Raw genomic sequence first — 40,821 nt, 5'->3', positions numbered from 1 at the left:
TTGGCGCGGCAAAGCCAGTTGCAGCAGGTTGGATTCATTGGCCTGCGCGCGAGACAACTCGCCGCGCATCGCTCCTTCGCAGAGCACCAGAATGCGGTCGGAAATACCCATCACTTCCATCAGGTCGCTGGAAACCACGATCACCGCAATGCCGCTTTCGGCCAGGTTATGGATGATCTGGTAGATCTCGGCCTTGGCACCGATGTCGATGCCGCGCGTCGGCTCATCCAGCAGCAGCACTTTCATCGGCATCGACAACCAGCGACCGAGAATCGCTTTCTGCTGATTGCCACCGGACAGGTACATGATTTTTTGCGACGCAGCGGGCGTCTTTACTTTCAGCGCTTTGATTTGCTTGTCGGCGTTGCCCTTCTCCCACACGCCACGCAGCAGGCAGCCAAACGTGGAATGCGCGCCGCGAGCGCTGATGTTGATATTTTCGGCGACGCTGGAGAGCGGCATGATGCCCTCCTTTTTACGGTCCTCGGGGCAGAGCAGGATTCCCGCCGCAATCGCATCGCGGGGCGACCGCAGTTTCAGCTCATGGCCGCGCAGTTCAAGGCGTCCGGCGGTGTTGCGCTCAAGCCCGCTGAGCAGGCGAAACAGTTCGGTGCGACCTGCGCCGACCAGACCGAACAGGCCGAGAATCTCGCCTTTGTACACCTCGAAACTCACCGGCTCGCGCAGGCCCGGACCGAGCAGACCGTCCACCTTGAGCGCCACGGCACCGCGTTGACGCGGGCGGTAATCGTAGATGTCCTGAATGTCGCGGCCGACCATGCACGTGACCAACTGATCGTGGGTCAACGCGCTCATGTCCTCGAACGTCCGCACGTAACGGCCGTCCTTGAACACCGTCACCGCGTTGCAGATGCGGAACACTTCTTCCATGCGATGGGATACGTAGAGCACCACTTTGCCTTCGTCGCGCAGACGACCGATGATCGCCATCAAGCGATCAATCTCCCGCGCCGAGAGGCTGCTGGTGGGTTCGTCGAAGGCAATCACATGCGCGCCACGGGATAACGCCTTGGCGATTTCCACCAGTTGCCGCTGACCGAGGGACAAGCGCCCGACTTTCTGTTGCGGGTCGATTTCATCGGCCAGGCCTTTGAGACAGTCCAGCGCCTGCTGGCGCAAGGTGCCGCGATTGATCAGGCCAAAACTGGCCGGCAGGTGCCCGAGAAAGAGGTTCTCGGCCACGGTCATTTCGGGCACCAGGTGCAACTCTTGATGGATCACCGCGACGCGGCTGGCAATGCTGTCGGCGGTGGACTTGAAGACCATCGTCTGCTCGCCGATCTGCAGGTCGCCGCTGCTCGGCGTGTAAGCGCCGCCGAGGATTTTCAGCAGGGTCGATTTGCCGGCGCCGTTCTCGCCCATCAAGGCGTGAACCTGGCCCGGATGCGCGACGAAGCTGATGCCGTCCAGCGCCTTCACCCCGGGAAAGGTTTTACCGATCCCGTTGAAGCGCAGGCTGCCACCGACGCCGTCGTGCTGTGTCTGTACTTGCGCGTGCATAAACCACCTCATCACACCGATCAGGCAACCCCGTCGCCAGGGCTACCGATGAAATCAAGCGTGCCTCAGTTCCAGAGGCCGATCTTTTCCAGCTCTTGCTTGAAGTTTTCGCGAGTGATCAGCGTCACGTCGTCCATCGCGGTGTATTTCGGTGGCTCTTTGCCGGTGGTGACCCAGTCGAACATCATGCTGGCTGTGTTGTAGCCTTCGATATGCGGGCTAGGCAGCATCGAGCCGAAGAAACCACTGTTGGGCTTTTTCAGTTCGCCGATGGCGTCGGTGCCGTTGATGCCGATGCCGATGACGTTGGCGGCAGCAAACCCGGCGCTTTCGGTGGCGCGCACGCCGCCCAGCACGGTGTTGTCGTTCATGCCGCCGATGATCAGGTTTTTCGCGCCGCCGGGCAGTTTCACCAGCGCCGAGTTGGTGGCGTCCATGCTGCCAGGGACGTCGAGGGTTTTCTGTGCGGTGTAGAGAATGTGGTCTTTCGGGAAGCCCGCGTCTTCCAGGGCCTTGGCCGAACCGTCGGTGCGCTTCTTGCCAGTGTCGAGTTCGTTGAACGTGTTGATGACGGCGTAGGTTTCTTTCCAGTCCCAACCGCGTTTCTTCGCTTCGGCGGCCATCGCCGCGCCCTGTTTCTGGCCAACTTCAAACGCGGCCATGCCGAGGTAAGGCACGTCTTCCATGAACTTGCCGCTGGCATCGACAAAACGGTCGTCGACCGCCATCACTTTCAAACCGTTGAGCTTGGCCTTGGCGACGATGGCTGGGCCGAGGCCGACGTCCGGCGGGCAGATCACAAAACCCTTGGCACCGTTGGCGGCGAGACTGTCGATGGCGGAGAGGGTTTTCTCGCCGTCCGGCACGGCGATCTTGATGACCGTGAAACCTTTGTCTTTACCGGCCTTTTCAGCGAAGGCCCACTCGGTCTGGAACCACGGCTCTTCCGCTTGCTTGACCAAAAAACCAATCTTCACTTCCTCGGCCGCCAGCAGCGTGCTGCTCAGGCTTACCGCAGTGACCGCCAGAGCGGCACAGCACAGGGAACGGATCCCACGACGACGATTCATAAGCTGACTCCTTGTTATTTTTTTTGAGCGTTATTTTTGAAAGCCGGTGCAAACGTTTTAGCTAATAGTCATATCGTATGATGATTGGATTTCAAGCGGAGTTCCGCGCCTGAAACCGGTGTTGTTCAGTCGCGGCACATCATCGAGTGGCCATCATCGATGGGTGATGGACTGGGCACTAAGGCCGCATTTTTCAGGCACGACAAAAACCGGGCATCTGTCGATGTCCGGTCAAAAGGCTTTTTGGAAAATCGCTGCATCACTTCACCTGTTTTGTTTTTTTAAGTGTGAGTGCGTGTAACTGATGGGCGACTATAAACCCGACTGCCGAATAATCTCAATATATAATTTTGCATCCCATATTGTGGGACCTAGCCAGCAAACCGCGTGCAAAGTTTCCCTGGCACCTCCACCCGCATCGATAACACCGCGCCGTCCAGCGGATGGTTGAGCGGGCTCGCCGCGCTGGTGATGTACAAGGTTTTCAGGTCTTCGCCGCCGAACACGCAACTGGTCGGGCGGCTGACCGGCAACTCGATCACCCGATCGACATGACCGTCCGGCGTCAACCTCAGCAGACAACTGCCGTCCCAGCGCGCGTTCCAGATGAAACCTTCGGCATCCATGGCTGAACCGTCCGGGCCACCGCGCTGGTCGGGGCCGTACCACACATACGCGGTGTCGAGGTTGCCGTCGGTGTGGATGAAATAGCGGTACAACGTAGCGTCGAGGCTGTCGGCGAAATACAGCGTAGTCGCGTCGTCGCTCCACAGCATTGTGTTGGGAATGCCCAAACCGCGAAGCAGCGGCGTAACCCGCGCATCGCGGTCGATGCGGAACAGACCACCGGTGCGCCGCAGGATGGGCAGGTCTTCGCCGTTTTCGCCGATATTGTTTTGCATGGTGCCGAGCCAGAGCCGGCCCTGTGCATCGCAGCGGGCTTCGTTGGGGCGATTGCCCGGTTGCGGGTCGGCGACACACAGCAGCGTCAGGCGCGGCTCCAGGCCTGGCGACTCCAGATCGAGCCGATAGACGCCACTGCTCAGTGTCACCAGCGCATCGCCGCTTGCGCAGGGGATGAAGGCGGACACGTGCTCCGGCATTTCCCAGATTTCCACGTTGGCACCGATCAGCCGCAGCGCTTGCTTGCCAGCGATATCAACCCAGTACAGCGCCTGCGTCGGCGCATCCCAGAAAGGGCCTTCGCCGAGCGTGGCACGGTGTTGGGTAACGGCAGTCCACGACATGAAACCTCCAGCATTATTGTTGTTCATGTGGGAGCGGGCTTGCTCGCGAAGACGGCGTATCAGTCAACATTAGCTTTGAATCGTAGGTCGTCTTCGCGAGCAAGCCCGCTCCCACAGGTTTTTTTAGTTGTCAGCCGGCTTTTTTGTCGGCCATGACTTTTGGGTAAAACCGTTTGATCGCCAGGTCGGCGTTGTCGATCAGGGTCATGCAGGCCCACACCCCGCGCGCGGCGTCGCGGGCAGCGATGGCATCGGCCATGTCTTTGTGGATCGGCAGCGTGCGACGCAGTTCGTCAGGGTCGGCGGCGGAGACTTCGAACGACACCGCCAGCAGCGCGCCAAGGGCCGGGACCATTTGCTCGATGAATTGATTGTGACTGGCGGCGAGGATGCACTCGTGAAAGGCCTGGTCGGCCCGGTTGTAATCGACGCCGCTATCCACGGCTCGCTCCAGTGCGTTATAGGCCTGGAGCACGGCGTGCACTTGTTCGGCGGTGGCGCGTTCGCAAGCCCAGCGCACGGCCATCGGCTCGATGGTGCGCCGCAGGTCGAGCAGGTCGTCGACAAAGTTTTCCGGCAAGCCGCTGCGTGACAGCCAGCCGACGACTTGCGGATCAAAGAGGTTCCAGCGCCGCACCGGCAATACCCGCGTGCCGACCTTCGGCCCGACTTCGAGCATGCCTTTGGCGACCAGGGTTTTGATCGCTTCGCGAATGACCGTCCGGCTGACACCGAGCTGTTCGCCGAGGTCAGCTTCGACCTTGATGGTTTCGCCGGGCTTCACTTGGCCTGCGGCAATCCAGCAACCCAGCCAATCGACCGTCGATGCATGAAAACTGCTGGACATGAGAACCTCGATTCAGGGACGGCACGACACCGTTCGCGATGGTGGGCCACGCTAATCATCATACGATTGGCTGTCAATTGGATTCTTCGGGAGATCCGGAGAGCAAATGAGGGAGCGGGCTTGCTCGCGAAAACGGCGTGGCATTCAACGCCTATGTCGCCTGTCACACCGCTTTCGCGAGCAAGCCCACAGTTTGATCCGGTTAAGGCTCGAGACCGATGCGGAAGAATTCGCCGCCACTCCACACACCCAGCCAGCGTTGCCCGTCGATTTCACGGCTCACGGCCAGTTCCACCAGTTGATAAAACACATTGCGGTGGATCAGCGCTTCGAGGTTGGTGCGCACGTGCACGTACGGCGCGGGCTCCTGGGTGACCGGGTCGATCACCACGCGAATCGGATGATCGACACCGGCCTCGGCGGTTTCATCGACATTGGTGGTGAAGCGCAACCGTTGTTCTTCACCCTCGCCCTCGACGTCCACGGCAATCGCCACGAACGGTGCATCGTCGACCTTGATGCCGACTTTCTCGACCGGAGTAATCAAAAAGTAATCATCGCCGTCGCGGCGAATAATGGTGGAGAACAGTTTGACCATCGGCTTACGCCCGATTGGCGTGCCCAGGTAATACCAGGTGCCGTCACGAGCGATGCGCATGTCGATGTCGCCACAGAAGTCGGGGTTCCACAGGTGGACCGGCGGCAAGCCTTTGGTTTTGGGGATTTGCCCCAACAAATCGTTGGCTTTCTGCGGACCACTCATGGCGTTCTCCTGTGTCTTATTGGTCGCTGAGCCCGATCAGGCTGCGCGCGTATTGTTCCAGCGGCGGGCCAATCAGGTCCTCTGGCTTGTTGTCGTGGAACGTCAGTAAACCGCCACGACTCTTGATGCGCGCAGTATCAATCAAATACTGGGTGCTGGTCTCGATCAACATGATCTGAATCACGCCGCTGTCGATCCCGAGGCGATCCACGGACTCCTGATCGAGCCATTCGTCCGAGTTGCCGATACGGTCATCGGCCTTGGCGAAACGCGTGTAAAGCAGGTAATGCGCACCGGCGGCACGGGCTTCGCCCATCGCCTGGTCGAGGCCTTCCGGCGCGCGGGCGCGGCGGACCATCGGGAAGTATTCGATAAAACCGTTGAAGGCTTCTTCGGCCACCACGTTAGGCCGCGGATAGGGGCTGCCCGGCGGCGCGAAGGCACCCTGGGCAATGTAGATGAACGAGTCCGGCTGAATGCGCAGGTTGTTCACCCGGCGGCTGTCGCTGTGATCCAGCAGGCCCGAGTCACTCATCTGATAACGAACACCTTCGCCCATATCGCTGACATTCATGCAGCCACCAAGCGCCAAAACGGCCAGCAGCAAAACCAGGCTACGCATCCTACCCTCCAGAGGCCGGTGACGGAAAACCGGCGAATGGGCGTTGGATGCAGCTTCCGCGCCAGTCCTTGAGTCTTTCGATATTTCAAGCCTGGAAACAAAACCCGTGGCGAGGCGGCTCGCCGCCGTTCGGCTGCGCAGCAGTCGTGAAATTGTGGCGTTGAAAGAATGCAGAGGGCCGCTTCGCAACCCGACGGGGCGGTACGGCGGTCCGGCAAGCCCCCTCGCCACAGGGCCTAATCAGCCGCCGATGATTTTCATGACGGTCGCGCCACCAGAGAACGCCACTTCCTGCTTGTCCCCCAACGCTTTCACCAGCAACCGCTGCAACGCCGGCAGAGCCTGGTGGCGCGGCTTGTCGAGCAAATCACCGACGTAGTGACGGTTGCTCGACGACAGACAGCCATGCAGCCAACCGGTGGACGACAGGCGCAGGCGCGAGCAGGTTCGGCAGAAAGGCACGCTTTCGTTGGCGATCACCCCGAAGTGGCCATGCCCTGGAATGGCGTAGCGCACCGCGGTGGCGTCAACGGGCGCATCGGCTTGAAGGTATTCGTAGCGCTCGCCAACCAGGCTCAGCAACTGCTGGAGGCTGACGAACTGCTGAAGAAAGGCGTTGTTGTCGCTGGCCAGGTGGCCCATGCGCATCAACTCGATAAAGCGCAGCTCGTAGCCACGCTCCAGGCAGTAATCGAGTAGCGGCATCACCTGATCAAGATTCTGCCCTCGCAGCGGCACCATGTTGACCTTGATCTTCAGGCCGGCCGCGTGAGCTTCGTCCATGCCATTGAGCACCGTCGCCAGATCGCCACCACGGGCAATGCTGCGAAACGCGTTGGCGTCCAGGGTATCGAGCGAGACGTTGATACGACGAATGCCGGCGTTCACCAGCAATGGCAACTTTTTTTCCAGCAACTGGCCGTTGGTGGTCAGGCTGATGTCTTCGAGGCCCATCGTGCCGACGGCGGTCATGAACGCTTCAAGTTTTGGGCTGACCAGCGGCTCGCCACCGGTAATGCGCAAGCGCTCGATGCCCGCTGCTTCGATCAGGTAGGCAACGCCGCGTGCCATGGCTTCGGCCGACAATTCATCCTGCGCAGCCACCAACCGCTTGCCGTTGGGCACGCAGTAGGTACAAGCGTAGTTGCAGGCGGAGGTCAGGCTGAGCCGCAAATTGCGGAAACGCCTGCCTTGACGGTCAACGATCATGGATCACTCCGGCGATAGAAAATTCGAACCCGCAAAACTTGACTCACAAATCAAGTTTTAGCAAGTCCCAAGCCTGAGTATATTCCTGCGGTACTGCGCCATGTTGCGAAAACACGGCGCAATAAGGGAGCTGAATGGATCAGCTGCTCGGGGTGTCGGTGTCGCGTTTGCGCTTGTTGCCCATGCGCACGCCGATGTCCATCAGGAACTGGAAGAAACCTTCCTGATCTTCGAGCACGTTGCTCCAGAACGGCGAGTGATACAACGCGACCGCACCGTGCACCAGCGCCCAGGACGCGCAGTAATGGAAATACGGCGGCACGTCTTCGAGCTTGCCTTCACTGATGCGGCCCTTGATCAACAAGGTCAGGCGTTCGAAATTCGAAGCGCGGATCTTGTGCAGCTCCTCGACCATCTCCGGCACCTGATTGCCCTTTACCACCTTCTCTTCCAGGCGGTCGAACAAGCGATAGCGTTGCGGGTCGCGCATGCGGAATTCGAAGTAAGCCCGGGACAGCGCTTCCTTGTCCTTGTCGACATCTGCCGAATGCAACAGCTCGTTCAAATCGCGCTCGTAATCGAGCATCAGGCGCAGGTAGATTTCGGCCTTGGATTTGAAGTGCTTGTAGATCGTGCCTTTGCCGATACCGACGGCATCAGCAATCATCTCGACGGTGACACTGTCTTCACCTTGATCGAGGAACAGCTTGAGCGCGGTATCGAGAATTTCTTGCTCGCGGCGACGAAACTCACGGACCTTACGAGGTTCTTTATGCATAAGAAAAGGTCTGTAGGGGTCAAAATTCGAAGCCGCGTATTATGCCTAACTTACGCAAAAATGCACGGATCATCCGACCATATCTGTGTTTCCAGTTGATTTCACGCAGGCTCTTCAGTTGATGAGAACTCTTCCGAAGCGGGCGTATTCCAAAATTGTTTAAAAACCGGGGCCGCTAAACTGGACTCGGCGCAATACTGATCAATACTTGAACTGTCGGCGAGACATCTCCCCCAAGTGTTGCGCCGATATAGGTACCAACGGACCGCGTGCCTTTGTTTTACTCCTAATGGTCTTAACCCGGATTCACCCCCCAGAACCCGGGTTTTTTTTGCCTGCGATTTAGCCTTTCACGTGCGCCAGCGGGAACAGCCGCTTGAAGTTTTCAGTGGTTTGCTCGGCAAATCGTTCAAAAGGCTCACCACGCAACATTGCCAGAAATTGCGCAACCTCTCGCACGTACTGCGGCAGGTTCGGCTTGCCGCGATAAGGAATTGGCGCGAGGTACGGCGAGTCGGTTTCCACCAGCAAGCGGTCAGCCGGCACCTTGCTCGCGACATCCCGCAGCGCATCGGCATTGCGAAAAGTGACAATACCGGACAGGGAAATGTAATAACCCATGTCCAGTGCGGCTTTGGCCATGTCCCAGTCTTCGGTGAAGCAATGCAACACACCGGCCTGAGGCAACGCTGCTTCGCGCAACAGGTTCAATGTGTCGGCGCGCGCGCCACGGGTGTGGATGATCACCGGTTTGCCAGTCTGCTCGGCGGCTTGCAAGTGCAGGCGAAACGATGCCTGCTGCAACTGCGCCGCTTCCGGCTCGTAGTGATAATCCAGACCGGTTTCACCAATCGCCACCACGCGCGGGTGATTGAGTTCCTGCAACAGCCAATCCAGCGCCGGTGCGGCACCCGGCTGCACGTCCAGCGGATGCACGCCCACCGAACAATCGACGTCGTCATAGCGCTCGGCCAGGGCTTTGACGTCGGCGGCGTTGTCGACACTGACGCCGATACACAGGAAGTGCCCTACTCCGCTCTGCCGGGCCGCATCGAGCGCGGCATCCAGTGAGCCGTCGTGGGCGGTGAGGTCAAGACGATCAAGGTGACAATGGGAATCTACGAGCATAAAAGGGCTGCAACTTACATCGTATGAGTGGGACGGTCGGACTTCAGGGCTCCGGCCAGATGGGTTTCGATTCGGCTGCGCGCAGTGTTGTCGCCATCGTTGAACTGCACGCCAACGCCAGCGGCGCGGTTGCCCTGCGCGCCTTTGGGGGTAATCCAGGTGACCTTGCCGGCGACTGGAATCTTCTCGGCGTCATCCATCAGGTTCAGCAGCATGAACACCTCGTCGCCCAACTTGTAGCTTTTGTTGGTCGGGATAAACATCCCGCCATTCTTGATGAATGGCATGTAGGCCGCATACAGCACGGACTTGTCCTTGATGCTCAGGGACAAAATGCCGTTGCGCGGCCCTGGATTGACGGCTTCATTCATGCTGACCTCCACTGCTGATGTTCAGAGTCTAGGCGCTGTCGCTTACTTCTGGATAGGCAGAGACGCCCACTGCACCAGCAGCGCCTCCAGCAGCAACGCCGGATTGAGGTTGGCCTTGCTCATGACTTTTTGCCGCTGGGCAAGGATCCAGTCCTGGATTGCCAGGACTTTGTCCTGGGCGGTTTTCTGCGCCAGGTACTGAATAACCTTGCGCATATCCGCCAGGCCGAGCCCCGCTTCATCCTGAGTCAACTGATAACGCAGGATCAGGCTCGACCAGTCACAGAACCAGTCGAACAGCAGCAACTGCGGAATGCTTTTCCATTCTTCGGCCAACTGCGTCGGCGATTGCTGCTGCTTGAGCAACTTCTTCACGCCTTCGACCACCAGCGTTCGCTGCTCGCGCACGCCTTGGGCCTGCAATTTGACGGCGCCCAGTGGCGAGCCGGCGGCCAGCGTCAACAGCTCGACGCGCTCGTCTTCGGAATTGTCCGGCAACGCCTTGAGCAGCCACGCAAGGCTCATGGCCTCGCTCGGCAGCGGGCAGGCCTGCTGCACGCAACGACTCTTGATGGTCGGCAACAACCGACTGGTCTGGTGACTGACCAGCAACAACACGGTATCGCCGGACGGCTCTTCCAGGCTTTTGAGCAAGGCGTTGGCGGCGTTGACGTTCATCGACTCGACCGGCTCGATCAGCACCACTTTGCGGCCGCCCATCTGCGAGGTCTGGACCACGAAGCTGACCAGATCGCGCACCTGGTCGACCTTGATTGCCTTGTCGGCTTCTTCCGGTTCCAGGATGTAATTGTCCGGATGGCTGCCCGCCTTCAGCAACAGACAGGATTTGCATTCACCGCACGCGTCCTGTGGGGTCGGTCGCTGGCACAGCAAACTGGCCATCAAGCGTTCGGCCAGTGCACGCTTGCCGATCCCGGCCGGGCCATGCAACAGATAGGCGTGCGCGTGTTGCTTGCGACCGGCCAATTGCTGCCAGAGGCCGTCCTGCCACGGATAGGCTTCAGCCACGGGTCAACTCCAGCAGACGCGGGAGCAAGGCGTCCAGCGACTGCTGAACCTGCGCCAGCGGCTGAGCCGCATCGACCAGCACGTAACGCGCAGGGTCCGCTTCGGCACGCGTGAGGAACGCACGGCGCACGGCATCGAAAAAGGTTCGGCCTTCGAGCTCGAAACGATCCAGACGCCCACGCGCGCTGGCGCGGGCCAGGCCGACCTCCACCGGCAGATCAAAAATCAGTGTCAGGTCCGGACGCAGATCGCCCTGAACGAAAGACTCCAGTGCGGCGATGCGCTCCAGCGACAAGCCGCGACCACCGCCCTGATACGCGTAGGTCGAATCGGTAAACCGGTCGCACAGGACAACGGCGCCACGGGCCAGCGCCGGGCGAATCACCTCGGCCAGATGCTGGGCGCGCGCGGCGAATACCAGCAACAGCTCGGTATCCGGGTTCATGACTTCATCCACGGGCGCCAACAACACTTCGCGAATCCGCTCGGCCAACGGCGTACCACCCGGCTCGCGGGTCAGCACCACTTCGATACCGGCGGCGCGCAGACGCTCGGCCAGGTATTCACGGTTAGTGCTCTTGCCGGCGCCGAAAACCGCTATGGGGGAAGATGTAAACCGACGCTCCTTCCATTTTCGGAAAGCCGAAAACGGAAAAAACACCGCAAACATTAGGTTGAAAAATCGACTCAAGAAAAGTAATCCGTGAAAAATACGAAAAATGTAAACCTAGCTAGATATCGGCAAAAATCACAGGTGAAATGTAAACCTGACAACCGAATCGCCGTCCGATTCATGCTTCCTCGTCGGCGACAAATGTAAACCTACACCAAAAATGGAATCGGGAGGTTACTGAGAACCTCATCACTTCGAGCGAGCGCAGCATTCTACTCGATAGGCGCATTCCCTTGCCCCTCCTAATATTTCGCATCCAATCTGTTTATTTTCGCGAAAGCTTCCGCTGCCTGGAGTGAAGTTTGTAAAGATCCCCAACTGAAGTTCTCTCGCCCACCACCCCCGCAGGAATGCCCAAGATGCCACGCATGGACGCTACGACCCTATACATCATTGGCAACGGGTTCGACCTTCATCACGGATTGCCCACAAGCTACTCAGACTTCAAGGCACCTGGAAGTGGCCGATCATGAAACCCATGACTGGGTGCAAAGCTATATACCTGCCGACGGAAAATGGGCAAATCTGGAGCAGGCCCTGGCTGAGTTGGACATCGACAACATCGTGTCCGACATGGAGTGTTTTCTGGGGGCGTACGCAGATGATGAGTGGAGCGATGCGGGCCACCATGACTTTCAATATGAGGTCGATCGGGTTGCTGAGGGGCTTTCCAAGACATTGCTGGGGCGGTTTGCGGACTGGGTGCGATCTATCACGATGCCTGACCGCCGTCTTAAGGCCCGCACGCAACTTAGCACCCAACTGCATTAACGCGAGAGCGTGAGACGTGAGGACGCCCTAGGCGCGAGAACAGCGCCGTCTCTCACTGCACACTAATATTTCTCTTCCACCTCGTCGAATGAACCCGGCATGTATTTATAGCCTTCCAAATTATTATAGGTACCCATCGAATCATTCACCACAAACTTCCCCCCTAACAAATAGCCTGGAAGCAAACGCTTTCTGACTTCGGCAGAAAATAAGTTAAGTGCATAAACTAGGTTGCAGTGAACTTTATACAAGTCAATGCGCCATGCGTCGCTCTCTGCATACATCGAATCATATACCTCCTGAGAGCGCCAAATCTGTTTCCAACTTTTATCGTGATACCACCATTTGTGGTCAGGGGTCAGCGCAGCATGATTGGAACCTGTAAAGTGTTCTACCAGCGCATCCACTCTCTTGACCAACTCCAATAAAGCACTCTCCAATCCGACGTCCGCCCCCGGTAAATCAGTTATAAAAACAAGGGTAGTGAATTCAGAGAAATCGTCAATAATTTTCCGCTCAATGCCGCCCCCGATCAGGTTATCACTGATGTTCATCCAATAATGCAAATACAGCCGCTCTGTGGCTTGATTGAGCAAGTGCGAATATATAGTGTCTGCGGCAGTCTTTTCCTCCCCCAACGCTCCGAGTAAATGTTCGATTACGTCATCAGGTAGCGAGAACAACTTCCCTTCGAGCTGGCTGGCGACGTACACTTCAGCATGCGTTAATCCATGAGCAACTTTCAGCTCCTGCACAGCGGTGTATATATGTGCAGGCGCTCCGCGAAACTTATCATTGAGCACAAAGAAAAACTCTTTGACCGTAGAAGTTTTTTCCCAGTATCCCTTAAGGGTCGCAAAGTCGTGCTTCATTTTAGCAATAGCGCTTTCAGTGTTGTTTGGAAGATCTTCTGGCGCGTAGCACTGATAATATTGCCCACTGCCCGACACCCAGCCATCATTGCCTCGGTCGCCTATATTCCCATGTGGTTTAACCGCTTTGAATCCAGGATCGATGTAGCTCATTATCTTGACGAAGAGATCTTCGTATCTCTGTCCGTCAGCCTCGTGCACGAGGAGTTTGAATTTTGTACGCTGCATCGCCGACATCAGGAGATTCTCCAACACATGGTTAAATAAGCACAATCTTTGGAACTCATACGCACGGACAACGAAGCCAACGCAGCCGGGTAACTGAAAGATCAAGCGACGTACGCTTAAAGCGTTTGAGGTATCAGTTACGTACTTCCATCCGCTCCAATGTCCTTACAGCTCACTACCAGCGCTGAAGCGCGATGCTCGCTCCAACCCGCTGCGGTACGCATTCTGACCGGAATCACGCCAAGACCCAACGGCCAATAAAGATTTTTCGACCCTTTTGAGCTATCGCCTTGATAACTGGAAACCGTCATCAAATTCAGGGATGAAATCACGCAAAACTACTAACCTGTCGGGCACCTGTCGTGTTGCGTCATTCACGGTTTCTTCATCATCCACGTACCGACCACCTGATGGAGCTGAACCATGGATACCACCAACACCACCGGCCAACCTCGAATGCTGAGCATTGACGAATTTGCCGCCCTCATCCGGAGTATGCGGGAGGCTTTTCAATGGTCTCAGGAAACCCTTGCGGAGCTGGCGGGCCTTAATGTGCGGACGGTACAGCGTGTTGAAAACGCGAAATCCGCCAGCATCGATACCCGTCGCGCGCTCGCTAGAGCATTCGAAATCGAAGACATCGACGCTTTCAACAAACCTTTCGCCATTCCTACTGAAGAAGAAATGGCGAAGGAGAAAGCTAGACTTGAACGCGATTACATCACGCTGCCGGCGCTCCCTCTCACCACTGGACAGCAACTCGCAAAGCTTGCTGAGACTTCCACGATGGACATTTCCCAACCTGGATGTGAGATGAAGCGTGAGGCGCACGAGGTTTTTGCGTCACTGATAGACTATTTCCGAGACTACCGGGACTGTGCAAGCGAGTACTCGGAAAGCAGCAAATTTGCAGTCTACGACGAGATGCAATCGCTGCTGGATGAACTGCAGCGTCTTCAGGTCTCACTCAGCTACGCAACTCGCGAGGTGCACCTGACATTCACCACGGATCGGAAAGATGCAAAGCCGCTGAATGCACACGTGTCGTATTTGATCGCGTTCGAACGTGGCAAGGCCCCGACTGAATTTGCAGTCTCGAAAAAATTGACCGCCCCCAGCTGACCTGCTCCGATCGCAGTCTGAACTGTATTCCAAACCTATAAATTTCGAAGCCTAAAAGAGTGGAGCTATGCCTGAAAAGATCATTTATCTGGACAGCAATGACTATTCAGCGCTTAGCAAAACGCATCTGTCCGAGTCGGAAGCACAGGTTCGATCGACACTCCTGGCGCTGAAAGCTTCAGGCGATGCCGTCTTCGCTTTTTCCGGCGCACACATTTCCGAAATGGCGCCGATGGATCAGCCATACGCCGATGCCGCCATTCGGCGTACGGGACTCTTGAAAGATCTCTGTGAACGAAATGCAATGATCTCGTTTGACAGATTGATCAAGGCCGAACTTGAAAGTCTGGTGGCCCAGCGCTCTGACCGGATCCAGGTGATGGACGCGAATGGCCAATGGTTCCCCGAACTCGGAGCACTGGTAAGCCCGCTGGATAGCCTCGATATCTCAGGCACTCTGGATAAACAGGCTCAAGATGCATCGCTTAATCGTAAGGGGCGCCGAGCTCTCAGGGCGACCACATTGAGCAAGTCAGGCAATTTTCGATCGAATTTGGGCCACCTCGGAAAGCCAAATCTTGATGAGTTTCTTGAAACGTTTCCGATGCGGCCACAGGACGCTCAAGTGCTTCATAATTTTGTGATGGGGAAAGCAAGCCGGAAAAAAGCTGATGAGGCACTTCTGGAAAGCCTTCGTGACCCGACCTACATGGCGCAGTGGTTTCGGGAGCACCATCATAAGCTGGGAGCAATTGGTGAGTGGGTGAGGCGCCCGGCGCAAAACTTGATCACGACGATGGAGACGAACTTTGAAAAGCTACGCACCGTGCTGACCCGTATGCCTGCAGACGAGCGAGCAACCACATTGGGCAGTTTCAATAATAGCTTCTGGGTCAAAGCTCAGAATGAGGGCATTCTTGATATCGTCAATCAACTGCTCTCAACTTGGCTACCAGACGCCCCTCCCTGCAAAGATATTTCCATTGTCGACGAGTACTGCCCAGGTTTGTCGACATGCTTGCGAGGGCTCTACAGCTCGGTACGCAACTCCTTCGGAACAGGAACCCGAGTAATGAAGCACAGCGATTTCGTCGATGTTATCCACGCGCTCTACGTGCCCTACGTTTCATTCTTCCGAGCTGATGCGTACATGGCCAGCATACTGCAGCCGCTCGCCAAGCGTTTTGGGACACAGGTTCATTCATCAACGAGTTCTTTGATTAAGGCGTTAGAAGCTCCGCAGCCTTAACCAAAGACTCGAATATGACGCTCCGCTAGTAGATATTTGTTCGACCCGCTCACTGTTTCGCCAGCACCGTAGGGTGGCTTCCTCGCAGGCCCGACACCGCCAAACTTAGGCTCCACTTGATCTTATCGATGGCCTTGTATGTCGGTATCCAGTCCAGCGCTAAATGGTACTGAAGCTTAAGATTCTCACGGTACCCCTCCAGTCTCCGACGGGTCTTTTCGTTCAAGTCAGGGTTGAGTAGCTTGAGGGTGACGTCCAAAAGACGTTCTTCGTATTGCGCTTTCCACTTATTACGGAACATGGCGTGAACAAATGGCATAACGGTCAAAACGCCTAAATTGACCTGCAAAGCGAGACACGTGTTGTCGAAGGTCAAAATCCCCTGGTGATTGAGTGCGAGTAGCGACATGACAGGCATCGAGGCGCAGGCAACGACGAACTGTGCCCTCCCCGGTACACCAATGAGCGCTTGGTTGAAAGGATGGTATCTGATCATCTTTGTTTCGCCCCCCATGAATGGTTGATTGAAAGAATTACAGATACTTCGCAGAGTGCCAAGTCAAAAACAGCGCTGGAAAATCGCCACGGTGCCAACGTTATGACTCAAGCCTCTCATGGAGAGGAGTTAAGCTTTCGCCCGAACTGGAACATCACATCCTCAAGCCAGCGACTGTAGGCAGCCTGTGAAGCCGGGATCATTAATTGGCGCTCCTCAAGGCTCTGCTCTGGACGATCGGGCATCGAAAAGCTGCTGCTGGAGCCCGTTGGTGGCTCCGCAAACTGCTTATGAACCACACCGTACAATCCAAGCTGGAACCACCCACCCTTCCCTTCGTTTAAAACATCGAACGCCGTCTGCGCCGCCTTTATCACAAATGTGGGGGATATGTAGTAGGAGTTGAAGGGGTTGTCGGATGTAGCGGGGTTTTGCTCCATCAGGCCTTCGGAGTGAATTTGATTCTGGCTCACAGTGTTGACTACTTGCAGGCCATCCGATCAGCAGCTGGGGTAAAGGAAAGTCGGAAAGACCTTGTGAAGTCCTTTGACGAAAAATTCGCGGTATCGGGCGCGCATCTAAGTAACCGCAAAATGGAGCTGATCGACGCGATCAACAATGCGCTCAAGCATATTAGGGTTGATCCACTGCGATATAAGAGCCTGGGTGAGCGCTATGGACAGATTTCTTTTCAGAGCTTGGTAGAGGATGAGGGCCGCGTGCTGTGCCATCTGGAAAACTACTGCTTCGACTATTGTCGGGTTGTGCTTCTGCCAGCGTTAAGGGCATTGGCTAATTGGGAATTTGACAGTGCAGAAAGCGTGCTGGAATTTGCCAAAGGTGAGGTGACCATTGAGCATTGGAATTACTCCGACACCTATGATCCTCTAGACCCTTCCACGGCAATTGATCGGATGATTGAAATCTGCTCATCCCCCTGCAAGAACTGCGAAGAGGACGGTGACCCGTGTCGCTGCTCCCACTATGTCTTCGCGGGAGATGAGGGTCGCTTCGAACCGCTGTATGCAGCTTCGGAAGGAGAACTTGAAGAGCTGATGATCCACATATCGCCCTCGTACAGTCGAGCATAAGGAGTATTTACAGGTCAGAGCTCACCTCATGGACACTAGTTGACCCCAGACGATTTGATGCCCGCTGTCACCTAGGGATACGCATGACAACATGATGGGAAGAAACCGCACGCGGCTCAAACCTAAGCTGTCGCAACCATTATTTACCCGCCTTCACTTGAACGTATCGGCGCAAAGCATCCGTTCGATGCAGTGACTCCGATGTGTGAGCGAGCCTGTGGCAATTCGCGCACAGCAGCGCTAAATCCTGCACGTTGGTTTTTCCCTTATGGTCTGCATGAGCCAGCGGAATCTGGTGGTGGCACTCAATTACCTGAAAGCCCTCCGTTCCGTAAAGCGCGTAAAAATCAACACCACACGCCTCACACTCAAGCTTTTTCGTGTGAAAAAAACGCTCGCTCTTCATCCGCTGAGAAACACCCTTGGCTCGCTCGCGCCGACGATGCTGCTTCATTTGCAGAGATCCTTCCGAATACTCGGGGGCAACCAAGCGTTCCATTGCTTTCACGAATTTAGAATGAAGCGCCGCCACTTGATTTGATTGGACGTTTAAATGCAGTAAATCGCCCTGATTGTAAAAATCAAAGTACTCCACGACGTGAACGAAGACCTTGGAAGAATCCTCATCCAATGGGGCTCGTCTCCAATCAACTGAGCAAACCTTCTCTGCCGGCCCATGGTGAACGCATCGGCTTGAATATGGGCAGGTAGGCAAGCACTCCAAATCACTCGGCGTGTGCCATCTGTTCCCACCAGGCATCAGAGAGTCCAAAATGCGTTGATCCTCTTTGGTCAAACTCACTGCTTCTTGCACCAGCATTTAAACCCTCCCTTGGAACAACCGAGATGGCCCGTTTGAGCGGGCTTGGCAATTAATCGAATAATCGATATTGACAGCATCACAGCCCAGCCTGAATCACACTCCAATATCCAGATGAAGCCGAAACTCTATCAATTCTTCTGGAACCACTTGAGGCGGGAGGGCCTGAATCAGGCTCAAATTCAAATAGCGTCTGTGACGATTCAACATCGATAGCGACGTTGCCTTTTTTGCGACCGGAGACTCAATACCAGCTAGCCTGAGCCCCTCACTCAACGCGTTTAACACATCAACCCCGACCCATTCCGAACGCAGCAGGCCAACCACGTTAGTACTGCTGGTATTCACGTACTCACGCATGCACTGATTCACAAACGCGCTCAACCCTTGGCTACCTAGATGCTGAAATGCTTGCCGCCAGAGTCGCGTCTCCATCGCTGCGGTAATGTTCATGCCCTTCCTAAAACGTTGGGAGTTGTAGCTGGCGAAACTCAACGTACAGGTGTTCGTAGCCAGCCCAGTACCAAGCTCAAACGAAGAATTGACATTAACGCACTGTCTGGCGGCAGCCTTTCGTTTTTGCGGCGAATTTAAGATGGCGACAAATTTTCTGTGTCGAGGACAATCCCCATTTGGGGAATCTTCTGTGCAGCGAGGCTAAAATGATGGCACAGCCCCATCCTTCCACAAAGCGGTTTCCAGAGGGAGCAAGCAACGTTGTGAGCACCGCGACCAGCGTGCCGGCTCCACTGTCTGGTCACCAGGCTCAGCCATTGCCACATGAGCGAGTCTGATCGCGATTTCTATCAGGGCCCAGGATATGTACCGTAAGAACCATACTGAACACGAACCGCCACTGGAAATCACCGACGAGCACGGTAGGAAAATCAAAAATCCGAACCAGATCACTGTGAATCAGCATGTCACCGCCCGAAAGCACCTCGCAGAGTGGTCTGGTAGCGACGGCCGCATTTCCATTGTTGATATAGAAACAGGCAAGACCATTCAGGCCCGTCCCGACGATGCCTTCGTCGTATCACGCTTGTGGGATCAGCCCATGGAAGCGGGCACGGTCAAATCGACCGAAGATAAATACCAGGAGGAAATCGCTAGGCTGCGAGCCAGCAACAAAATTTCCAACCATAACCTTATCACTGAGTATTTCGTGATGATGGGCGCGCGTGCCTACTGCGCCGCCAAGCCCCGTCCCGATCACGAGCCCACAATGCACTCCCCTACGTTTACACCTACCAAGGAGGAGCTTGAGCTCGATGAGCTGGAACAGGTCAATGACTCAGTACGCTTCATTCGAGGCTTCAGTGAACAGAGCACTTCAAGGCTAGTCGTGTTATTGGCGATGACCACCATTTACCTTAGATACACTACGCGCTTGAAGGATTGTCAGTGGGTCGCATTTGCGACGTTAGGTGAGAAATTCATCCTTCCGGATTCTCTGTGGTTTCTCCTTGAGCAAAATTTTCTCCTTCTACCGGTCAGCCCTGACCTCATCCTCATAGAGAGCAGGATTCATGATGAGCTCAGCGATTCCGGCATGTTAAACGCTGAGTCGCTGAACATTTTTTTGAAGCAGAGCGTGCGCCAACATTACGTGTCAACGCCAGGCAAAAACTGAGTCGAGTTCGAACTCCGTGGGTCGGAGTTCGCTTTCCGACACTCGAACGGAATGACGGCCTCATACAAAGTCACGATTAAGCATTAGAATGAGACTCGGGCGCTCTTTGCGTGGGCTCTATTTCCATTCTTCATGAGCCTAGCGCCATTTCGCACGTAACGGGGTTAATACGACGGCTGCCAGAGAGTCAATCAAAAGTCAGATGTAAGACTATGAAAGCGCTTTGCTGCATGGTCGCACTCAAATATATAACTTCCATATTGCTCCGCGTCAAATACAGCCCTTATAAATAGCTTGGCGCCTGCATCCTACTGGGTTTGCGGAAGAGCAATACAATCATCCCATGAAAAAATAGTTGCGCCACCTTTTGCTCCACCGGCATTATCATAAAAACAATAAGAAAAGGTCGCCAAAATGTCTAAACTCATAGTCGTTTCGTTATCAGATCTCTTGAGAGAGAGAACACCTACAAAGACTATATCCAATATAAAAGAGCAAAAAAGCAAGAAACTAAGTAAATTTCAATCTCTTGGGTCTCTTTTTCGCTCGGCAGATATGATGGCTGAAGGAGACGTTGTCGATAAGCTCAACGTACTGCAGGATTTTGGCAACAAAGTCGACAGTCTCGGTTTTGATTATTACGCCCCTTTGCACTTACTATCCTCTCCAAACTGGAAGATCCGGATGAGCACCGCGTGGTGCCTTATCGGCGATGCTGAGCGAAACATCGCCAGGCAGTTGGACTACGATATCATTCACAACTTTTGGCCAGACACTTCGTTTTGCGAGGTTGGCTGGGATGATGAAGTGAAGCGCTGGTTCACCTCCCTCCCCTGCTCACTCAATGTTTCGGCTGAGCTCAAGATTGCGGCATTCGTGGGGCAGCCCTCGCGGGATGTACTTGTATTCGCTGATTAAACGTGAACCCCTTAAACCACCGCCAATGAACTATTTTAGATTCGCAGTGAGGATCGACAAGTAATATGGCTTACCAGCCCGATCGGTTGCACAAGCGTTGCCGGTGCTAAGAAGGCGAACTTTCTGATAACTAGGCTATTAAGCCTAGGCCGGGCTTCAGGTATTGCCCGCTGATTGGCTCCCACTGCAAGATAAAGTATGAGCCGAGAGCCCTGATACTCGGTCTCATACGGGGTCATGCCGGATCTCAAAAAGATAAAGATAGGTCAGAACCGAATATGAGATTTCACCAAAGCTCCCCATTCATGGACTATCGAGATAACCTGATTCTTGCCGCGTTGGTTGAACTAGATCATTTGGAACGCCTCAGAGCGTCCTCGTTTAGCCTGTCCAACGCCCTAGGCTCCTTTAGGAAACCTGAAGTACTGCTGGATCTTGTCAACGAACTCGCCTACAACGCTATCGATCGCGTGGTGCCGGAGATGATTGCCAAAATGGTACAAGAAGAGCTGGAAGAGATGCCGATCGACGCGAAGGAACTGGACGCTGTCCTCCAAAAGCCGATCGGCTCGGCGCTACAGATGCTTTAACGCTAGCAAGCGCAACCGTTCGCGGCGCCCGTATGTATTAAAGAAATATGCACTATCGAACTCCAGTGACTTGGTGTAAATGACCTTGGATTTCTTAGTGGCGTTTTCAATCTCAGCCACAACGAAATCAATAGCGTCACTACCAAAATCCTCCTTACCAAGACGGTGATTATTGAAATAAAATCGAAGACTGGAACCTTTTACGCTGGGCTTACGCTCGACGTTTCCGTACTTATTGACTCCAAACCCAGCAGAGTGCTCTTTAATTTCTTTCGCAATGAAGTCATCAACTTTGATACCCCATAAATCGCGCGCCTCGGTCATATATGCGAAGCCGAATGGCAAATTATAGAGATTGATGCACCGATACTTATGCCCCTCACTCGCTTTAAAGTCCTTGAGCATCTCCGCTATCAGGTCATCTGTTAAGGTGATACCTATAGCCTTTTCTAGCGTCGAGACCACTAAATGAATGTGGTTAATCAACGCTTCTCGGATTTCATCATTTCGTTCTTTGCTTTTTCGGGGAGTTTTGCTGTCAAACTTTTCCGGGTTATGGAACGGACAGTCCTCGTAAGCTCCTTGGTCGTGTTTTGCCAAACCAGAAACTGAACTTCCCGTGTGCCTGGCGTACAGAACCTGAGCATCCGTTTTAGGGACAAGCCGGTTAACCAGGGTTACAGGGTTTTCACATGCGGGGCACAACGCATAGGACTTGACCTCCCGCCCATCATTCCTGACGTACGTCTCGGCTCTGTGGGTTTTACCGTTGTAATTACGCTGAGTGAGAACCACAGGTACCTTTGGCTTTTCTAGAGTACTGAATACGTTCAACTTTTTTCCTTAAAGTATCGTAAGGCCGATGCCTAGGATTCGCGATATCGGGCTCACGGAGCCGCGCTTCAAATTTCAGGCACTCATAATGGCTAAGAGCCACCATCCTGACAAGGGGATAGGCATGGCCCAGTGTCGAGGATCATCGATTAGCGCCAAACCCCCTGCGACAGCGTTATGGCGCTCTCGCACGGCAGGTGTTTCGCTGAGAGGTCGATGCCACGCTGTCGCAGTGCTGAAGATTTTGAGGTCTGCCGGGAGCGACCGCTGACTCAGGGTCGATTGGCATTTCCCATGCCTTTCCACTTGCGGTCTTGGCGATTGGTTCTAGGGTATTGATGGCACGCCTAGAAACCACGGTGACGGGATATACGCCACTGTTGTCGGTTGCAAGCTGCCCCCCTTGAAATCAACCATTTGGATATCGAGACAAGTATGTCAACGCACATCAAGCCAGGCCCGAAACCGAAACGTGACGACGGAAAGGATGACAGAAGGCATCACGTGAACCCCGAAACCAAGCCGAAGCATCCAACACTTCCCACCCACAAACCTGAAAAGTAACAACGGTATTGGGGTGATATCAGCACGGCTCGCAGTCCCGTCCTGACCTCCATGTTTGTCCGGCCGGCCCGAACGGGCCGGCTATGGCATTGATCGGTCAATCAGCTGAAATTTGAACGCCTAACCCACGCAGGGCAGTCTGATTTCGAAGCAGACACCATCACCCAAATTGCTGGCGGTCAGGCTACCGCTCAGACGTGAAACGAAGGTCTTCGCCATATACAGCCCCTGGCCAAGATGATCCCCCTCCCCGGCGCCGTCTCGCACAGAGACGCCATATTCAAAGATTTCTTCGATAGGGTCATTCGCGATATGAGGGCCACAATTTTTTATCGTGACAACGGCGTCGCCCTGCTCCAGATAGCCATCGACAATAATGTCAGTATCAAGCGTTCTAAAATCCTGGGCGTTGCTGATGATCGCGGTCAGCACCGACTCCAGCATGTCAGCGTCAACCATCACATAAAGGGCAGAATCGCTGCCGACATATTTGATACCCGCCGTTATCGACTCAGCGGCGTTCATCAAGTATTCCGTTATGTTTTCCTTAGTAATGTTTCCAGATAAGGAGTTCATGGCCTCTTGTGGGCTTTTGAATATGAAATTATCAGAAGTCTCTTGCCCCAAGGAAGCTCCATATAAATACTTGACTGCGAATGAGATCCTCCGTACGAAGCGTGTACTGGGGTCGGTATCATCATTGTGGCGAAGCATCAAATCCTGCAAGGGAGATCTGATTTCATGACCTATCGCACGTAGAAAATGGTGTTCCCGTTTCGAGCGCTCTAAAGCACTACGGCCATACGCCATGAGCGCCTCATGAAGCTCTGAGATGTTCCGCCAAAGAACGCCTACCTCGCTCTGACTTTCTTTTATTTCAAATGGCAGCTTGTATTCATGAAGGGCGTTGTACCTCTCTTTCATATGCAACGTATTGCGCCGAACTTTGTAAAGTGGTGTCAGTACGAAAACACGCAGAATCACGTAGGATATGAACAACAGGACAATCAGAAGAGAGGAAAGCATGATGATGGATCGCGCAGCAATTCGCCATCCACCCAATACACTCGAAGCATCACCCCGAATGGCAACCGTGCTCCCGTCCGGAAGCTTCGCCAACTCATCAATTTTTGTCGCAGGAACAATAATCTTAATAAAAAAGTCGGTTAACCGGTCGACGACATTAAATGGAAAAATCCTTGCCGAACCCGCGCTCTCGCCAGCTGCGTGCCTGACACTAATTTTCGTGTTCGAATTAACGGGGGTAAATACTAAAACCTCTCCAGGGGTTAAATAGTTACTCATTCTTTCAAACGAAAAAACGGTATTCGGCTCAGACAGCGTCGTGTCCATAACGATACTGCTCTCACCTGTCGCGTCATTACCGATTAATTTAACGTCTATACGGGCTTCAGACAGATCCTCCGGTGGCCAAACGGCGGTTTCCCCATCCGGCTGATTTGCCTCGAAGGCATCATCCGCAAACGCATAAACTGGGAGCTGAAAGATGAATTCAAACCTGTTGCTTGCACCTTGGCTGCTGACCTTCAAGGCACGCCCTTTGATCTGCGGTTCTCTTGAATAAGCCCGACCTGTTGACGAACCTATTTTGAATCCGGTCAAGCTCCAAGCGGGAGACAAGTACGGGGCCATGGAGTCGCCAACCCTCTTGATGGCGTCGAAGGTGACGATGAACTGGCTAGCGGCACCGCGCGCAGATACCGTCACCAGAAAATAGTCTCCCGTCCGAGGATCATCGATATAACGAGGCGAAACCAAATCACCGAATTTATCGAATCCACCCCTCACGTAGGCAATTGCACCGAGCGCTTTATTTTCCAACACTCCTGCGCAAACTCTATTCTGAGGCGCATTGATGCCAGCAAAGCTGCATCCCAACAGAGGTTTTACATCCTCGACATGCCCTGGCATGACATTGAGGTATTCCAGGGGAATTCTGTAAAACGGGATCCCTGTGTTATCTGGTTTGGGCGCCTCAAAATTACTAAGATTGATCCTCCCATCCAGCGAATCAAACTCATAGGCCACACGCTGCAAATTACGTTTAACACTCGATTCGTACTGCTGCGCAACAGAACCAAAACTCAATCGAAGCGCAACAATTGTGCCGACTGATACAACAATAAAAACCGCCACCAATACACCGATAATATAAATTCTGATCGATGCTTTGCTGATATTATTTTTAAGCTTGCTGAGATCTAATCCTGCCACCGAACCCCCTTCATTCTGATGACTTCAACGTGCCCCTCGGACTCACCGACCTCCTTCAACGCATCGCGAATGGTTTTCACATGCTGGCGGATGGCATCATTGTTCTTGCCGCTTTTCACCAAATCAAACAGATCTTCGTACGTGACGAGTGCACCTTTATTCTTATACACTTTTTGCAATATTATTTTTGCTGTATGAGGAATATTAAGAGGCTTTCCTTTGAAACTCGCCTTCCCCGTCTCATGGTCTACGAACAGGTCTTCTTCAGACTCTGCTTGCTGCTCGCTCTGCGCTCCTTGCGAGTTTCGTCTGTCCCTCAGCACTCGCATCGCGGCGGCTAAAAACATTTGCCCATCAGGTGCAATAGGTTTCTCAAGAAAATCCCATATATCGAGCTGGTACATAATAGAACGATAAACTGAAGAATCTAAACCGGAGACAACGATGACGGGACTTTTGTGATACTGGGAGTTTACGTTTATAAGTCCGATGCCCGCATTTTTTTCGGGCGGCAGTTCAATATCCACCACAATCAAAGAATAATTATTCTGTTTGATGCCCGTTTCGGCCGACGCCCTATCAAAAAACTGATCAACTTCTGCAGACTGATCGAGCTGACGACAGAATTCTGCAAGGGCATTATTCACGGCCTTTGAATCTTCAATAATGGCTATCTTATACATGAGACTAACCTCGGACAAATCTAAGCAAATCAATTGCGACCGATAATCTCACAGAAGTCAACATGGCGCACGTGAGCAAATACTCACGAAGCGAAAGAGATCTTCACGATCAAAATTTGAACTAAACGTTAGTGTATTCACGAAAGCGTAACATAACAAAGCCAACCCCAACCCGCCTTTTTTACTCACGCCTCTGCCGTTAACTTACTCATCAATCGCACTCATCCTGTAGTGCCGGAGGATCGTATTCATGTCAGCAAATCGCTTTCAGATTTTGGCACTATCAGGCGGGGGGTACAGAGGGCTGTACACGGCCACCATCTTGGCAGAAATCGAGCGCGAAATCGGTGGGCCCATCGCTCGCCATTTCGACCTCATTGCCGGAACATCTATCGGTGGCATCCTGGCGCTTGCGATCGCATCGGAGATTCCTGCCCAAGCAATCGTAGACCTCTTTAAAAAGCATGGGGAGGCGATCTTCACCCCCCGCACGCGGATGCCCATCTTCAAGTCCACGTTCAGCAGTGACGAGCTAAAAAAACAAATCTCGGAACCTGAAATGCTGGGCACCAAGCTACTGGGGGATTGCCTTCACCCGGTCGTCATCCCGGCGATCAATTACTCGACTGGCAAGCCAGTGCTGTTCAAAACACCGCACCATGAAAGCTTTCGGCGCGACCACCAGCACCCGATGGTGGACATCGCTCTCGCCACGAGCGCTGCCCCAACCTTCTTTCCGCGTCACCAGTTTCAACACAACCAGTACGTCGATGGCGGACTGTTCGCCAACGCCCCCGGCCTACTCGCGCTTCATGAAGCAGAGACGTTTTTCGACGTCGCCAGCTCGGACGTTCACCTTCTGTCCATCGGGACGATGTCATCCAAATTCACTGTGAACCCAAAAAACAATCGTGAAGGCGGTGCCGTGGACTGGGGTGGAGGCAATCCCGGGAAAGCAGCGCAACGACTGTTCGGGTTGTCGATTTCCGTTCAAGAGTCGCTCTGCGATTTCATGCTGCAGCACAAGCTCGGCTCACGCTACATGCATGTTGACGAAGACCTGACGGACGATCGCTCCAAGGCGGTCGCCTTGGACAAAGCAGACATCCACGCGCAGGAAGTGCTCATCGGCTCCGGTCTGGAAAAGGCCAAAACATGCCTCGGAAAAACGGACTTCATGGCGTTCGTTGCGCACAAAGCTCGCCCTATAAATTTTTACTACGGCAACAACGCGACACGCCAGGAGCCTGAAACATGCTGAACCTTACCAAGCTCTATTTTTCTTCCGTCGACGACGTGGTTTTCAGCGACAAAATCGCGCCCACTGACGAGCAGCGTGATTTTCTTACCCAGTGCCGGACGAAAATTCGCGAGTACTTGAAGCCAGCGATTGCCAATGCGACCGTCGCTGTTTTGGGCATGGAAAAGCGTGTGGAGCCTCGGTTCAGGACGCAAGGTTCCTGGGCCTATAAAACCTGCATCCAACCCGCACACCCTGACAAGCAGGAAACCGACCTCGATTATGGCGTCTACCTGCCCGTCGATGTTTGGCAGGAAAACGGCCCGCCGGCTGCGATGGCCAAAAAGTACTTCGACCTGGTTGAAACACTCCTTCAGGTGCTGTGTGTTCAGGAAGGCTGGAAGCTGATTACAGGCGCCGATGCCAAGGACACCTGCATCCGGATAGATGTCGCTTCGTGGGCCCACATTGACATCCCGCTGTACGCCGCTCCGATCGAGGAGTTCAACAAGATTGTGGAACGCACGGTCGTGCTTAGCAATGAACGTCGTGCGGCCGTTTATGACAGCGTGAATGAATCCGTCACGGAGTTGGCGTTGGCCAAGGCGCAGACATGGGACGACCTTGACACCATCATGCTGGCTTCTCGGTCTGGCCTGTGGCGGGCCTCTGACCCTGAGGATGTCGCCAAGTGGATCAAAGACCAAGTCGCGCGTTATGGTGATCTGGGTAATCAATTTCTTCGCGTGTGCCGTTACGCAAAAGCCTGGCGGGACTTCCACTGGGAGATCGGCGGCCCCACCTCCATTTCCTTGATGATCGCGATTGCCCAGAACTTCGAGGGTAAACGGGGTCGCGACGATATCGCTTTCGAGCATGCGGCCAACGCGCTGTCCATCGCACTGAGTACCGAAATTCGCGAGCCAGGCATTGATGACGGCGTTGAGGACTTCAACCGCCTAGATCAGGAAAAACGTGAGTACGCGTCAAGCAAAGCCCAAGACCTGGCCGCCGCGCTCAAAAGAGCTAAAGGGTGCCAGGAATACCAAAAGCACCTTGCATTGCAGATCACCTCGGGCCAGCTGGGTGGGCGAATCCCATCGAACACAGACCTGATCGATGTTGAAAGCGCCACGGAAATTGTGCGTTCAACCGCACCTGCCGTAGTACCTGCCCCTCGTGTCCCAAACACTTCTGCAGGTTGATATGGAATTCGAAGGCCTTGGCGATGTGCTTCGCTACCTGCATGGACTGGGCTTCACAGCCCGTCCCACCAAGAATGGGGTTCGCCGATTTCTTGGTACGTTAAAGTCCATCGCCGGGCTGGTTCCAGTAGAACTTGCGGTTGCCGACTGGGGTTTTCTTGTCTACCCGAAAATCCGTATTACGGAAAAGCCCTCCTTTTTGCCGGCCCGCATGGCGCATGGAATCGTTGGAGGTGATTTCTGCTACCTGGCCGAAGGCTCCGTGGTGCTTGATCGATACAACCCGGCTGGAGCCGTCGCATTTTGCTTGCAGCAAGCTACCAGCCTGATCGACCAACTCATTAGCAACCCAGCTCAAAGTGAAGCGGATATTCAAATAGAGTTTCAGTCGTATTGGACTGGGTCGAGTGCCGGGACAGTAATCCCAATTGGCCTATCTGAATTGTCATCAGACGCTAATGAGGCGCAGGTTTACAGGCTGTCACCCAGGGCCCCATTTGGCGACATCGTTACCACCAATAAGGCTGCGGTGGATCGGATGGCGCTTTCTTGGGGGGCCACCGCACAACCGCTGGAGGCACGATGCTGCTGGCTTTTCAGAACAACTGCCGCGCCGGTTGCGTCATCAGCACTGCCTTGGACGGTGAAAGAGACCTTAACCTGGCTAAAAACGTGGGACAGCTCTCTCTACGCTGCAATTCAGAAAAGGATCGAATCTGACAAGTCGATCTTGGATTCCAGCCGTATTTACATCCTCATAGATTCACCGGTGGGTTGGATCGGTTTCGGTTTCACCGTGAACCGGCGCTACATCACTAAAGCCACCACAAAAGGGACTGCCGGCAGCCGCAGATTGGCCGGGAAGGCGTACCGGCAATACCTTCATGGATTCGGTGGTTCCGACAAAATAGTTCGTCTGTACACCACAGATCTCAGTTCCGACTTTGTGCACACGCGCAACCTGTCGGGCTCACTGAAAAACGGATTATCCGGGCTGAACATCGCGCTCCTGGGGTGCGGTTCGGTGGGTGGTTATGTAGCTCAAGCGTTGACGCGGCTGGGCGCAGGAACAGACGGCGGCGTGCTCACGCTGATCGACAATCAATTACTGCAGCCGGACAACATAGGCCGCCACGCGCTTGGATTCAACGCATTGCTCAAGCGAAAATCACAGGCGCTCAAGGATGAACTTGATCTGCAGTTTCCCTACAGCACTATCGAGTCGCGTCCCATTGCGATTACACCGAAGCTCGATTATTCCAGCTTTGATCTGCTCATCAATGCGACCGGCGAGGAGCCTCTCTCAGAAATGTTGAATGCGCTACGCATCAGCAATGACGGGGCATTCCCGCCTATCTTGCATGCATGGATCAAAGGTAATGGCGAATGTGTTCAAGCCTTGTGGACGGACTCGTTGAAACACGGATGCTTTCGCTGCTTGCGACGGTACGAGCCCGGAAGCGAAATGGCAGAGCGGTTCCAAGTACTCAAGAACGAAGTGGAGAAAGGCTTTCGCGCCTGCCAACATTTTACGCCGTACGCCGTGTCGGCATCGCTGTCCGCTGCAGCCCTTGTCACGGATATGTTGATTGACTGGAAAAAGAACGGCAGCCCAAGCCCAAGGTTTCGAACCCGAGCAGTGGAAAACGCAGACACCTACAAAATAAAGAACCAAGACATCACCCCGCTGAGTGGCTGCCCTGCATGCGGAACGAAATGATCCTGACGGCCCCCGAGCTGCCTGGGTTGTACATTCTCGTCGAGAGCAGTGTGCTCGACGTGATCTGTGCTTACCGCCAGGACAGTAGAAAGAAACACGAGGCCGGAGGCACGCTGATGGGATACAGATCGGGCCAGCATCTTCATGTCCTATATGCGACCGTGCCAATGCCTTTGGACAAAAGCTCACGTATCAGCTTTGAACGCCTGGATCCAGGTCATCAGCGTGCCGTGACGAAGCAGTGGAAAGAAAGCCAGGGTCGCGTTGACTACCTCGGCGACTGGCACACTCATCCACAATTGAACCCGTCGCCTTCTGGAATTGATTACACGGAATGGGCGAAGCTCGGCTCGACCCTGAATAAACCTCTGCTCTTCTTGATTGTAGGAGAGCGTGCGAAGATTTTTGCGGCTTATCACACTGACCAGAAAGCTATACCGCTGACTAGTGGCGAGTGAAAGACTGTCTTGCTGTCATCGATTTCAACTTACTTCAACATGAGAAAAAGCATGGGTGCGCAGCACAAGCAAAAAAACGCAGTAGATGTTGAATCCAGCCACACGGCAACTCCAAGCGCAGGCGGCAAAATCCTCTTCCTCAAGATCTTTGACTCTTCCACATACTCGGGATTATTCAAAGCAGGGACGGTGTGTTTCACCATCTGGCTGATCGGTGCGTCGCAAACCGCAGTGACGCTGTACGACAAAGAAATTGATGCATATTCCGACAAATACAAGTTTGAAGCGGCTACCCACCGCTTCTTGGATCAGACGGACTGCAGGCTACTATCGAACTACCAGGCAGACTGCTTTCTGGCCAAACACAAAATTAAGGCCTCTGGGAGTGCATTAGAAACACTTAAGACTGCTACTGACGCCGCATGGCTCGGCGGCATCTTCTTCTTCATCGCCTCGACCCTGCTTTTCTTTTTTGCCCCGTTTGCACTTAATGCCTACAAGAAAACCAGTCGATAGGGCGGAGTACTTCAGTGCTGAGTTCGCTTGAATGCCACCAACGCTTCAAGCGCCTGCGCGACACTCATTCCCTCTCGCTCTTTATTGATAACAAAGTCCGCGTCGAAGGTAGCAGGATCACTCTGCGTAAAGTCTGGATAACCTGCTTCGGCATGCTTTCGTGCGTTATCAATCACCGATTGCAGCCCCTCACGCTCCGCCAGTGAAACCGTCTTTTTCCGATTCAACAGGGTTACTCCAGTCAGCGGTTAGGAGCAGATCATAGACGAGGCCGGCGGCAGCGTAATTGCCGACAATGGCAGACCGAAAGCAGGACGATCTACTTGCCCCACCAGCGTGGGTGCAACGCGACTTCAGAACTTCTATCCGATCCAGACATCAGTGATTGAAAGCAAGACTCTCAGCCAAATCGACCACCTGTTTTCGATCATCTTTTTTCAGGCAGTGAAAACACTGGAGCAGATGAGCCGTCTCGTCATCCTCACAATAAAAGTAGGCTAGCGTAGGTTGAGCACTACCGCGATCTGCTGCAACGCCTTACGAGCGCCGGCCAGTAACCTGAGGCAAACCGACTGATCGAGGTGATTCGCTGGGTTCACCCACCGCCAGTGAGCAATGCCTCGGCGAACAGACTCCTCAGATCCGGCGGGTAAATATCCTCGTCACACCTCGACAGTTCGGATTGCGACCACCACCTCACTTCACACACGACGCTGCGCTCCTGATCACTCCATGCGGCAGCGGAGCACTTCTCGGCGCCGGCATGCACCACGTAGTAGTTCTCAACCGCGAGCACAGGCTCCCCATCGGGCATTTGCCATAGGAACTCTCTGCGTGCGATGCATGGGCCAACGGATTGGACATCAACACCGGTCTCTTCCTGGAGCTCGCGCACTGCCGCCTCCTCAAAAGACTCATCGCGTCTGAGTTGTCCGCCAGGTGTTGCCCAGTAGCTCATTCCTGCCAAAGCGCCGGTCTTGTAATCTATCTTGAAAAGCAGCAAGCGATGAGCCGGGCTGATCAACAATACGCGAGAGGCTAAGCGGTGTCGCGGCATGAGTCCCCCGTTGTACCAGCGCTAACCAATGACCTCTAATACCTCACTTCCCCGCATTCGCCGAACTTCCACCACGTATTCAGCAATGTTGGGGACGGAGTAATCAACAACCAGTTCGACCACCGTCTTGATCGGTTTGCCTGAACGCTTCACAGGATAATCTGGAATTCTACGGAAGATCTCTGTACCGCGACGATGCGGCATAGGCCAGGTATTGCCCGAGTTCATATGACACAACCAAATGGCTTCGGCATACGCCGGAATGAAAGTCGCCGAATCCAGCGTCAGAACATCGTGTTCGAGCCTGCGGTAATCGCGAGCGCCGAGTAGACGATGCAGCCTTTGTTCCTCAGCCCAAAAGAAGACTTTGTGGTTGATCAACTCATACCACTGGCGTGGTGTTGTGCCATCCGTGAGGGCCTGTATCAATCTGCCCTCAGGCATGGGCTTCTGATCACGAAGCACAATGTTGGAAGGGTGCCCTGCCCTCACGTCCATTTTCTGATTGCGGTGCTCGCTCTCGAACCGGGCGCGGTCGCCCCCTTCGATGGCGAGATGGTCAAGGACGGCCGTCGCGCTCATCAGCCCATGGGTACGAATACTGTCCCAAGCTCCGCGCTCAGCCATATGGTAAACCCGAGGGTAAAGCTCGATCAGCTTGTTCAGATCCATCTGTTATCTCCTGCCAGAGCGCGCCGTCCAGTTGCGCCGATCGATCAGCGAACGTAAATCGCTGGGATCCGGGTCTCTGGTAAACCGAGTGTTGATCAGCGAGACAGGCGCTTGAGACACACGCTCAAGCTCCTCCACGAATTTGATAGTGTCAGAATCAAGCTGCTCGAACCGGCGAGCGTTACGATTCGTCGACTGGAGGTAATCTGCAAAAGTCAGGACGATGTCGGTCGGGGCATTCAGCGCGCAGGCTTTGCGAAACTGATCCCATTCAAACCAGCCAACTTTACGATTACGGTGAGTGGTGGAGGTTTTCTCGGCAGCGTTCAAAGCGTCCGCTTCGAGACCTGCAAACTTTGCAATCTCGTCGAAAGTCGTCGGATGCTTGAGCAGCCCGGAAGTGTGTCCCTGATCCCCATCCGGATCGCCAACGCGGATAGGCATAGGTCGAATCACCATAAGGATCTTGCGGATCCTGCTGGGTGATATCCCCGCTTCAGCGAGGCATCCTGCAACATTCGTGTCCCTGGACGTCACATGGGGATAGTCACCGTGGAAAATACTCAGCCCGCTCCCCTGGGTTCCTTCCAGCAGAATGGAGTTACCGTTGCGGTAGGCCTCCTCCAGCCTGTCTGATGTGCATCCGTGATATTTTCCTGGAATCCCCACGTAAGGGCGAAGCTCATCAACATCCCGCGCGAGCCTTATCGCTTTACCTCTGCTCATAATACGCCGCGCAGCCGCTGCCCCACTTCCGCTTCCAGTAGAGGCGATGGTTGACACCAGATGCCCCTCCTTCTCCGTCTCGATGTCTTCATCTTCAATAATGGTTGCTTGAGGATCGATGAACAACCGGTCTGCGCCGATACCGCAAGCTTCAATCTCCTTAAAAAGCCCCGGCAACCTGATAGTCATGCCAGGGCCAAGAAGTAGCCGTGCAGTCACTTCTCGCGACCCTGAGGGAAGATGATGATAGGTAAACGTACCGACGGCACTCGCCACGGTGTGTCCAGCGTTGGGGCCACCGACGCGAACCATGACATCGTACTCGCGGGCCAGGTAAGCGACGATATTGCCTTTGCCCTCGCTTCCGTACTGTCCGCCAATGAGAACATCAACGCATCGAATTTCAGGCGGTGTGAAGAGGTGCAAGCGAGCGGCGACCCTCACCAATGTGTCCTCGGAATCTGAGCGTTCGGTGTAGATGCGAACGTCTGCATCCTGCTTGAGCGCTTCGATCTCACCCGGATCCTTGAGCTGATTTACCTCCTCATAGGCTGGAGGGCTGGTTTGCCCTTCAACACGCTTGGCGTAACGCCCCTGAAGCGTGGGATCGCTAGCGTAGAGGTGCACATGTACCAGATTGGCACCGAAAGCCTGTCGAAACTGCAGCACCTGTGCCAGCGTATCCAGGTGATCGACGACTAACGGTCGGTCATCGTTCTCACTCGCGCACATCGCCTGGGTTTCCAGAAGCATCCACTGCTCATGCGCTGCCGTATCCAAATCACGTCGCCGATCAAGAATGTCCGGCTGATCCATTCGAAGGCGCCAATCGGCATCTTCAATGGCTCGACGATCACAAACCACGGCGAAGCCAAACTGCTTTTCCAACAAACTGGCTAATCCACTCTTGCCGCTACAGGTCTTGCCACTGATCACTACAATCTGCCGAGTTTCCATGCGCTACTTCTCCCAGATGCCCATTATCTGATCCGCAATTTCCGATGAGGTGTGCTGTTGAGTGTCTAGAACTTTGTCCGCAAAACCTGCAAGCGAACGAGCGCTCTGCTCGTTAGGGTGCTGTACGCTCACTTGATACTCATCGAGAGAACTTGCGCCACGCGCAGCGTATCTCTGCTCCAGAACAGACTCTGGCGCGACGATGTGCACGTGCCTCACCACATCCCCGAAACGGAGCCTGAACAACTCCACTTGCCGAGGTTTTCGGACTGCATCCAGGAGCCAGTTATCAACATTTGGTCGGGCTTCGATGGCCGGAATTGCGACAGACTCTATGAGCCAGGAAAAGTCAGTTGCCCTGTCAAGGGCGTCACCGAGTTCTTGGAGACTACGACGATCAAGTGGCTCATTCCGGTCAGCCAGCTGAGCCCGCAGAAAAGAGCCACTGCTGATGGGAACAAACCCATGGCGTTCTTGTAGCGAGGCAGAAACTGACGTCTTGCCACTGGCCATCGGGCCGCTCAAAAGAACTAGTCGCTTCACGTGATGACAATCCCTGTCTTGCGAATTCAATTTCACGCTAAAGCGTAGCTGGCCCGGCTACTTGGATATGTTTTTTTTCACACAGAGCAGGCAGTAGCCAATGCGGAGAATTCACACATCAGGAAAACAATCCTTTGTCAGCCCTGGCTCAGCGTTTTCATTCCCAACAATGGAGTCAGACCTCAGTTGCGTCCTGCATTACCTCAACTTCAGAATCGCTATGGTGTACCTGAAACGCGGATGTAATGGGCAGGGGCACGAGGACGCTAACGCTGTTTACGCTATTCAAGTTCAATTTGGGGGCCATAAGTCATGATATCCGCTAACCGAAGTGCCTTCCGTGCTGCAGTTTTTGCGGCAGCCAAATCACCATTTCGCAGAATATCAATTAGCATCTGACGGTCTTCTACCTCTGTGGAAGTTTCAGCGAGGCGCTTAGACCAGTACAGACGGGCAACACCTGAACCGATTTCAAGCACTGCTCCAAATGCCTGTCCTGGATTGACCTCACGCTCCCAAACTCGCATCAAAGCCGTAATTGCTGGCTCCTCTGGTTTCCGCTCCGTTCCCTCAGAACGCTCTATTGCCGCCGACAGATCATTGCGAACTTGGTCGGCCTGCTGGAATTGGGCGATTGTAAAAGCCGTCAACTCAGCGTCCGGGTGGGACGGGTGCTCCTGTCGCTTTGCCTCAAGGGCTTCGATTGCGGCCAACACTTTCTGCTTGAAGTATTCTTGCGTTGATGCCCGAGCGGCTAGGCGCAGCTGTCCAATCAGACGACCAACATCGTCGACCAATGAAACAAGGAACCAGTACGGGCGCTCCGTTCCCTGTTGAATCAGAGCCGTAGCTACGAAAGGCCATACTTCCTGCACCGTGAGGTTAGGTCGCCCCAAAACATGCAGAATTCGCTCGGGCCCAAGAAGGCATAAATCAAGAAGGAACGATTCCGGGGGAAGATCCAACCGCCCTTCATTTAATCGGCCATTCGCGATACCAACATCCGCAGCGAATTGGTCGGGAATGTCAGCAAAAGCACGGCGCAGATGTTGTGGGGCAATCGCTAAAGCGTTGGGGTCATTCGGCCGCACTACAACGTTTAGCCCTTGGCCTCCAGGATTGATGCGTTGGAATCTAATCGGGGCAGCATTTTGCAGCGTCCCTAAAAGCAATGCGATGTCTGCGGCTGTCGGTGAAACAACCGATCGATCAAATGCGTCCAGCCATTCTGGTGCTTCAGGTGGAATCTCGGGAAGCACCAAAAATAAAGACCTCAAAGCAGTTACTCGCTCTGCGGGTGCCTGCGCGTGTTGGAATTTTTGTATGAGATCGTCTACCAGTACATTCTGGTCGATGACATCTTCCAATGGCGTGGGGAGGCGATCCAGGTAAGGTCGCATGCGTGAAGAAGTCGCTAGAAGCTCCAGAAAGCCGTGAACCCTAAGCGCTTGCATCAGTGTCACGGCTCGGGATACTCCTGACCCTGCATGAAGGCCAGCAGCTCTTTGCGTGAATAGAAGTGAAAATCCTTGAGTTGCTTCATTCACCAGTGCTCGATGTCCGACTGCGTCTGGGACGCCAGCGGTTAAAAACGAGACTGCTGGGACAGGGGCTCGAAGGAGCTCTCGCACATCACCAAGGATTTGCCGTGCACTTTTGAACTGAGTTGGGGAAAGCATCATTGCTTGTTCACCCCGAACCTGCACGATAATCGCGGCCAGAGCTTGCTCCGCTGCTGCGCCAACAAGACCGATAGCTGGCGAATACCGGGCACTTTCCACCCGAAGCTCTCCGCGACTAGGTGTACCAAGGCAGAATAGGGCCAAGGCGAGTGATTCCTGACTGGCCTCTAAGAGGCGCACCGCGTTGTTACTTAGCAGCCTGGGCATTGCTTTATCCCGCCAACCATCAGTCCTTAGGAGCAGTGTCGACTGCCATAGGCTCTATAGCAAAATTCGAAAGAATCTTTTATCACACGCTTTTGCTGACTTAAGGCGAATCACCAAATCATTTTTGGTCGTGAACATCAGCTGCGCAAAGCAAGACTTTCAACCAAATCGACAACCTGTTTCCGATCATCTTTTTTCAGGCAGTGAAAACACTGGAGCAGATGCGCCGTCTCATCATCCTCGCAGTAAAAATACGGAACCGGTAAATTCAGGACAGCAGCAATCTGCTTCACGATGCTTTCACCAGGCTGGTGAACGCCCTTTTCGTATTGAGACATCCTCGCACTAGCTGTGGCCGGCTCAATACCCGCCTCAATCCCCAAACGTTCCTGTGAAAAACCTCTTATCTTTCGCGCCTCTTTCAAACGCTTGCCAAACGTACCCATTTTCTCATCGCCGAAAGGCTAAGAGATTCTTAGATTCGACTTGATCACATACTAAGTATTACTTAGTATTTGGCAGAAATATCCTTTTGCCATCACTTCAACCGCACGGACAGGGACTCAAGATGAAGGAAATGCAGATCGTAGACGGCCGGCTCGACGAAAAATCGCGAGGGTTCGGCGGAGACATGGTGAGCTACCATTTTTGGAAAATTGACGGTAAGAAACTTGAACCGATCGAAATCCCGGATGTGCTGGACGCCCATGTGAAGGCAGGGGATCGGGTTCGAGTGACGGCGCAACCGGGCAAAGACAAGGTCAACAGAATCTGGGCCATTCAAGTTGCAGGAGAACCTATTCGTTCAGTTGTCACCATCCCTTTCATTGCAGTTTCCCTGGGTCGACTCGGCATCTTTCCTCTGATGGTCGCGATTTTTACCATCTTCGTTGCCTACGGATTCTGGGGAGCCAGCCCCAACCACCGAAGCTTTCACGGATCGACCTATCAGTTGGGCTGGCTCGCGCTCAATTTGTTCGTCAGCTACCGCTATATGATTAAGCCAATATTGATCATCACGCGCGGCATCAAGGTGTTTCGCGAATATTGCGCCAAGGCCCCAGCATCGACGTCGACCGCGAACTGATAGCGAACGAACGTCAGTGAAGTCTCCCGAGAGCCCGAAATGAATTACATCGAGTTGGTTCAACACCAGGCTGAGGCGGTATTTGGCAACAAAGCAAAGGCTGAAGCTTGGTTGAATGAACCCAAGGCCGCTTTTGGTGGAAGCTCGGCGATCGAGCTCACTCACAGTGAAGCCGGCTATGCGCAGGTTAAGGAGACCCTCGATAGAATCGATCAGGGGTACGCAGGCTAGCAGAGCCTCGTGGCCCCTTCGGACAGGCACTACGGCATTCATTTATCAGGGCTGCGTGAGGTCTGTCAGGGGGATAATTTGCCGTGTGCTCAGGTGATTACTTTGCTGTAAATGGGGGATGCAGGCGACATCACGCCCAGTCCCTCACAACCCAAGCTCCCAACTCAGAAAGTCCTCTTTGACAGCGTCATCTGCGCAACCATCCTGCAGCAGTCTGGATTGTATTGCGCGCAGCAGATGGACTCTCACCCCCTGCCGTAGACTCACGAATTTCGATGCATCCTCTAACGAACTGAGCGCCCACGCCCTGCTCTGCAGCGTCGCCCATAGCATATGTGTCGCTTCGCTTCGCTTCCGACGCTCGATGCATGCACGCGCACCGGGGTGTCCAACCTAGGTTTGCGTCTGAAGTTCTCCAGGGCATCACTCACCAAAATACCAAGGCCGTCAGGCCCGTAATGCTGCAGAGCCAGAGACCAAACTGTCGCCTCAACTTCATCCAAAAACGAGAGCTCCCAACGGAAAATAAAAGTGAAAGCCGAGGGTGATTGATCAGTCCAAAAGACGTCGCCGTTCGTATGATTCAAACGAGCCCCAAATTGTTCAAAAATGCCCCCCTGGCACGCGTTATTCGGAACAACAGTAATCTAATACTGTTTTTAGATATCGCCAAAACAATTCAATAGGGGATTTGCCGAATGAGCTTGGCCAAACGCCCAGCAAACCCACTCGTATAACTTACTTCTCAATTATGTCAACCCAAAATCGTTTGCAAGCAAAAAAAAGCCATGCTAAATTTTTCCTATAACTTTAATAAAGGAATTACCAATGTCCTCTTACATCATTCACATCGAACATCGGGAAGAGCAAGATTTGGCTTGGGTTGAAATCAATGCATTAAGCCAAGAGTCTAAGTCCGCACGCCGCTGTCGCTTTCAAACCATTGGCTGGATTTTAAACATCGTAGATACTGTTAACAAAAAAGTTGATCCGAGAATAGTTGAAGATGAGGACTACGCTAAAAAAGCATTAGTTAAGTTCGCCAAAATGGGTGAGGCCGCAGCAGATTTACTATTGAGCGCACCTGACTGGAGGCGTAGATTCGAAGCAGTTTGGCCGACACTCGATGATAAAGAGCGTGAACACGCTTTGCGTTATGACTACGATGACTGGGATAACTATTGGCCAGGATTTGATACATTCAATCGCACGCTTTACGAACAGTGCTTTATGCCAAAGCCGAACGCTGCCCAAGAAAAAATCAACGCTACTTCATCTGTTATGGAACTGTAGCGGCGAAAGCCCAACGGCAGAATAGGGGTTAGGTATCTCCCTCCCGTAGTCATGATCTGATGGGAAGAAAACAGATCACCCCCTTGCTGCCGAAGTTTTTTGAGCTGTACCCGGACGTCATGGTAGAGCACTCTCTCAGCGATTCGGCAACAAATCTGATTCGTGAAGGTATCGACCTTTCCATATGTTGGGTGAGATGAAGGACAGCACCCACCAAACAAAAAAACTGGGTGTCCTGAAAAATGTGACGGTCGCTTCGCCTGACTTCCTGAAGAAGCATGGAGCCTAACCAGGAGCACCTCAGCTTTGCTTGACTTGAACCCAGGCAGAAAAACTCGCTCCACCGCATCAACTGCAGCCTTTGTCATCAACCGCACATCGTCCGTTGGGTACGGCAATTCCACCAGGATACCATTGGCGTACTTGGCTTCATCGGGGTTGAAACATGCCGGTGCGGATACTCGGGATCAACGCTGTATTGAGATGGTTACACATGTGGGCAACGAGAAATAACCGCCAAGCTGATGTTAAGCGAAAGCGTGGAACATCATTGGCAGATTTTTCGTAGCGACGCGGACTGCGGAACAGTGGCTGCATTTTTACACAGCACAGCCTGTGTCGATCGCTGCCGGTCGTCACTACTGCGTGTGCCGGTCAAGTCGAATGCCAACTGCCCCATCATGCAGTGCGCTGCCCTGCCGGCCGATGCGTCGTTTTCGCCGCAGGCCAGACAGGGGAGTTATTTTTTCAACAGAATCGCGATCCAATATGACGGCCGACTTCGCTAGAAATAGGCCGTTTTCTGCAGGGTAGGCTCGCCTCTTAAGTCGACATACAAAACCATCATTCCCCAAGCTCATTTGCTATGTTCAGCACGTTCTGCAGGGTGAATCCGAACTCTTCGAGCAGTGCCGGCGCAGGCGCCGACTCGCCATAGGTGGTCATGCCGATCACGCGACCTTCCAGGCCGACGTACTTGTACCAGTAGTCGGCATGGGCGGCTTCGATGGCGATACGGGCGCTGACCTGCAACGGCAGGACCGACTGCTTGTAGCCGGCGTCCTGGGCGTCGAACACGCTAGTGCAAGGCATGGAAACCACACGCACCTTACGGCCTTGCCGGGTCAGTTTGTCGAAGGCCTGAACCGCCAAGCCCACTTCCGAACCGGTGGCGATCAGGATCAGCTCAGGCTCGCCTGCACAGTCCTTGAGCACATAACCGCCACGGCTGATATCTGCGATCTGGCCGGCATCACGGGTTTGGTGCTGCAGGTTCTGACGCGAGAAGATCAGGGCCGAAGGACCGTCCTTGCGCTCCAGTGCGTGTTTCCAGCTCACCGCCGATTCAACGGCATCGGCTGGACGCCAGGTGTCGAGGTTGGGGGTGCAGCGCAGGCTGGCCAGTTGCTCAATTGGCTGGTGAGTCGGGCCGTCTTCGCCCAGACCGATAGAGTCGTGGGTGTAGACGTGGATCACACGCTGCTTCATCAGCGCCGACATGCGCACGGCATTGCGGGCGTATTCCATGAACATCAGGAAAGTCGCGCCGTAAGGCACCAAGCCGCCGTGCAGGGACACGCCGTTCATGATCGCGGTCATGCCGAATTCGCGAACGCCGTAGTACATGTAGTTGCCGCTGGCGTCTTGAGCCGATACACCTTTGCAACCTTTCCACAGGGTCAGGTTGGAACCGGCCAGGTCCGCAGAGCCGCCCAGCAATTCAGGCAACAGCGGGCCGTAGGCATTCAGTGCGTTCTGGCTGGCTTTGCGGCTGGCGATGGTTTCGCCCTTGGCCGCGACTTCAGCGATATACGCCGAGGCTTTTTCAGCGAAGTCGGCCGGCAGTTCGCCGCTCAGACGACG

44 protein-coding genes and 1 pseudogene are annotated in these 40,821 nt (G+C 54.1%); 16 read left to right on the top strand and 29 right to left on the bottom strand.

Annotation, left to right across the window (positions count from 1 at the left end; genetic code table 11):
* The 12 genes from araG to tmk all read right to left on the bottom strand — a co-directional run.
* Window positions 1-1,521: L-arabinose ABC transporter ATP-binding protein AraG (gene araG / locus ACQKP4_RS17655; RefSeq protein WP_427634942.1), on the bottom strand; the 1,521-nt coding region annotated here is incomplete at its 3' end.
* A 65-nt stretch (window positions 1,522-1,586) separates the two neighbouring features.
* On the bottom strand, window positions 1,587-2,591 hold the full coding sequence (locus ACQKP4_RS17650) for a substrate-binding domain-containing protein (protein WP_427634941.1): 1,005 nt from the start codon (window positions 2,589-2,591) through the stop codon (window positions 1,587-1,589).
* Between the two features lie 371 nt (window positions 2,592-2,962).
* Window positions 2,963-3,838 (bottom strand): SMP-30/gluconolactonase/LRE family protein, encoded by an 876-nt coding sequence (locus tag ACQKP4_RS17645; protein ID WP_427634940.1) that lies wholly within the window; start codon window positions 3,836-3,838, stop codon window positions 2,963-2,965.
* 130 nt (window positions 3,839-3,968) lie between these two features.
* On the bottom strand, window positions 3,969-4,685 hold the full coding sequence (locus tag ACQKP4_RS17640) for a FadR/GntR family transcriptional regulator (RefSeq protein WP_427634939.1): 717 nt from the start codon (window positions 4,683-4,685) through the stop codon (window positions 3,969-3,971).
* Window positions 4,686-4,887: 202 nt separating this feature from the next.
* Complete coding sequence (locus ACQKP4_RS17635) at window positions 4,888-5,448, bottom strand: DUF1285 domain-containing protein (RefSeq protein WP_427634938.1); 561 nt, start codon at window positions 5,446-5,448, stop codon at window positions 4,888-4,890.
* A 16-nt stretch (window positions 5,449-5,464) separates the two neighbouring features.
* On the bottom strand, window positions 5,465-6,070 hold the full coding sequence (locus tag ACQKP4_RS17630) for a DUF4823 domain-containing protein (RefSeq protein WP_427634937.1): 606 nt from the start codon (window positions 6,068-6,070) through the stop codon (window positions 5,465-5,467).
* 240 nt (window positions 6,071-6,310) lie between these two features.
* On the bottom strand, window positions 6,311-7,279 hold the full coding sequence (locus ACQKP4_RS17625; protein ID WP_427634936.1) for a GTP 3',8-cyclase MoaA: 969 nt from the start codon (window positions 7,277-7,279) through the stop codon (window positions 6,311-6,313).
* A 139-nt stretch (window positions 7,280-7,418) separates the two neighbouring features.
* Entirely contained in the window at window positions 7,419-8,057 is a 639-nt protein-coding gene (locus ACQKP4_RS17620; protein ID WP_008152317.1) for a TetR/AcrR family transcriptional regulator, read from the bottom strand.
* A 342-nt stretch (window positions 8,058-8,399) separates the two neighbouring features.
* Window positions 8,400-9,185, bottom strand: coding sequence for a TatD family hydrolase (locus ACQKP4_RS17615; protein WP_427634935.1), 786 nt, complete (start codon window positions 9,183-9,185; stop codon window positions 8,400-8,402).
* Between the two features lie 14 nt (window positions 9,186-9,199).
* Window positions 9,200-9,556 (bottom strand): PilZ domain-containing protein, encoded by a 357-nt coding sequence (locus tag ACQKP4_RS17610; RefSeq protein WP_427634934.1) that lies wholly within the window; start codon window positions 9,554-9,556, stop codon window positions 9,200-9,202.
* A 42-nt stretch (window positions 9,557-9,598) separates the two neighbouring features.
* Complete coding sequence (locus tag ACQKP4_RS17605) at window positions 9,599-10,585, bottom strand: DNA polymerase III subunit delta' (protein WP_427634933.1); 987 nt, start codon at window positions 10,583-10,585, stop codon at window positions 9,599-9,601.
* Window positions 10,578-11,276, bottom strand: coding sequence for a dTMP kinase (gene tmk, locus ACQKP4_RS17600; RefSeq protein ID WP_427634932.1), 699 nt, complete (start codon window positions 11,274-11,276; stop codon window positions 10,578-10,580). The genes ACQKP4_RS17605 and tmk overlap by 8 nt, the downstream gene beginning before the upstream one ends.
* Before the next feature lie 332 nt (window positions 11,277-11,608).
* Here tmk and ACQKP4_RS17595 point away from each other — a divergent pair, with 332 nt between their 5' ends.
* Both ACQKP4_RS17595 and ACQKP4_RS17590 read left to right on the top strand, forming a co-directional pair.
* A complete protein-coding gene (locus tag ACQKP4_RS17595) occupies window positions 11,609-11,731 on the top strand; it encodes an AbiH family protein (protein ID WP_427634931.1) in 123 nt (40 codons plus the stop codon).
* Window positions 11,718-12,029: an AbiH family protein gene (locus ACQKP4_RS17590; protein WP_427634930.1), complete on the top strand. Its 312-nt coding sequence runs from the start codon at window positions 11,718-11,720 to the stop codon at window positions 12,027-12,029. The genes ACQKP4_RS17595 and ACQKP4_RS17590 overlap by 14 nt, the downstream gene beginning before the upstream one ends.
* A gap of 62 nt (window positions 12,030-12,091) precedes the next feature.
* Here ACQKP4_RS17590 and ACQKP4_RS17585 read toward each other — a convergent pair whose 3' ends face one another.
* On the bottom strand, window positions 12,092-13,138 hold the full coding sequence (locus ACQKP4_RS17585) for a hypothetical protein (RefSeq protein ID WP_427634929.1): 1,047 nt from the start codon (window positions 13,136-13,138) through the stop codon (window positions 12,092-12,094).
* Window positions 13,139-13,552: 414 nt separating this feature from the next.
* Between ACQKP4_RS17585 and ACQKP4_RS17580 the strand changes: the two genes are divergently transcribed.
* The gene (locus tag ACQKP4_RS17580; protein ID WP_427634928.1) at window positions 13,553-14,251 is read left to right on the top strand and encodes a helix-turn-helix domain-containing protein; all 699 of its coding nucleotides are present in this window, start codon (window positions 13,553-13,555) and stop codon (window positions 14,249-14,251) included.
* A gap of 67 nt (window positions 14,252-14,318) precedes the next feature.
* Window positions 14,319-15,500, top strand: coding sequence for a hypothetical protein (locus ACQKP4_RS17575; protein WP_427634927.1), 1,182 nt, complete (start codon window positions 14,319-14,321; stop codon window positions 15,498-15,500).
* A gap of 49 nt (window positions 15,501-15,549) precedes the next feature.
* Here ACQKP4_RS17575 and ACQKP4_RS17570 read toward each other — a convergent pair whose 3' ends face one another.
* Window positions 15,550-15,996, bottom strand: a complete 447-nt coding sequence (locus ACQKP4_RS17570) for a hypothetical protein (RefSeq protein WP_427634926.1) — start codon at window positions 15,994-15,996, stop codon at window positions 15,550-15,552.
* Window positions 15,997-16,112: 116 nt separating this feature from the next.
* Window positions 16,113-16,469: a hypothetical protein gene (locus tag ACQKP4_RS17565; RefSeq protein ID WP_427634925.1), complete on the bottom strand. Its 357-nt coding sequence runs from the start codon at window positions 16,467-16,469 to the stop codon at window positions 16,113-16,115.
* On the opposite strand from ACQKP4_RS17565, the gene ACQKP4_RS17560 reads away from it, so the two are divergent.
* Window positions 16,449-17,087, top strand: coding sequence for a hypothetical protein (locus ACQKP4_RS17560; RefSeq protein WP_427634924.1), 639 nt, complete (start codon window positions 16,449-16,451; stop codon window positions 17,085-17,087). The two genes, ACQKP4_RS17565 and ACQKP4_RS17560, sit on opposite strands and share 21 nt — an antisense overlap.
* Before the next feature lie 139 nt (window positions 17,088-17,226).
* Here ACQKP4_RS17560 and ACQKP4_RS17555 read toward each other — a convergent pair whose 3' ends face one another.
* A complete protein-coding gene (locus ACQKP4_RS17555) occupies window positions 17,227-17,907 on the bottom strand; it encodes an HNH endonuclease (protein WP_427634923.1) in 681 nt (226 codons plus the stop codon).
* Between the two features lie 96 nt (window positions 17,908-18,003).
* On the bottom strand, window positions 18,004-18,360 hold the full coding sequence (locus tag ACQKP4_RS17550; protein WP_427634922.1) for a hypothetical protein: 357 nt from the start codon (window positions 18,358-18,360) through the stop codon (window positions 18,004-18,006).
* Window positions 18,361-18,727: 367 nt separating this feature from the next.
* Between ACQKP4_RS17550 and ACQKP4_RS17545 the strand changes: the two genes are divergently transcribed.
* The 3 genes from ACQKP4_RS17545 (at window position 18,728) to ACQKP4_RS17535 (ending at window position 21,048) form a co-directional block, all read left to right on the top strand.
* Window positions 18,728-19,540, top strand: coding sequence for a hypothetical protein (locus tag ACQKP4_RS17545; protein WP_427634921.1), 813 nt, complete (start codon window positions 18,728-18,730; stop codon window positions 19,538-19,540).
* A 414-nt stretch (window positions 19,541-19,954) separates the two neighbouring features.
* Window positions 19,955-20,458: a hypothetical protein gene (locus tag ACQKP4_RS17540; protein ID WP_427634920.1), complete on the top strand. Its 504-nt coding sequence runs from the start codon at window positions 19,955-19,957 to the stop codon at window positions 20,456-20,458.
* A 305-nt stretch (window positions 20,459-20,763) separates the two neighbouring features.
* Window positions 20,764-21,048, top strand: a complete 285-nt coding sequence (locus ACQKP4_RS17535) for a hypothetical protein (protein WP_427634919.1) — start codon at window positions 20,764-20,766, stop codon at window positions 21,046-21,048.
* On the opposite strand, the gene ACQKP4_RS17530 is transcribed toward ACQKP4_RS17535, so the two are convergent.
* The 3 genes from ACQKP4_RS17530 to ACQKP4_RS17520 all read right to left on the bottom strand — a co-directional run bounded on the left by ACQKP4_RS17530 (window position 21,034) and on the right by ACQKP4_RS17520 (window position 25,364).
* Window positions 21,034-21,882 (bottom strand): hypothetical protein, encoded by an 849-nt coding sequence (locus ACQKP4_RS17530; protein ID WP_427634918.1) that lies wholly within the window; start codon window positions 21,880-21,882, stop codon window positions 21,034-21,036. The two genes, ACQKP4_RS17535 and ACQKP4_RS17530, sit on opposite strands and share 15 nt — an antisense overlap.
* A gap of 684 nt (window positions 21,883-22,566) precedes the next feature.
* Window positions 22,567-24,681 (bottom strand): sensor histidine kinase, encoded by a 2,115-nt coding sequence (locus ACQKP4_RS17525; RefSeq protein WP_427634917.1) that lies wholly within the window; start codon window positions 24,679-24,681, stop codon window positions 22,567-22,569.
* The gene (locus ACQKP4_RS17520; protein ID WP_427634916.1) at window positions 24,669-25,364 is read right to left on the bottom strand and encodes a response regulator transcription factor; all 696 of its coding nucleotides are present in this window, start codon (window positions 25,362-25,364) and stop codon (window positions 24,669-24,671) included. The genes ACQKP4_RS17525 and ACQKP4_RS17520 overlap by 13 nt, the downstream gene beginning before the upstream one ends.
* A 250-nt stretch (window positions 25,365-25,614) precedes the next feature.
* Here ACQKP4_RS17520 and ACQKP4_RS17515 point away from each other — a divergent pair, with 250 nt between their 5' ends.
* Genes ACQKP4_RS17515 through ACQKP4_RS17495 form a run of 5 tightly spaced genes read left to right on the top strand, consistent with a single transcriptional unit; the run spans window position 25,615 to window position 30,503 of the window.
* Window positions 25,615-26,625, top strand: coding sequence for a CBASS cGAMP-activated phospholipase (locus tag ACQKP4_RS17515; RefSeq protein WP_192564497.1), 1,011 nt, complete (start codon window positions 25,615-25,617; stop codon window positions 26,623-26,625).
* Window positions 26,619-27,809: a CBASS cGAMP synthase gene (locus ACQKP4_RS17510; RefSeq protein ID WP_427634915.1), complete on the top strand. Its 1,191-nt coding sequence runs from the start codon at window positions 26,619-26,621 to the stop codon at window positions 27,807-27,809. The genes ACQKP4_RS17515 and ACQKP4_RS17510 overlap by 7 nt, the downstream gene beginning before the upstream one ends.
* Window position 27,810: 1 nt before the next feature.
* The gene (locus ACQKP4_RS17505) at window positions 27,811-29,529 is read left to right on the top strand and encodes a ThiF family adenylyltransferase (protein WP_427634914.1); all 1,719 of its coding nucleotides are present in this window, start codon (window positions 27,811-27,813) and stop codon (window positions 29,527-29,529) included.
* Window positions 29,526-29,987, top strand: a complete 462-nt coding sequence (locus ACQKP4_RS17500; protein ID WP_427634913.1) for a Mov34/MPN/PAD-1 family protein — start codon at window positions 29,526-29,528, stop codon at window positions 29,985-29,987. The genes ACQKP4_RS17505 and ACQKP4_RS17500 overlap by 4 nt, the downstream gene beginning before the upstream one ends.
* 51 nt (window positions 29,988-30,038) lie before the next feature.
* Window positions 30,039-30,503 carry a hypothetical protein gene (locus ACQKP4_RS17495; RefSeq protein WP_427634912.1) on the top strand — a complete coding sequence of 155 codons (465 nt, stop codon included), beginning with the start codon at window positions 30,039-30,041 and terminating at the stop codon, window positions 30,501-30,503.
* Window positions 30,504-30,514: 11 nt separating this feature from the next.
* Here ACQKP4_RS17495 and ACQKP4_RS17490 read toward each other — a convergent pair whose 3' ends face one another.
* From ACQKP4_RS17490 to ACQKP4_RS17460, 7 genes are all read right to left on the bottom strand, one after another.
* Window positions 30,515-30,730, bottom strand: a complete 216-nt coding sequence (locus tag ACQKP4_RS17490) for a hypothetical protein (protein ID WP_427634911.1) — start codon at window positions 30,728-30,730, stop codon at window positions 30,515-30,517.
* Window positions 30,731-31,098: 368 nt separating this feature from the next.
* A complete protein-coding gene (locus tag ACQKP4_RS17485; RefSeq protein WP_427634910.1) occupies window positions 31,099-31,560 on the bottom strand; it encodes an NUDIX hydrolase in 462 nt (153 codons plus the stop codon).
* Window positions 31,561-31,581: 21 nt separating this feature from the next.
* Window positions 31,582-32,232, bottom strand: a complete 651-nt coding sequence (locus ACQKP4_RS17480) for a DUF7002 family protein (protein WP_427634909.1) — start codon at window positions 32,230-32,232, stop codon at window positions 31,582-31,584.
* A 3-nt stretch (window positions 32,233-32,235) separates the two neighbouring features.
* Window positions 32,236-33,915, bottom strand: coding sequence for an adenylosuccinate synthetase (locus ACQKP4_RS17475; protein WP_427634908.1), 1,680 nt, complete (start codon window positions 33,913-33,915; stop codon window positions 32,236-32,238).
* 3 nt (window positions 33,916-33,918) lie between these two features.
* Window positions 33,919-34,458, bottom strand: a complete 540-nt coding sequence (locus tag ACQKP4_RS17470; RefSeq protein WP_427634907.1) for an AAA family ATPase — start codon at window positions 34,456-34,458, stop codon at window positions 33,919-33,921.
* A 281-nt stretch (window positions 34,459-34,739) separates the two neighbouring features.
* On the bottom strand, window positions 34,740-35,921 hold the full coding sequence (locus ACQKP4_RS17465) for a hypothetical protein (RefSeq protein WP_427634906.1): 1,182 nt from the start codon (window positions 35,919-35,921) through the stop codon (window positions 34,740-34,742).
* Between the two features lie 563 nt (window positions 35,922-36,484).
* On the bottom strand, window positions 36,485-36,793 hold the full coding sequence (locus tag ACQKP4_RS17460) for a helix-turn-helix domain-containing protein (protein WP_427634905.1): 309 nt from the start codon (window positions 36,791-36,793) through the stop codon (window positions 36,485-36,487).
* A 122-nt stretch (window positions 36,794-36,915) separates the two neighbouring features.
* On the opposite strand from ACQKP4_RS17460, the gene ACQKP4_RS17455 reads away from it, so the two are divergent.
* The 3 genes from ACQKP4_RS17455 to ACQKP4_RS17445 all read left to right on the top strand — a co-directional run bounded on the left by ACQKP4_RS17455 (window position 36,916) and on the right by ACQKP4_RS17445 (window position 38,958).
* The gene (locus ACQKP4_RS17455) at window positions 36,916-37,434 is read left to right on the top strand and encodes a hypothetical protein (RefSeq protein WP_427634904.1); all 519 of its coding nucleotides are present in this window, start codon (window positions 36,916-36,918) and stop codon (window positions 37,432-37,434) included.
* A 39-nt stretch (window positions 37,435-37,473) separates the two neighbouring features.
* Entirely contained in the window at window positions 37,474-37,665 is a 192-nt protein-coding gene (locus ACQKP4_RS17450) for an antitoxin Xre/MbcA/ParS toxin-binding domain-containing protein (protein WP_427634903.1), read from the top strand.
* An 828-nt stretch (window positions 37,666-38,493) separates the two neighbouring features.
* On the top strand, window positions 38,494-38,958 hold the full coding sequence (locus tag ACQKP4_RS17445; protein ID WP_427634902.1) for a hypothetical protein: 465 nt from the start codon (window positions 38,494-38,496) through the stop codon (window positions 38,956-38,958).
* 281 nt (window positions 38,959-39,239) lie between these two features.
* On the opposite strand, the pseudogene ACQKP4_RS17440 reads toward ACQKP4_RS17445, so the two are convergent.
* A pseudogene (locus ACQKP4_RS17440) lies at window positions 39,240-39,423 on the bottom strand (DNA polymerase V subunit UmuC); the annotation flags it as partial.
* 378 nt (window positions 39,424-39,801) lie between these two features.
* Window positions 39,802-40,821, bottom strand: a 1,020-nt coding sequence (locus ACQKP4_RS17435) for a transketolase-like TK C-terminal-containing protein (protein ID WP_427634901.1), incomplete at its 5' end; no start/stop codon positions are given.

The sequence above is a fragment of the Pseudomonas sp. NPDC086278 genome (assembly GCF_050280905.1).
Lineage (GTDB): Bacteria > Pseudomonadota > Gammaproteobacteria > Pseudomonadales > Pseudomonadaceae > Aquipseudomonas.
This window is presented reverse-complemented; position numbering and strand designations above follow the sequence as displayed.

Excerpts from the sequence above, each read along its gene's own strand:
- ACQKP4_RS17645 (WP_427634940.1), bottom strand. The coding sequence starts at position 3,838 with ATGTCGTGGACTGCCGTTACCCAACACCGTGCCACGCTCGGCGAAGGC.
- ACQKP4_RS17475 (WP_427634908.1), bottom strand. The coding sequence starts at position 33,915 with ATGGAAACTCGGCAGATTGTAGTGATCAGTGGCAAGACCTGTAGCGGC.
- ACQKP4_RS17595 (WP_427634931.1), top strand. The coding sequence starts at position 11,609 with ATGCCCAAGATGCCACGCATGGACGCTACGACCCTATACATCATTGGC.
- ACQKP4_RS17450 (WP_427634903.1), top strand. The coding sequence starts at position 37,474 with ATGAATTACATCGAGTTGGTTCAACACCAGGCTGAGGCGGTATTTGGC.
- ACQKP4_RS17540 (WP_427634920.1), top strand. The coding sequence starts at position 19,955 with ATGTCTAAACTCATAGTCGTTTCGTTATCAGATCTCTTGAGAGAGAGA.
- ACQKP4_RS17625 (WP_427634936.1), bottom strand. The coding sequence starts at position 7,279 with ATGATCGTTGACCGTCAAGGCAGGCGTTTCCGCAATTTGCGGCTCAGC.
- ACQKP4_RS17615 (WP_427634935.1), bottom strand. The coding sequence starts at position 9,185 with ATGCTCGTAGATTCCCATTGTCACCTTGATCGTCTTGACCTCACCGCC.
- ACQKP4_RS17620 (WP_008152317.1), bottom strand. The coding sequence starts at position 8,057 with ATGCATAAAGAACCTCGTAAGGTCCGTGAGTTTCGTCGCCGCGAGCAA.
- ACQKP4_RS17520 (WP_427634916.1), bottom strand. The coding sequence starts at position 25,364 with ATGTATAAGATAGCCATTATTGAAGATTCAAAGGCCGTGAATAATGCC.
- ACQKP4_RS17460 (WP_427634905.1), bottom strand. The coding sequence starts at position 36,793 with ATGGGTACGTTTGGCAAGCGTTTGAAAGAGGCGCGAAAGATAAGAGGT.
- ACQKP4_RS17585 (WP_427634929.1), bottom strand. The coding sequence starts at position 13,138 with ATGTCGGCGATGCAGCGTACAAAATTCAAACTCCTCGTGCACGAGGCT.
- ACQKP4_RS17635 (WP_427634938.1), bottom strand. The coding sequence starts at position 5,448 with ATGAGTGGTCCGCAGAAAGCCAACGATTTGTTGGGGCAAATCCCCAAA.
- ACQKP4_RS17445 (WP_427634902.1), top strand. The coding sequence starts at position 38,494 with ATGTCCTCTTACATCATTCACATCGAACATCGGGAAGAGCAAGATTTG.
- ACQKP4_RS17455 (WP_427634904.1), top strand. The coding sequence starts at position 36,916 with ATGAAGGAAATGCAGATCGTAGACGGCCGGCTCGACGAAAAATCGCGA.
- ACQKP4_RS17640 (WP_427634939.1), bottom strand. The coding sequence starts at position 4,685 with ATGTCCAGCAGTTTTCATGCATCGACGGTCGATTGGCTGGGTTGCTGG.
- ACQKP4_RS17570 (WP_427634926.1), bottom strand. The coding sequence starts at position 15,996 with ATGATCAGATACCATCCTTTCAACCAAGCGCTCATTGGTGTACCGGGG.
- ACQKP4_RS17495 (WP_427634912.1), top strand. The coding sequence starts at position 30,039 with ATGGGTGCGCAGCACAAGCAAAAAAACGCAGTAGATGTTGAATCCAGC.
- ACQKP4_RS17500 (WP_427634913.1), top strand. The coding sequence starts at position 29,526 with ATGATCCTGACGGCCCCCGAGCTGCCTGGGTTGTACATTCTCGTCGAG.
- ACQKP4_RS17610 (WP_427634934.1), bottom strand. The coding sequence starts at position 9,556 with ATGAATGAAGCCGTCAATCCAGGGCCGCGCAACGGCATTTTGTCCCTG.
- ACQKP4_RS17480 (WP_427634909.1), bottom strand. The coding sequence starts at position 32,232 with ATGGATCTGAACAAGCTGATCGAGCTTTACCCTCGGGTTTACCATATG.
- ACQKP4_RS17545 (WP_427634921.1), top strand. The coding sequence starts at position 18,728 with ATGTACCGTAAGAACCATACTGAACACGAACCGCCACTGGAAATCACC.
- ACQKP4_RS17630 (WP_427634937.1), bottom strand. The coding sequence starts at position 6,070 with ATGCGTAGCCTGGTTTTGCTGCTGGCCGTTTTGGCGCTTGGTGGCTGC.
- ACQKP4_RS17485 (WP_427634910.1), bottom strand. The coding sequence starts at position 31,560 with ATGCCGCGACACCGCTTAGCCTCTCGCGTATTGTTGATCAGCCCGGCT.
- ACQKP4_RS17580 (WP_427634928.1), top strand. The coding sequence starts at position 13,553 with ATGGATACCACCAACACCACCGGCCAACCTCGAATGCTGAGCATTGAC.
- ACQKP4_RS17555 (WP_427634923.1), bottom strand. The coding sequence starts at position 17,907 with ATGCTGGTGCAAGAAGCAGTGAGTTTGACCAAAGAGGATCAACGCATT.
- ACQKP4_RS17505 (WP_427634914.1), top strand. The coding sequence starts at position 27,811 with ATGGAATTCGAAGGCCTTGGCGATGTGCTTCGCTACCTGCATGGACTG.
- ACQKP4_RS17650 (WP_427634941.1), bottom strand. The coding sequence starts at position 2,591 with ATGAATCGTCGTCGTGGGATCCGTTCCCTGTGCTGTGCCGCTCTGGCG.
- ACQKP4_RS17515 (WP_192564497.1), top strand. The coding sequence starts at position 25,615 with ATGTCAGCAAATCGCTTTCAGATTTTGGCACTATCAGGCGGGGGGTAC.
- ACQKP4_RS17575 (WP_427634927.1), top strand. The coding sequence starts at position 14,319 with ATGCCTGAAAAGATCATTTATCTGGACAGCAATGACTATTCAGCGCTT.
- ACQKP4_RS17510 (WP_427634915.1), top strand. The coding sequence starts at position 26,619 with ATGCTGAACCTTACCAAGCTCTATTTTTCTTCCGTCGACGACGTGGTT.
- ACQKP4_RS17535 (WP_427634919.1), top strand. The coding sequence starts at position 20,764 with ATGGACTATCGAGATAACCTGATTCTTGCCGCGTTGGTTGAACTAGAT.
- ACQKP4_RS17550 (WP_427634922.1), bottom strand. The coding sequence starts at position 18,360 with ATGAACATTACCGCAGCGATGGAGACGCGACTCTGGCGGCAAGCATTT.